The organism is Achromobacter animicus (assembly GCF_902859585.1).
Lineage (GTDB): Bacteria > Pseudomonadota > Gammaproteobacteria > Burkholderiales > Burkholderiaceae_B > Achromobacter > Achromobacter animicus.
In genome coordinates, this window is the sequence record NZ_CADIJM010000005.1 from 114397 (window position 1) to 172067 (window position 57671).

A 57671-nucleotide genomic window follows, 5' to 3' on the forward strand; every position below is an offset into this window, starting at 1 on the left:
CAAAGCATCGTCTACGGCATCGATCCGGCCGCCCGCAGCCGCCTGAACGCCATCCTGATGACGGGCGTCTTCATCGGCATGGCCGCCGGCGGCGCACTGGGCAGCCTGGCGCTGGCCCACTGGGGCTGGACCGGCGTGACGCTGACCGCAGCCGGCGCCGCGGCCGCCGCCCTGGCCCTGCGCCTGTGGCCCGCCAGCAACCGCAACGGCGAGGCCAGCCGCTACGCGGCGTGAGGATCGGGCCGGCGCTTTGCGCGCCGGCCCTTGCCGCTACACCAGCACCGACACCGTCTGCGTGTTGGTGTATTCCAGCAGTCCGTCCAGCGCGTTTTCCACCCCCACGCCCGACTGCTTGTGCCCGCCAAAGGGCACGTCGGGCGACATGACGTGGATGTGGTTGATCCACACGGTGCCGGTCTCCAGCCGCCGCGCAATCGATTGCGCCAGGGCCACATCCTTGGACCACACCGAACCGCCCAATCCGTAGTCGGTGTCGTTGGCCCGCCGGATCACCTCATCGATATCGCGGTACTTCAACAGCGGCAGCACCGGCCCGAAGGCCTCTTCGACCACGCTGCGCGCATCGTCGGGCGGATTGTCCAGGATGGTGACCGGCACGAAGTAGCCCTTGCCCTCAGGCACCTCGCCTCCCGTCAGAAAGCGCACGCCGGTCCGGTGCGCGTCGGCGATCAAATCTTTCACGCGTTCGAACTGCGCGCGGTTCTGGATGGGGCCGAGTCCGGTGCCGGGCTGCGAACCGTCACCCACGATGACGTTGGCCGCCTCGCCCGCCAGCGCGTCGGCAAACGCGTCATAGATGGACTCGTGCACGTACAACCGCTTGGTCGCCAGGCAATACTGCGACGAGTTGCGGAACGCGCCCCAGAACAGCTTGGCCGCCGTTTCCTTCACATCGACATCGGGCAGCACGATGGCCGCGTCGTTGCCGCCCAGCTCCAGCGTCACCCGCTTGAGCCGGCTTGACGCGCTTTGCATGACGCGGCGGCCGGTCACCGTGGACCCGGTGAAGGCGATCTTGTCGATGCCGGGATGCTCGGTCAGCCACGGCCCAAGACGGTCGCCGCCGCTGACCACGTTCAGCACGCCGGGCGGCAGCAGGCCGCGAAACAGTTCGCCCATCTTCAATGAGGTCAGCGGCGTGTACGGCGAGGGCTTGAGCACCACCGTGTTGCCGGCCAGCAGCGCCGGCGCGATCTTCCAGATGGCCAGCGTCATCGGAAAATTCCACGGCGCAATGGCGGCGACCACGCCGATCGGCACGCGCCGCGTTTCGAACCGGTGGCCCGCGCCGCTGTCATGATGTTCCACCGGCAGGTCGCGCGCGGCAAAGGCACGCAGCCAGGCAACGCAGCGGCCCACTTCTGCGCGCGCGTCCGCGTGCGGCTTGCCTTGCTCGCGCGTCAACAGGCGCATGAAGCCGTCGGCGTGCTGTTCAAGTTCATCGGCCATCTTGCGCAGCGCCGCCTGGCGCTCGCCGATAGGGCGGTCGCGCCAGGGGCCAAACGCCGCGCGGGCCGCCGCGATGGCGGCGTTCAACTGGTCCAGCGACGCATCGGGCACGGCCGCGATGCGTTCCTCGGTGGCGGGGTTGAGTACGTCGAAGGTCTGCGGCGACGTCTCCGCGCGGCCGTTCACCGTCATCGTGTAATCGGAATCCAGATTGATGCTCATGGTTGTGTTGCCTGTTCAAGAGTGACCGGGGATGCTTCAGGAACCGTGCCGTCAGTGGGCGAGAGCAGCAACCGGCCGACCACGCGGCCCGCGGCCAGATCCGCCAGCGCGGACTGCGCGTTATCCAGGCAGCGGCACGCGGTCGGAATGGCGATGGGCTTGCGTTCGCGCACCAGCGCCATCAACGCGCGCAGTTCGTCCAGGTTGCCGATGTACGAGCCTTCGATGCTGATGGCGCGCATCGGCACCAGCGCGGGCGACAGGGACAGCTCGCCGCCAAAGAGGCCCACCAGGATGAGCTGGCCGCCCTTGGTCAACAGATCCAGGCCCAACTGCACGGTGCTGGCCGCGCCCACGCAGTCGATCACGGCCCACACCGCGCCCGCCGCCTGCCGCACCTGCGCGGCGGCATCGGCTGCGCCAGGGTCGATGGCCGCATGCGCGCCCGCGGCCAGCGCCGCGCCCCGGCGCGCGCCGTCCGGCTCCACCACGACGACGCTGCCGCATCCCATCGCGCGCAGCAGCGTGACGCCCATCAGCCCCAGCCCGCCTGCGCCGATCACCACCACCGATTCCTCGGCCAGCACGTCCTCGGGAATCTTGCGGATGGCGCTGTACGTGGTCAGGCCCGAGCACGCGTAGGGCGCGGCCTGCTCGGGCCGCAGTTCGCCGATATCGACCAGGTAGCGCGCGTGCGGGGCCACGATGTGATCGCTGTAGCCGCCGGGGCGGAAGATGCCCAGAAAGCGCGGCGACGCGCATAGGTTCTCGCGGCCGCGTCTGCACACCTTGCAGTCGCCGCAGCCGATCCAGGGATAGACGAGGTAACGCTGCCCCGGCTGCACGTCCTCGGGCACGTCCGGCCCGGTGGCAACGACTTCGCCCACGGTCTCGTGCCCCAGCGTCAGCGGCAGCGTCACGCCGCGCTGCTGCATGCTCAGCCGCTTGCTGCCGCCCAGGTCGTACGAGCCTTCCCAGGTGTGGATGTCGGTGTGGCAGACGCCCGCGGTCAGCACGCGCAGCAGCACCTCGCTGCCCTGCGGCGCGGGCGTCGCGCGTTCGGCGCGCGTCAGCGGTTCGCCAAACGCCGTGACCTGATAGCTGATCATTCCGCGCCTCCGGACTTGGCGAGCGCGCAGCCGCCCTTGTCCAGCGGACGGAACGCCACGTTGCCGGGAATCACCGCAACCTGCTTGTACAGGTCCCACTCGCTCTTGGAGTCCGCCGGCTTCTTCACTTCAAACAGGTACATGTCGCGCACCACGCGGCCGTCCACGCGCAGCTTGCCGTCCTTCGTCATGAAGTCGTTGATCGGCATCTCGCGCATCTTCGACATGACGGCGTCGGCATCCTTGGTGCCCGCGGCCTTGACCGCGTTCAGGTAGTGCGTGACGGCGCCATACGTGCCCGCCTGCGTCATGGTGGGCTTGCGGCCAACCTTGTCCTGAAAGCGCTGCGACCACGCGCGCGTGGCGTCGTTCTGATCCCAGTAGAAGGCTTCGGTCAGCAGCAGTCCCTGGCCCAGCGGCAGGCCGATGGATTTGACGTCGGACAGGAACGCCAGCAGCGCCACCAGCCGCTGCGAGCTGCCCGGCCGGCCGATGCCGAAGTCCGCGGCCTGCTTGATCGCGCTGATGACGTCGTTGCCGCCCAGCGCCAGGCCGATGATGCCGGCCTTGGAGCTTTGCGCCTGCAGCAGGTACGAGCTGAAGTCGGGCGTGTTCAGCGGCGAGCGCACCGCACCCAGCACCTTGCCGCCGTTGCGTTCGATCACCGCCGACGCATCGCCCTGCAACGCGTAGCCGAACGAATAGTCCGCCGTCATGAAGAACCAGTTCTTGCCGCCCTGTTCCGTGACGGCCGCACCGGTGCCGTTGGCCAGGGCGTAGGTGTCGTAGGTCCAGTGCACCGTGTAGGGCGAACACGCCTTGCCCGTCAGTTCGGACGTGGACGCGCTGGTCACCATGACGACGCGCTTCTTCTCGCGGCCCAGTTCGCTGATCGCCAGCGCCAGCGCAGACGTCGGCAGGTCGGTGATCATGTCCACCCCGTCCTGGTCGAACCACCGGCGCGCGGCGGCGCTGGCCACGTCCACCTTGTTCTGCCCGTCAGTGAAGACCAGCTCGATCGGTTTGCCCAGCACCGAGCCGCCAAAGTCCTGCACCGCCATGCGCGCGGCCTCGACCAGCCCCTTGCCGCCGATGTCCGAGTACGCCGAACTCATGTCGGCCATGATGCCTATTTTTACGGGAGCCGCCGCGTTCTGCGCGTGCGCGCCGCTTGCGGCCAGGATCGCGCCCGCCAGCGCGAACGTCAGTTTGGGGATTGCCATGGACTTGTCTCCGTTATCGGTTTACGCCGTCTTTGCGGCGGTGTGCGTATTGCTCCGGGGAGCGTCCTTTTGTATCGTAGGCACGCGATTTCGCCTTCGTCCAAAGCGACGATTTTTCGCGCGCATCGCGGGTTTTCCCGCAACGATCCCCGCAAACCGCAGTCCTCGAACAGGCAGCCCATGCGTCATTCGTTCTCGATGGAACACGCGCTGGCCAGCGGCAAGCTCAATGCCCCGGCCGCGCATGGCGATCACGTCGCCCGGCTTGCGCTGTGCGAGGCGATCTGCCGTCCGGAAGGACCCAAGGTGGTGGTGGCGCGCGGCCCCGCGGGCTACGGCAAGACCACGTTGCTGGCGCAATGCCAGGCGCGTCTGCAAAGCGCGCCGATGCGCACCGCCTGGCTGACGCTGGACCGCGCCGACAACGACCTCTCGCGCTTTCTGCGTTGCCTGATGGCGGCGCTGGGTGCGCTGTCCGGCGACGCCAGCGCGGCGTTCGCCGCCCTCGATTCGGAGGACACGCTGGCGCTGGCGCTGGTCGAGGCCGTGGCCTCGCACGAGGCGCCGTTCGCCCTGGTGCTGGACGAATTCGAAGCTATCACCGCCCCCGCAGTGCTGGACCTGGTGCAGGACCTGATCGGGCGCCTGCCCGCGCACGGCCGGCTGTTGATCGGCTCGCGTCACACGCCCGGGCTGGCGCTGGGCCGCTTGCGCGCGGCCAATCAGCTGCTGGAAATCGACACCGCGCAACTGTGCTTTTCGGTGGACGAGGCCACGCAGTTCTTCGCGCGCCGCCAACCCATGCTGACGCCTGCCGAGGTCGAGCTGCTGCATCGCAAGACCGAGGGCTGGGCGGCCGCGCTGTGCCTGGCGTCCGCCTCGCTCGCGCGGCAGCCGTCGGCCGCCGCCTTCATCGAACGGTTCTCCGGCAGCGACCAGTCCGTGGCCGACTACCTGGCGCAGGACGTGCTGGCCAGCCAGACACCCGCGCTGCGGCGCTTCCTGCTGCGCACCAGCATCCTCAAGCAGCTCAGCGCGCCGCTGTGCCAGGCCCTCGTGCCCGACCTGGACTGCGCGGACCTGCTGCAGCAGCTGGAAGACGGCCACGTGCTGCTCACGCGCACCGCCACCGACGAACGTCATTACCGCTATCACAGCCTGTTCGCCAGCTACCTGCAGTCGCAGCTACGCGCGCAGGCGCCGGGCGACATCGCGCACCTGCACCTTGCGGCCTCGCGCTGGTATGAGGCGCAGGGCCGGCCCGTGCCGGCCATCGACCACGCCATCGACGGCGGCGACTTCGGCCGCGCGCTGGCGCTCTTGCAGACGCACGCCGAGCCGCTGCTGGCCGAGGGCCGGATGCGCCTCTTGTCGCGCTGGCTGGGCCAGTTGCCCGCCGCCGTGCTTGCCACGCGGCCGCTGCTGCAGGCCATGCAGATATGGGCCACCTGTTTCACGCGCGGTCCCGGCGAGGCGTCCGCCTTGATGGCGGACCTGAAGCTGGCCGGCAGCGCCGATCCCGCGGTGCAGGCGCACGTGCGCGCGCTGCAGCCGCTGCTGTTGTCCATGATGGATCGTCAGGAAGAAGCCTACGCCGCCGGGATGCCCAGCGTCGCCTCGCTGGGCGACGCCCTGTCGTTCACCGATACCGCGCTGGCCAACGCCATGGCCAACGTCAGCGCCGTCCTGGGCCGCTACCACGAAGCGCGCGCGCTGCTGGACACCGCGCGGCGCGCGCAAAGCCGCAGCGCCAGCACCTTCAACCTGATGTACTCGGAAGCGGTCGAGGGCATCATCGACCTGCAGGAAGGGCGCATGCGCCAGGCGGGCGCGCGCTTTCGCATGGCGGTGCGCGCCACGCGCAAGGGCGCCTACGGACAGGCCAACGGCAACGCCTGGGCCGGCGTGCTGTATGCCGCGTGGGTGTATGAGACCGGCGACCTCGCGCAGGCTGCGCGGCTGCTGCAGGTCTATGTGCCGCTGGGGCGCGACGTCGGCTTGCCGGACCATCTGATCCTGGGCTATCTGATGCAGGCGCGTGTGGCGTTCTATGAAGGCGATCCCGAACAGACCTTCTACCTGCTGGGCGAACTGGAGTATCTGGGCCACCAGCGCGGCCTTCCACGCATCGCGGCCAGCGCCCGCGTCGAGCGCGCGCGCGCGCTGCTGATGCAGGGCCATCCGCAGGCCGCGCGCGACGAACTGCTGCGCGCCGATGACGCCGACCTGTGGCGCCGCGTGGAAGCGCTGCGGCTGCCGGCCAACGACCTGTTGTATCCGCGGCTGGGACGTTTGCGTTGCGCGGCGTATGACGGCGATCCCGCCGCCGCGCTGCGTGAACTGGATCAGGACATCGCAAAGGCGTTGGCGGCGCGGCGCGTGCGGCGCGCGTACAAGCTTCAGTTGTTTCGCGCGGTGGCGCTGTCGCGGATGCAGGACGATGGTGCGGCAGCGGCACAGCTTGCGCCGCTGTTGCGGACGGCGCACTCCGAAGGTCTGTGCCGCGTGCTGGTGGATGAGGGCGCGGCGCTTGCCGGCCTGTTGCAACGCCATGCCGCGTCAGCGACCGGCAATGCGTGGTCGGCGTCAGAAGGCGCGCGTGCGTGGTGGCAGCGCTACCTGGCGCAGGTCGGTCCCTACGCAGCCGCTCCGATCACACCGGCCGCCGAATCGCCGTGCGCGGAAGGCCTTACGCCCAAGGAGCTGCGCGTGCTGCGCCTGTTGGCCGAGGGTCATTCCAACAGCGCCATCGCGCGGCAGCTCTTCGTTTCCGAGAGCACCGTGCGCACGCATCTGCGCCACCTGAACGTCAAGCTCAGTGCAGACAGCCGGACGCAGGCGGTGGCGCGGGCCCGCAGCGCGGGCTTGTTGTGACGGACGCGGCCGTGACTTATTCCGGCGTGTTGATCTGATCCGCCGAGATGATCTCCGCCACCAGCACCTGCCCCGGACCGTCCAGGTAATACTCTTCCTTGGCCGGCTCGCGCAGCTTCATGTAGGCGTCCTCGCCGATCTGCATGGTGTGGCCGGCAGCCAGCTCAGCGCCGCTTTCCAGCATGTAGCCCATGATGTTGTTGAACATGGTCGAGTACATCTCGCCCTCGTCATGGCCCGTCGCCAGCGCCGCGAAATCCGGCAGGCCGAACGCATCGCCGCCATAGGTGCGCATCCACACGCCCTGCACGCCTTCCACTTCATACTTCACGAAGCCGCAATACAGCATGTTCAGCGGCAGCGTGCGCAGGAGGTCCATGCTTTCGTCGCCCAGCGACTCGTCGGCAAACACGCCGGCCGGCAGCGACGTGTGCGCATGCTCGTTCAGCACCGCCAGCGCCTTGAAATTAGCCAACGCGCCCGCCACCGCGGCCATCGCCACATACTGCTCCAGCGGATCGGTCTCGTAGCCCGCGTAATACAGGATGATGTGGCTCACATGCGCGCGGACCTCGTCCTTCACCGTGGCCGGATAGTGCGACGGCGCCACGCAGGTTTCCAGCGCGTCCTTGGGGTAGGGCGCATTGAAGCCCACCAGCCGCACGACGTGCTTGTCCCAGCCGACCATGCCCAGGAATTCCGGCATGTCGGGCGCGATTTCGGCGCGCGCCTGTTGCATCGTCGGGTGATACGCGCGCAGCGCATCGGTCAGCGCCGCCTCGGAAATCGCCAGCGGTGCGGCGAACAGAACCTGCAGGCTCAACGGCTGCGCGATGTCCGGATTCGCCAGCAGGGCGTTGGAATCCGCGGGATCAGCGGCGTCGGTGGAGGCTTCCTTGCGGCCGAAGAAACGGGAGAAGAGGCTCATGCGTGTCCAGGGTTCGAAATAAAAACGGGGACAGTATAAGGATCCCGCTGGCGCATGCACCGCCGAGGTCGCCATTGGATACATCTTCGCGCGCCCGCTACTCCTCGAATCCGCGCGTCCCCACCGTCTCGACCACGAAATCAATGAAGGACTTGATGCGCGACGAGATCGCGGTATTCCGGTAGTACACCGCGTTGATCGGCTGCCGCACTTCCAGCAACTGTTTCACAAACAGCGGCTGCAATGCGCCGCTCGCGCGGTCGCCGCGCGTTATGAAGTCGGACAGGCACACGATGCCGCCATCGTTCAGCGCCAGCTGGCGCAGCGTCTCGCCGCTGTGGGCACGCACCTGCGGCTTGATATGCACCGGCTGCCCGTCCGCATCCAGCAGCGGCCATTCGTTCAGCGGTTCCAGTTGGGCAAAGCCCAGCAGCACGTGCGAGGCCAGATCCGCTGCACGCCGCGGCGTGCCGTGCCGCGCCAGATAGCCCGGGCTGGCCAGCACGCGCACGCGGCTCGTGCCCAGCGCCACCGCGTGCAGCGACGAGTCCTTCAGACGCCCGATGCGAAACGCCAGATCGGTGCGCCGCTCCAAGAGGTCGATGTTGCCTTCGTTGCTGGTGAGCTCCAGCTCCACCTGCGGATAGCGCTTGCGATAGGCCGGCACCAGCGGCGCGATGACGTGCAGCATGAAGGGCGACGCCGCATCCACGCGCAAAAGGCCCGCGGGCTGGTTGCGGCGAAGGTTCATCAGCTCTTCGGCCTCCTCGACCGACGCGATGATCCGGCGCGCCTGCTCCAGGTAGGCCTTGCCTTCTTCGGTCAGCGCCAGCCGCCTTGTCGTGCGCCGCATCAGCGTGGTCTGCAGCTTTTCTTCCAGCCGGCTCATGGTGCGGCTGGTGGCGGAGATGGTCTGGCCCAGCACGTCGGCGGCGGCGGTGATGGAGCCGCTGTCCACGATGGCGATGAAGACCTGCATTTCGTCGAGGGTGGTTTTCATATTTGACGTTTTATCAAAAGTATTTCGCCGATACCGGTATTTTTCCGCAAGGATACGGCGGGCACACTACGTCCATTCCCGAACACCGCACGTTCGGCCACGCACACCCCCAGGAGTTTTACATGAGCATCCCCGCCTTTGGCGTCGGCACCTTCCGTCTGCAAGGCCAGACCGTCATCGATTCCGTGCGCAACGCGCTGGACGTCGGTTACCGCGCCATCGACACCGCGCAGATCTACGAGAACGAAGCCGACGTCGGCCAGGCCATCGCCGAGTCCAACGTGGCCCGCGAAGACCTGTTCATCACCACCAAGATCTGGGTGCCCAATTACGCGAAGGACAAGCTCGTCCCCAGCCTGAAGGACAGCCTGGCCAAGCTGCGCACCGACTACGTGGACCTGACGCTGATCCACTGGCCCGCGCCGGACAACGGCGTTTCCGTCGACGAATTCATGACCGCGCTGGCCGACGCCAAGGCGCAAGGTCTGACCCGCCAGATCGGCATTTCCAACTTCCCCATCGCGCAAACGCGCGCCGCCATCGCCGCCGTGGGCCGCGAAGAAATCGCCACCAACCAGATCGAGCTCAGCCCCTATCTGCAGAACCGCACGCTGACCGCCTTCCTGAAGGAACAGGGCATTCACGTCACCTCGTACATGACGCTGGCGTACGGCAAGGTGCTCAAGGATCCGGTCATCGGTCAGATCGCGCAGCGCCACGAAGCCACGCCCGCGCAGGTCGCGCTGGCCTGGGCCCTGCAACTGGGCTATGCCGTGATCCCGTCGTCGACCAAGCGCGAGAACCTGGCCAGCAACCTGCTTGCCCAGGACCTGCGCCTGTCGGATGACGACATGGCGCAGATTGCCGCGCTGGAACGCAACGGCCGCGAAGTCAGCCCGGAAGGGTTGGCCGCGGCGTGGGACTGAACCGGAAGGCACTGAAACCATGCACACGACTGATCCGCTGTTTCAACCCCTGGCGCTGGGCGGCCTGACGCTGCCCAACCGCATCGTCATGCCGCCGATGACGCGCTCGCGCGCCACGCAGCCCGGCGATTGCGCCAATGCGCTGATGGCGCGCTACTACGCGCAGCGCGCGGGCGCCGGGCTCATCGTCAGCGAAGGCACCTACATATCGCCGATGGGCAAAGGCTATGCCGGCACCCCCGGCCTGTGCACCCCCGCCCAGGTGGCCGGCTGGCGCGGCGTTACCGACGCCGTCCACGCCGCCGGCGGCCGCATCTACGCGCAGCTCTGGCACGTGGGCCGGCTAAGCCACACCAGCCTGCTGGGCGGACAGGCGCCGGTGTCGTCGTCTGCGATTCAGGCAGAGGGCGTCAACGTCTTCATCCAGAACGAAGACGGCAGCCCCAACTTCGTGCAGGCCTCGGCGCCGCGCGCGCTGCCGGTCGCGGAAATCCAGGCCATCGTCGAGGAATACCGCCAGGCCGCGCGCAACGCCATCGCCGCGGGGTTTGACGGTGTGGAGCTGCACGCGGCCAACGGTTATCTGGTCAACCAGTTCCTGGATTCCGAGGCCAACAACCGCACCGACGCGTACGGCGGCTCGCTGGAAAACCGCATCCGCTTCCTGGACGAAGTGGCGCGCGCGCTGGTCGAAACCCTGGGCGATCCGGCCCGCGTCGGCATCCGTCTGGCGCCGCTCACGACGCTCAACGGCTGCGTGGATGCGGACCCCGTCGCCACGTACACCGCGGCCGCCAAGCGCCTGGGCGAGATCGGCGTGGGCTACATCCACATCGCCGAAGCCGACTGGGACGACGCCCCCGACATGCCGCTGTCTTTCAAAGAGGCGCTGCGCCGCGTGTATCCCGGCGTGCTGATCTACGCCGGCAAGTACACGGCCGAGCGCGCACGCGATGCGCTGCAGGCAGGCTGGGCGGATCTGATCGCCTTCGGCCGGCCATTCGTGGCGAACCCGGACCTGCCCGACCGCCTGCGCAACGACGTACCGCTGGCCGAGCATGACAGGAACACGTTGTTCGGCGGAGATGCGCGCGGGTTGACGGACTATCCGGTGTCCGGGGCGCGGTAAATCCACACGCCCCAAACGAAGCCGCCCGCGCGCCAGAATTGGCGCGCGGGCGGTAAGCCGTCATCCGGCCGGTTTACTGGGCTTCGTAGCGCGGCGAGCGCGGCCCGTACAGCATGCCGCCAGGCGTCCCGGCGCTGAGCAGTTGCGCGTTCGTCATGCCGGCCACACTGTAGCTGCGGTCCGTCAGGTTGTTGACCACCTGATCCACCACCGCCTGCACCAGCATGCCGATCAGGCCGCCGTTGCTGTTGTTGTTGGCATGCACCACCTGCTTGGAGCCGCTCCAGAGCTTGGCGCCGTTGCGCAGGTCGAGCAATTCAGCGTCGATCGAGACCGTAACGGTGCTGGCCAGGACGGCGTAGCTGGCGCCGTACTGCTTGACCGTCATGTACAGCGCCGCATCGGCGCCAAAGATCTCGCGCAGCTTCACGGCGGGCAGCTCGTGGATGTCGTCGGGCGAAGTCAGGCCGTTCTGCTTGAACGTTTCTTCCATGACGCCAACCGGAATCACGTAGTAGCCGGATTCGGCGAGCGGGCGCGTGGCCTGCGACAGCACGGCCGCGGTGGCCGACACGTCGACCGACGTATTCAGCGGCGGCAGCACGAGGATCGACGCCGGCTTGCTTTCGCGAAACGCGGTGTAGTCGACGTTGTTTTGGGGCGGCGCCACGCAGCCGGTCAGCAGCGCCACGATGGCCACGAGGCCGGCGCGCATGAGTTTGTTCATCATCACGATCCCTTCTTCAACGTGCCGGCCTCGGCGGGCGCGGCCGGCGCGGCGGCAGCGGGTTTGACCGAAGCAGGCGATCCTGCGGCGGGCGATCCCGCGGCAGGCGAACCTGCGGCAGGCGCCCCCGCAGCCACCGTACCCGCCCCCTGCGCGGCAACCGTCTGCGGCTTGCCCGCGTTGCGCAGCAGGAAGTCCATGAACGGCGCGGCTTCCGGGAAGGCCGCCTTCTCGCCCTGCATCTGCTCGACGCCCTTGTCGCCGTCGCCCATCTTCATGTAGAGCATGCCCAGATGCGCACGGAAACCGGGCGGGAGTTCGGCGTTGGACGCGCGCGCCGTCTCGATGTTCTGTTCCATGGCGAGCGTCTGGGTCGCGTAATCGCCGCCGTCGTCCTTCAGGTAGGAATAGACCGAGCCCTGATAGGACTGCCAGCTATACATGGACTTGGGCTGCTGCACGCAGGCCGACAGCACGCCGGCAAGGGCGGCGATCGCCAGTGCGCGGCCCGCGCGCGCGGCGCACGTGCGGGGTTGGTGGGTATGAATGGTCATCCCGGCCTCCGTCAGTTGCGGGCGGGCTGCCAGGCGCCCTGTTCGATGCCGTCGACCAGGCGGTCCACGGCTTCACGGATGGCCAGGTCCAGCACCTTGCCGTTCAGCGTGGAGTCGTAGCCGGCGGTGCCGCCAAAGCCCACGACTTCGCGGTTGGACAGGCTGTATTCGCCGGCGCCGGACGCGGAATAGACCACTTCCGAGGTCGTGGCATCCACCACGTTCAGGTCGACCTTGGCATAGGCCACCTGTTCCTTGCCGCGGCCCAGGATGCCGAACAGTTGCTGGTCGCCGGTGACCTTGCGGCCGAAGGCCGTCACGTCGCCCGTGACGACGTAGCGCGCGCCCTTGATCTGGGCGGCCTTCTTGTTGAACGCGGCTTCCTGGGCGATTTCGGACAGGTTGTCGCGGTCCATCACCTGGAATCGGCCGCTGCGCTGCAGGTGGCTGACCAGGATCGTCTTGGCTTGGCCGCCCAGGCGGTCCACGCCGTCCGAGAACACGCCGCGCAGGTAATTGGTGCGGTTGTCGAACTTGCCGACGGAAATGGGGCTGCGCACACCCGCGTACGGCTTGCTGGCCGCCGCGACGGCCGGCACGGCCACGGCTTGGGAACGCTCGGTGGCGCAACCTGCCACCACGGTGGACAGCAAGGCCAATGCCCCGATCTTTACAACCTTGTTCAACATCTTTTTCTCCAGGCCGCTCCTGGCCCCATTTGCGGCGGGCGGCATCCGTCCATTGAATTGAACCCGGAGTATATGTACTGAATTACTTAGATACTATTTGAAATAAAGCCCAAATTCGGGTCCTTTTTGACGCTCAACAAGGAAACTGCGGATTACCGCCTAACCAATAAGTATGGTTTTCGGGCGCCGGACGCCCAGCGCGGCGGCGCCGGGCCATACACTGCCTCATCGCAGCGCGCGCCAGCCTTTGGACGGCCCTTCGGTCAGCGCGCCAACGACGGGAGCCCCTCCTGGTATGAACGATCCAACGCCCGACGATCCCTCCTGGCTGCGCCCGCGGTTTCTCCTGGCGGTCGTCCTGACCGGCCTGTTCGCCGGTCTGGGCGGCATGCTGCTCGGCATGTTGCTGCACGCCGTCCAGCACCTGGCGTACGGCTACGGCGGCGGCCACATCATCAGCCACGAATCCTTTCTTGAAGGCGTGCAGGCCGCCAGCGGCCCGCGCCGCGTACTGGCGCTGGTGCTGTGCGGCCTGGCGGCCGGCGGCGGATGGTGGCTGATCTATCGCTATGGCCGTCCCCTGGTCAGCGTCAAGAAGGCGGTGTCAGACCCCACGCAAGCCATGCCCCCGGCGACAACGATGGCGCACGCCATCCTGCAGATCATCACGGTGGGCCTGGGATCGCCGCTGGGACGCGAGGTGGCGCCGCGCGAAGTCGGCGCGCTGGCGGGCGGCCGGCTGGCCGCGCTGCTGCGGCTTGCCCCCGCGCAGCACCGGATCGTGATCGCCTGTGGCGCCGGCGCGGGGTTGGCCGCCGTCTACAACGTGCCGCTCGGCGCAGCGCTCTTCGTGCTGGAAGTCCTGCTGGGCTCGTTCGCCTGGCCCGCCGTCGTCGCGGCGCTCATTGCCTGCTGCATTGGCGCCGTGGTGGCCTGGGCGGGATTGGGCAACGACATCCAGTACGCCGTACCCGCCATGCAGATCAACGCCAGCCTCGTGGTTTGGGCGATCGCCGCCGGGCCGCTGTTCGGATGCGCGGCCCACGGCTGGCAGCGGCTGACCGCCGCGGCGCGCGCCCAGGCCGCCCGGGGCTGGCAATTGCCCGTGGCCTGCCTGGTCAATTTCACGCTGATCGGCCTGCTTGCCATCTATCTTCCCGCGCTGCTGGGCAACGGCAAGGGGCCGGCGCAACTGAGTTTCGACAATGAACTGACCATCGCCCTGGCCGCCACGCTGGCCGTGATGAAGGTGGTTGTCGTCGCCTGCACGCTGCGCGCGGGCGCGGAGGGCGGTCTGCTCACCCCCGCCATCGCCGTCGGCGCATCAATGGCCGTCGTGCTGGGCGGCCTGTGGAGCCTGGCCTGGCCCGATTCGCCGCCCGGCGCATTTGCCGTCGTGGGCGCGGCCGCCTTTCTGGCCTCGTCGATGCGCATGCCGCTCACCGCGGTGGTGCTGATCCTGGAATTCACCCGGGTCGACCAGGCCCTTCTTGTCCCCATCATCGTGGCCGTGGCCGGCTCGGTCCTGACCAGCCGCTATCTCGCCGCCCGCGGCGCGCGGCTTGCCGACGCCCCCGCCGCCGCGCGCACCGCTTCCTGAAATCCGGAGATCCGCATGTCCCAAGGCAAACCCATTGGCATCCACCGCTACGACGCCCCGGCAGGCGGCTGGGGCGCGTTGAAGGCGACCGCGCAGGCGGTGGCCAACCAGATGCGCATTGCCGAAGCGCCCGTGCTGCTCTTGCGCACCAACAAGCCCGACGGGTTCGACTGCCCCGGCTGCGCCTGGCCCGACAAGGCGCATACGTCCACGTTCCAGTTCTGCGAAAACGGCGCAAAGGCCGTCACGTGGGAAGCCACCCGCAAGCGCGTGACGCCCGAGTTCTTTGCCGCGCACACGGTGACCGAACTGCTGACCTGGACCGATCACGACCTGGAGAACGCAGGCCGCCTGACCCATCCGCTGGCCTACGACGCCGCCAGCGACACTTACCAGCCCATCGAATGGGATGCCGCCTTTGCACGCATCGGCCAGACGCTGGCCAGCCTGCCGGACCCGGACATGGCCGAGTTCTATACGTCGGGCCGCGCATCCAACGAGGCCGCGTTTCTCTTCAGCCTGTACGCCCGCGAATTCGGCACCAACAATTTCCCCGACTGCTCCAACATGTGCCACGAGGCCACCAGCGTCGGGCTGCCCAAGGCCATCGGCATCGGCAAGGGCACGGTGTCGCTGGACGACTTCGACAAGTGCGATCTCATCATCTCGATGGGGCACAACCCCGGCACCAACCATCCGCGCATGATGGGCACCCTGCATGAATGCGCGCGCCGCGGCGTGCCCATCATCGTGTTCAACCCGCTGCGCGAGCGTTCGCTGGAGCGCTTTGCCGATCCGCAGGACCCGATCGAGATGGGCACCTTCGGCTCCACGGCCATCGCCTCCACGTACTACCAGGTCAAGGTCGGCGGCGACGCCGCCGCGCTCAAGGGCATCATGAAGGCGCTGATGGACGCGGACCGCGACGGGCGCAACACGCTCGACCACGAATTCATTTCGAGGCACACGAACGGCTACGAGGCCTTCGCGCAGGACCTGGACGCCACGAGCTGGACCGACATCGAACAGGCCAGCGGACTGCGCCGGCGCGACCTGGAGCTGGTGGCCGAGGCCTATGCGCGTTCCAACGCCACCATCGTCACGTACGGCATGGGCATCACGCAGCACGAAAAAGGCACGAGCAACGTGCAGCAGATCGCCGCGCTGCTCTTGATGCGCGGCAACTTCGGCAAGCCGGGCGCAGGCATCTGTCCCCTGCGCGGGCACTCCAACGTGCAGGGCAACCGTACGGTGGGCATCACCGAGAAGATCGACAACACCATGTTCGACCACGTCGAGCAGACCTTCGGCTTCCGGCCTCCCAACCGCACCGGCCATGATGCGGTCGAAGCCATGAAGGCGATGGCCGCGGGCCGCGCCAAGGCGCTGATCTGCCTGGGCGGCAACTTTGCGATTGCGCTGCCCGATACCGAGGCCTGCGAGCGCGGCATGCGGCAACTGGATCTGGCGGTGCATCTGAACACCAAGCTGAACCGCTCGCACCTGTTGATCGGCAAGGCGTCGATCATCCTGCCGGTGCTGGGCCGCACGGAGAGCGACGTGCAGGCCGGCGGCGCGCAATCGGTCACGGTCGAGGATTCGATGTCGATGGTGCATGCCTCGCGCGGCAAGCTGGCGCCCGCCTCACCGCACCTGCGTTCGGAACCGGCCATCATCGCCGGCATGGCGCAGGCGACGCTGCCGAACAGCCGCGTCAACTGGGCGCACCTGATCGAGGACTACGACCGCATCCGCGACCTGATCGAAAAGATCTATCCGGATTTCCGCGACTACAACGCACGAATCCGCATCCCCGCCGGCTTCCGGCTGCCGCTGCCGCCCACCGAGCGCATCTGGAAGACAGCGTCGGGCAAGGCGGAATTCATTCCGTTCGCGGGTTTGCGCGAAGACCCGGATATCGTCGAAGGCAACATCCTGCGGCTCACCACGCTGCGCAGCCACGACCAGTACAACACGACGATCTACGGCATGGACGACCGTTATCGCGGCGTGTTCGGCCGGCGCGACGTGCTGTTCATGAATGCCGCCGACCTGGCGCGCTACGGCATTGCGCACGGCGACGAGGTCGACATCGTCACCAGCCTGCCCGGCCAGACGCACCGGCGGCTGCGGCTGACGGCCATCCAGCATGACATCGCGGCAGGGTCAGTGGGCGCGTACTACCCGGAAGCCAACAACCTGTGCCCGCTGGATTATCAGGACTCGGCAAGCGGCACACCCAGCTACAAGTCGATTCCGGTGCGGATCCAGAAAGCGGCCTGAGCGCCGCAGCATGCCTCCGGCCGCCGCGCCTCATCCCTCTGGACGAGCGCAAGCGGGGCCGGATGATGCGTAAGCACCATTGCACATTCAAGGATTAATACTTTCGGCTACTAGCAAGGCGGATGAGGTCCGCATATATATCCCTGCAATGGGCGCCGCATCATCGTCGTCATGTCGTCTTGCCAAGAACACCCGCGCCCGTTCCCAGGAGACCATCGATGGCACGATGTCCTTTTGCGACGTGGCGGCCCATATCGGGTTCGTGCGGGCCTCATCTTGGCGGCCCCTTCAAGATCGTCCATCACACCACCGAAGGCAGCACCGCGCAGGGTGCGATGGACGCGTTCCGCCGCAACCGCTCCGACCCCCACTTCACGGTCGACGCCACCACCATCTTCCAGCACGTCGACACCGCAGAAGGCGCGCGAGCGCTGCGCAACGATGCGGGCGGCGTGCAGACCAACCGCGATTCGGCGGTGCAGATCGAGCTGGTGGGATTCGCGCATCTGCCCAAGGACAGCCGCGCGCTGACCAACGTGGCGCGCCTATGCCGCTGGATCGAGGAACAGCACGGCATCCCGCGCAAGTGGCCGTCTGGCCGCCCGCTTCCAGCCAAGAACGGCAAGGATCCCGGCGGCCACAGCCGCGACCCCGCCATCTGGGATTCGGCCAGCGGGCATTTCGGCCACTGCCACGTCCCCGAAAACTCGCACTGGGACCCCGCTTATTCCGCGGCGGAAGCGGACTTCATCCTGGCCGCCACGTTCTCGGAAGACGGCGCGCTGGTGTCGCCCGCCCCGCCGCCGCGTCCGGCCGCGCGCCGTGCATCCAAAAGCGCCGCGCCCACCTCGACCATGCCGGACCACGGCGTCAACGCGGTTGGTATCCACGGCTACCTGAACGATCTGGCCGTGCAGACGCTGGAGCCGCCCGGCATGCCCGTCGCGCGGCGGCGCGCGCCCGCCAAGCGTTCTGGCGCCGTCCTGCGTGCCGGCGCCGCGGGCAAGACCGCACGGCAGGCGCCGCAGGCCAGCATCAACGCCGGCAGCGTGCTGTCGTTTGCGGCGGGCCTGCAGGAGCAGGAACGCGGCGACGTGCTGTATTCGCTGCAACTGGCGCAACGCGCGGCCAGCGCCGCGCATGACAGATTCACCCAGTCGCAGGCCTGGTATCAGACCTACGTGGAAGTGCTGGAGAACCTGGGGTGGACCAGCGGACAGATGAGTTTCACCCATCACGAGGAAGACGAGCGCGAGTTCCGCATGGACCAGGTGGCCGTCGACCTGCTGCTGGCCGTCGCGCGGCGCGATCAGCTGGCGGTGCTGGACCAGGCCGTGACCGCGTTGGGCCAGCTGGCCGAAGACGACGACACCGTGAAGCTCTTCGACTTTCACGCGTCGTCGCAGTCGGGCGGCAACTTCCAGCTGGGCGCGGTGCAGCGCGATCGCGGCGGCGGGCTGTCGATGGCGCTGGGCGCCTACTACTTTCGCGCCGTGGACAGCCGCAAGCGTTTCCTGTTTGCGCAGTGGGGCGCGCGCCAGGTGAACTTCTGGGCCTGCGCGCAGCGCCTGACGCTGAACGCCGCCCTGTATGAACAGCTGCGCGACGACGTGCAGGCTAAGCTGGCCGCCGACGCGCCGCGCTACATCGCCAGCTTGAAGCTGGCGTACTAGCCGGCAGCCGGCATTGGGAGAACGACATGGCGACCCGAAAGGCGGCAGCGCGCACGGCGGCCAAGCCCGCGGCCAAGAAAAAGCCCAAGCGCGTGACGCAAGCGTCCGCCCCGGCGCCGGAAGATCCGCCCGCGAAGGCCCGCAAGCGCCGCAAGCAGGATGACGCCCCGGCCGCGCGGCTATTTGAGCGGTCCGCCAAGCCCGATGCCTTCGACGCGCGCGACATCCTGTTCCGGCCCAACATTTCCGTCACGCCCAAGGCAGAGATGATTCCCGTGATGGGACTGACGGTGAAGCACCAGGGCGAAACGTCGGCCTGCACCGGCTTTGCGCTGTCCACGGTGGTCGAATACCTGCTGCGCAAGTCCGAGCGCGACTCGCGCCCCGCCATTTCGCCCTACATGCTGTATTCCATGGCCCGGCGCTATGACGAGTTTCCGGGATCGGTCGACGACAGCGGCTCCAGCCTGCGCGGCGCGTTGAAGGGCTGGTTCCGGCACGGCGCCTGCGCGCAGGGCCTGTTTCCCACCATCGACATGCCGCCGGCGGCCAAGCGCCCCGAAGACGACTGGTGGCTGGACGCCGTGAAGCGGCCGTTGGGCGCCTACTACCGGATCGACACGCGCAGCATCGTGGAGATGCACGCCGCGCTGAACGAGGTCGGCATCCTGTACGCCAGCGCGGGCTGCCACGACGGCTGGGACGACGGCCACGGCGTCACGCCGCAAGACGACGAGCCCACGCCCGTCACCCGGCCGTTCTGGGTCATTCCGACCACCGGCCAGGACATGGCGATGCAGGGCCACGCCTTCGTCATCGTCGGCTACACGCAGGACGGCTTTCTGATCCAGAACTCGTGGGGCGAGGAATGGGGCACGCATGGCATGGCCGTGCTGACCTATGACGACTGGCTGCGCAACGCGATGGACTGCTGGGTCGTGCAGCTGGGCGTGGTCACGCACGAGCACGAACGGATCGCCAACAGCATCAGCCTGCGCACGGAAGGTCAGAAGGTGACGCTGGCGGCGGGCAAGGTGCTGCGCGACCGCGAGCTTACGCCCTTCATCGTCAATGTCGGCAACAACGGCAAGCTCAGCAATAGCGGGGCCTTTCGCACCACACAGGACGACCTGCGCGCCATCGTGGATGTGCACATGGGCGCCGCGCGCGAACGCTGGAATCTGAAGGACAAGCCGATGGATGTCTGCGTCTACGCGCACGGCGGCCTGGTCGGCGAGAACGACGCGGCCGAGGCCGCCGCCGAATGGATTCCGCTGCTGTACGACAACCAGATCTTCCCCGTCTTCCTGATGTGGGAAACGGACTTCATCAGCACCGTGAAGAACATCATCCGCGACGCGGCGAGCAATGTGCCGCGCACCACTGGCGGCATCGGCGAGCGGCTGGAACGCTGGTGGAACCAGCGGCTTGAGCGTTGGCTGGCGCGCCCCGGCACGGTGATCTGGGGCGAGATGAAGCAGAACGCCGAAGCCATGAGCGAGCCGGCCATCAACGGCGGCGAAGAGGCCGCGATGATCCTGCTGTACAAGCATTTCAAGACGCACGTCGCGCGTGGCCGCGTGCGGCTGCACATCGTGGGCCATTCGGCGGGCGCCATCGTCGCCAGCCACTTCGTCAAGCGCCTGACCGCGGACGGCGGGGAACTGGAATCGCTGAGCCTGATGGCGCCCGCCGTCACGATGAAGACCTTCCAGGACCTGGTCGTGCCGCACCTGGGCAGCCGCGTGAAGCGCTATCAGCAATTCCATCTGTCGGATCGCGCCGAAGAAGACGACCCGACCTGCGGGCCGTACCGGCGCTCGCTGCTGTACCTGGTCAGCGAATCGTTCGAAGGCGGCACCACCACGCCGATGCTGGGCATGGAACGCTACTTTCGCGAGGCCGCCATTCCGTGCGACGCGGTCCACGTCTCGCCGGCCGGCAGCCCGTCCGCCACCGCCCGCGTGGCGCCGGTGGCGTCCAGCACGCACGGCGGATTCGACAACGACAAGGGCACGCAACAGCAGGTCATCGCGTTCATCAAGCGGTGACCGCGGGTGAAGAGGTCTTGTCATGACAGAGATGGAACCCTATCGCGACGCCCCGGCGCTTCCCCGGGACGCGGCGCTGCGCGAGTTTTCCCTGTTTGGCGAGCCCGCGGAGGTTGCGCGCGTGCTGTCCCAGGTCGGCGTGCCTTGCCTCGTGCTGGCCGCCACCGGCGAGATCGTGGCGGCCAGCAGCGTCCTGCCGCTGGCGCGCGATGCGCTCGTCGGCCGCCACGTCAGCCAGGTCTACGGCCTTGCCAAACCGCTGCGCATGGGCGACGGCGCCGTTGACGTCGTGTATCGGCGCCCTGGCGGCGCGCGCGTGCCCGCGCAGCTCATCCCGCTGTGCACGCTGGACAGCGGCGAACTCATCGTGCTGGTCAATGACGGCTCGCCGTTCCGCGACGCCGAAGCCCACCGATTCGAGCGCACGCCCTACGCGGTGTTCCGCCTGGACATTCAGGGCGTGATCCGCTTTGCCAACCCCGAGGCGGCGCGCACGCTGGGCCTGCCGCGCGACGCGCTGTGCGGCACCCGGCTGGCGGCGCATTTCCGGCCGTCCGACGGCGGACCGGTGCAGCGCGCCATCCTTCGCTGCATCGAGGACACGGAAGGCGATGCCATGGTCGCCGTGACCATCGCCATTCCCGTCCCGGACGACGCCGACCGGCAGTTTGAGCTGGTCATGACGCCTGATCCCGCGCCGAACGGCCAGCTGCTGGGCGTGATCGCCGTCATCCAGTCGCGCACGCTGGAATCCGCCCGCGACGAGATCCGGCGCATCGCCCTGGACCCGGCGATTGGCGGCTGGCGCGCCAAGCTGGACCGCATCCTGGAGCAGATTCGGCGTCTTATCCCGTTCGAACACGCGGTATTCGGCATCTATGGCAACGACGTGTCGCTGTTTCGCGCGATTGCCGTGCGCCCGGAAGGCGTGGAGCTGTGGCCCGCGCGGTGGATGGACCTGCCGCCCACGATACGTGCGTTTCTGGATTCCGGCCGAACGTGGGTCGACGAGATCGGCGCGTTCGTCCGGGAGAACATGCCCGAGCCCGGCAACGAGGTCGTGCGCTGCTACCAGGACCTGGGCATCGAGGCTTCGGTCACGCTGCCCGTGACGCGCGCGGACGGCTACAGCTCGGCGCTCAGCCTGTGCTCGCGGCAGCCGGGCGCGTATGGCGAGCGGCATCTGGAAATGCTGCGCACCCTGGACCTTGAACCCGTGCTGATGCGCTTTGAAAAGGAACGTGACGACGAGCGCGCCGAGTTCGCGGATTCCCTGCGGCGCAAGGTGATGGCCGCTGCCTCGCTGCGCCACGCCGCCGACGAGATTATCGTCCAGCTCTCGCAGCACTTCTCGTGGGAACATGTGGCGCTGTATCGCGTCAACCGCCAGGACAACCGGTTCGAGGTCGTCACGCAGCACAGCCTGGCACCGGCGTACGCGCTGCCCGCCGATTACAAACAACCCACCGACAAGGGCATGCTGGGCGCCACGCTGGCGCAGGGGTGCCTGCTGGCGGTGGACGACATCGGCAACCCCATCTACGCGCAGCACGGCTATGGCGGCCCGAAGCGGCCGCTGCGCTCGGCCATGACCGTCCCCATCCATCTGAACGGCCGGATACGGTGGCTGCTGGACGTGGAGTCCTCGGTGTCGCATGCGTTCAAGGGCCCGGATATCGACGACCTGATGCAGATCATCGCGTCGCTGGAAGAAGGCCTGGCCCAGCATCTGCTCAGCCAGACCAAGCAAAGCCTCATGGCGGAAACCGAGCAGGCGGTGGTGTTTGTGGGACGCGAGGGCGCCGTCATCGAGATGAACCGCGTGGCGACCGACATGCTGGGCGCGGAACCGCGGCGCGGACGCAGCCAGACCGAATCGCCGTCGATCACCGATTACGCCATCGCGGGCGACGAAGCGACGCTGGGCGTGTTGACCTCCTCCTTTACCGTCAAGCGCGAGCGTATCGAGCTGCTGGACAGCACCGGCCAGCCGCGTTCCGTGCTGGCCACGCGGACCGACCTGGATCCCAGTCTGGACATGTCGATCTGGTTCTTCACCGACATTGCGGATCTGGGCTGGGCGCGCGATCTGCGTTATCTGCGCGAGACCGTGGCCGAAGTGGCCCGGCAGACACGCACCTCGTTGTCGCTGGCGTGCAGCCTGACGTCGCAGACCGTGCTGCTGCACGACGACGCCCGCCAGGGCACGCCGGCGGACGTCGTTGCGGCGCAGGCGCAGGATCTGAGCCAACGCATCGTGGCCGAAATCGGCAAGGCCGACATCACATTCGAGCGGCTGGCCGGCGCCAGCGAATCGCGGCGGCGCACGCGCGCCACGCATGGCGACGTGGAACTGGGCGCGCGCCTGCAGGAGGTGGTGACCGCCTTGCCCGCGCGCGATCAGCGCCGGATCGCGCTTACGAACCACTCGCCCTCACGCGACGGTCCGACCGTGTCGGGCGATTCGCAGGCGCTGTCCGCGGCCTTCCGGTCGATGATCGATTACCTGCTTCGCTGCCGCAACGCAGACGACGCCCGCGTCACGATCGACCTGGACACCGGGCCGGACGGCTGCGAGATCCGCTTTGGCTTGAGCGAGGAGCAGATGTGGGAGTCCGACCCGCCGGTGCACGCCGTGCCCGACGATGCGCTGCTCAACGCCGAACGCGCGGCGCACGACGGCGCCAGCATCGCCATCACGCAGATCCAGGAAACGGTGATCGACCACGGCGGCGCGCTTGTCACCGACCCGCCGCTATCGGATGCGCCGCCGCAAGCCTACGAGTCCGTCACGCCGCCGTGGCGCGCGTTCACGCTGATCCTGCCGCTGCGGGCCGGCTAGGCCATCGGGATCATGGAATCGCCATCATGGAACAAGACGCCGCCGGACCGAATTTCATTCTGCTGGCCAGCATGAACGACGAGCACGAGGACGACTGGGCCAACAACCTTGCCCAGTTGCATCGCCTAGTCCAGCAGTACCCCGCGATTGCGCCGTTCGTCGGCGCGGAGCTGCGCCGCCGCACGTCGCTGGAAAGCGCCAAGACGCAGCTCGAATCGTGGGACATGTCGACGCCCCGCATCGAACCCCGGCTCGTCATCATCGACGCCCGGCTCGGCTCCACGGCCAGCAAACGCGGCAAGCCCGGCGCGGCAGCCGTGGAACTGCTGGAATGGATCGCCGCGCGCTCGTCGGTCCCGCTGCTGGTGCTGGCGGTCGACCCGCCCGAACTGGTGCAGCGCTATGTGCTGGAACGTCCCCAGGTGTTCATGTGGACCAACGACGCGAAGGCCAACGTCAACAGCGGCGCGGAAGTCGCCACCGTGCTCACCTGCCTGACGCCGCTTGCGCCCAAGCGCCGGCGGCGGCTGATCATTCGCGTGGGCGAGCACTCGATCACCTACCGCATCCAGATGGGACGCCACGAGTATTCGTCTCAGGACATGCCGTACAAGGAGCGCGACCGCATCTCCGCGCTGGTGGGCCGTATCGAGACCTTCAGCCCCTATCTGGGCGAGACCAAGGCGCCGCAATGGCTGAAAGACCTGAGCGGCGTGGGCGAGGACGTCTTCAGCGCCATGGTCACCCACAGCCTGGGCGCGCCGGTCGCTAAGCTGATCCAGCGGGCGCGCGACGAGGAGGTGTCGCCGGGCGCGGGGGCCTTCGCGGGTCTGGACCTGCGCTTTGAATTCAACCTGGCGAGCCAGGAGGTGTCGCGCCTGTTCAACCTGCCCTTCGAGATGGGCCGCGAGTTCGGCGCCGACAGCGGGCGTTACCTGTGCCTGGAACTGCCGATGGCGCGGCGGCTGCATCTGGACGGCACGGCGCCTGCGCCGCGCTGGGAGCCGGACGCGCGCACGCCCGGCCAGCCGGTGCGGATGCTGTTCATGGACGCCAGTTCGGTGTTTGGCACCGTCACCTTCCGGCGCGAGGACGGCGGGCCCGCGCTGCCGGCGATGGAGTTCGGGCCGCTGCAATCCGTGGCCAAGGAGCGCGAGCACCTTGCGGAACTGGCCGCGCGCGCGCCGGGGCACCTGATCATCGACCACGTGCGTGCCGCCGATGAAGCGGGGCTCGTGGGCGCGGACCTGCAACGCCGCATCGAAGAGCGTCTGCGGACGGGCAACTACGACATCTTCCACTTTGCCGGCCATTCGGTGTCCGAAGGCGAGAGCACGATGCTGGTGCTGCCCGGCGAAGACGGCGAGGCCTGGCAATTGTCGATCCGGCTGATCGGGCAGTGGATGGAGGCGGGCAAGTGCAAGCTGCTGGTGCTGTCTTCGTGCAGCGGCGCGTCGGTGCGCACCGCGCTGGAGGTCATGCGCGCGGGCGCGGCCGGCGTGCTGGCCTTTCGCTGGCAGGTCGAGGAAGAATCCTGCGCCCGCTACATCCAGCGCTTTTACGACGTGTACCTGGACGCCACGCAGCCCAAGGACCTGGCGGAGGCCTACCGCTATGCGTGCAAGGCCGCGCAGGGCGACGCGGGCGACCTGCCGACGTGGGCATCGGCAATGGCCATCGTGCGCGACTGAGCGCGTGGGGGTCCCGCGGCACAAGGAGCTGACATGGACGGAATATTCGGCATGCTGCGCGGCATCGGCGGCAAGGCGGCTGGCGGCGACGGCGCGGGCGCGCTGCTGCCGACCGTGCCTGCGGGACGCAACTTCTACGCGGAGATCGAGCCGCCCGGCGGCACGCCCGCGCTGGCTGCGGGCATGGACGGCGCCGCCTTCGTGCCCGGCCAGTGCTACTTCAGCGTCCGGCTGGTCGAAATGCGCCTGTGCGACGCGGGCAACTATCTCAGCCAGTTCCTGCCGCTGTGCACGTTCTTCTTGCGCTACGGCGCGGAAGGCACGCGGCGCGAGATTCCCTACATCGTCGGCTACGACCTCATCCAGCAGGCGCTGGGCGCGGCGGCGCCCGATGCCGGGGCGCGCCGTGTCGCCTTTCGGGATGTCTATGTTGCGCGCAACGTCCCGTACGCCAGCGATGGACTGGAGATGTACGCGGCGCTGTGCCGTTTCGCCGACAGCAGCCTGTCGCGCGGCATCCTGGATTTCGTGTCCACCGCGGTCACGATGCTGGGCGGCCCGGTCGGCGGGGCGATCGTCAAGACAGGGGAAAGCCTGCTCACGCCGCTCGCCAAACTGTTCGGCACCGACGGCGTCAGCGTGCGCTTTGGCGTCTACGATGGCGACGCATTGCGGCGCAGCGGCTACCGCGTCCTGGCGGGCGCGGATTCGCAGGACAAGCTGTCGGGGCTGCAACTCGTCGATGGCGTGCTGCACCGCCAGAACGGCGCAGGCCAACCGGAGCCGGTCAACGACGTCGACTATCTGGTCCTGGCCTTTGAGCAGCGCGCGACGCTGGGCGCGGACATGTTCGCCGCGGCCACCGCGCTGCCGTTCCATCATCTGTGGAAGGACGTTTCCAAGGCGCTGATCGGCAACGACGCCACGGCTGCCAGCGCCGCGTACCAGTCCCTGTTGATCGCGGTGGCGGAATCGCCGCTGCTCATCGACGCGGACCGCTTCGCGCTGCTGACGGCCTATGCCGCGCAGCGCGGCGCGTGGGAAGCCGCCAGCGAGCGGTCCGGCCTGCGTACCCGCAGCGGCGGCAAAAGCCTGGCCACCGCGATGACCGACCGCGTCAACGCGCGGGGCAAGGCCGATCCGGTGGCAGAGCTGCTGAAGGCGGCCAAAAAGCACATCACGCCGCCGCCCGTGCCAACAGAAGAAACCGGACCCAAGGTGCTGGACGACGACGCTGTCGCGCAGACGGTGTCGAACCTGACGAAAACACTCGGCGAGAAAGGTGGCTCGCAGACGCCCGGCGCCCTGTCGCGCGCCACCCGGGAGCTGCTTTCCATCATGCTGAGCGATCCGGCATAGCGCAACGCCAGAATCAGCGCAGTTCCAGCGTCGCCCCGATCACACGCATCGTCGGCATGAGCTGGCGCCAGGCATCCTTGGGCATCGTGGCTGGCCGCGTGAGTTGCGCGGCCGCCGGGTTGTCCAGCAGGTTGCCCTTGCAGGCGAACACGATGCTGTTGGTCATATCGTCGTCGACCACTTCGAACATCGACGAGCCGAACGCGTCGCGCACGCGGTCCAGGTATTCGTGGTGCATGGGGTGGTTGACGTGGAAGTTGATCACCAGGATGCCGTCGTCGCGCAGGGCGCGATGGCAGTCGGCGTAGAAGCCGGCGGAACACAGGGCATCCGGAATGCCGCCGGCCACGAATCCGTCCAGCAGGATCACATCGGCGGCGTCCGTCAGCCCGGCAAGATGCTGCGCCGCATCGGCCTGGATGACCTGAAAGCGCGCGCTGTCCGGGGGCACCATGAAGGCGTCGCGCAGCGCGATGACGGCGGGATCGATTTCCACCACCGTGACGCGCGCGCCCGTCAGGTAACGGTGGCAGAACTTGGGCAGCGATCCGCCCCCCAGCCCCACCATCAGGATGTGCGCCGGCTCCGGCTTGAACAGCACGAAGCCCATCATCATCCGCGTGTATTCGATTTCGAGCGCATCCGGATTCAGCAGCGACATGCTGCTCTGGATCTCCTGCTGCGTGAAATGCAGGGTGCGCCGGGTGCCGGCATTCTGGATGAAGGGCCGGTGCGGGGCCGCCGGCCCGTCGGATACGGGCGAATCGGCGGGAACGGGAACGTCGGACATGGGCGCAGGGTGCAAAGCGGAAGATTCGCAGAAGATACCACTGCCACGCCCCCGCGGCCCGCGCCGCGGGATCGGCGTGTCAAACAGGCCGGCCTCTGCGCCGTACCGCCGCCTCAGACCAGCATCACCGGACAGGGCGAGTGCGCCAGGATCCGCCCGCTGACCGAGCCGCGGATGGCGTTGATCAGCGGGCTGTGATGATGCGAGCCGATCACGATCGCCCCGGCATCGATCTGCTTTGCATACTCGACAATTTTCTCCGGCGTGAAGCCGACAAGCTCGTGGCATTCGTGGCCGACGTTGGCGGCGGTCAGGATGCCGACCACCGATTGCATCGCCTTGCCGCTTTCCTCGTGGTGCCAGGCGTCGATGTCCGCCTTGCCGATGAAGGACTTCACGTCACCGGCCACATCGGGTTCGCAGTGCACCACGTGCACGACGAAATCGCGGTTCAGCAAGGGACTTTCCACCAGAAATCGGGCCGCCGCATCGCTGTGCAGCGAGCCGTCGGTGGCAAGAATGATCGTGTTCATGGCAGACCTCCGGTTCATGACTTCCTGGCTTCGTTGCGCGCGGGCTTGTGCGCGCCCCTTCCGGGCATCACCCAGCTTGCGCCCACCGACGCCAGCAGGATCACGCCCACCACCCCAAGCGACCAGTGCACCGGCACGTGGACCCATTGTTCGGCAAGCATCTTGCCGCCGATGATGACCAGCACCGACGCAAGGCCGTACTTGAGATAGTGAAACCGCGCCACCATGTCCGCCAGCAGGAAATACAGCGCCCGCAGGCCCATGATGGCAAAAATGTTGGATGTGAAGACGATGAACGGATCGGTCGTCACGGCAAAGATGGCGGGGATGCTGTCCACGGCAAACACCACGTCCGTCGCTTCGATGACAATCAGCACCACGAACATCGGCGTCGCGTAGCGCAACCCGTCGATGCGCACGAAGAACGACTGGCCGTGATAGTCCTTGGTGATCCGCATGGTGGACCGCAGAAAGCGCACCAGCGGATTGCGGGCGATGTCCGGCTGTCGGCCGGCGGTGAACAGCATCTTCAAGCCCGTGAAGATCAGGAAGGCGCCCAGCACATAGAACAGCCACACGAACTGGGACAGCAGCCACACGCCGGCCAGGATCATGCTGATCCGCATGACGATGGCGCCCAGCACGCCGTAGAGCAGCACGCGCCGCTGCAGTTCCAGCGGCACGGCGAAGTACGTGAAGATCAGCGAGAACACGAACATGTTGTCCACGGACAGGGACAGTTCGATGAGGTAGCCGGTGTAAAACTCCAGCGCCTTCTGATGTGCGACCGCCCGGCCCAGGGTGGCGTCCAGATACCACCACATCAGGCCCCCGAACAGCGTGGCCAGCGTCATCCACGCGCCCACCCAGCAGAGCGCCTCGCGCGAGGATACGCGGTGGGCGCGGCGTCCGCCGAACGCATAGAGGTCCAGCGCCAGCACGATCAGCACGAATCCCACGAACCCCGCCCACATCGGCAGCGTGGCAAAGGTTTCGACCCGGTTCATGAGAGGCGCCTCCTTCCATCGCGCCGCGTGCGCCGCGCAATGGGAAAACAGGTACTGCAATCGCACGAGGCCAGTCTAGTGCGGGGCGATTCCTCCAACAATCCGCATTATGATGACCCAATAGTCAGATTTTTTGGATTGATCAGCCATGGTCACTCTCAACTACAAGCATCTGCGCTATTTCTGGACGGTCGCGAAGGCGGGCAGCATCGCCCGCGCGGCACAGCAGCTTCAGCGCACGCCGCAATCGATCAGCGGCCAGATCCAGGAGCTGGAATCCACACTCGGCACGGAACTGTTCCGGCGGGCGGGGCGCGGTCTGGAACTGACCGATGTCGGCCGCCATGCGCTGCTGTATGCGGATCGCATTTTCACGATGGGCGACGAACTGCTGGACGACCTGCGCGAGCGTCCGGCGCGGCGTGCGCTGGAATTCAAGGTGGGGGTGGCGGAGGGCATGCCGAAGGCGATGGTGTACCGGATGATCGAGCCGGCATTGCATCTGGACCAGGACGTGCGGCTGATCTGCCGCGAAGGGCGGTTGCCGTTTCTGCTGGCGGATCTGGCGGTGCATCGCTTCGATATGGTGATCGCGGATCGGCCGATGCCGAACAATCTGAATGTGCGGGGGTTCAGCCATCTGCTGGGGGAATGCGGACTGACGTTCTTTGGATCGCCGCCGTTGCTGGACAGCCTGACGGGGACGTTTCCGGCGCTGCTGGACCAGGCGCCCTTCCTCTTGCCGGGCGAGGACGCCGCGATCCGGCCGCGGCTGTTGCAATGGTTCGATGAGCATGACATCCGGCCGCGCATCGTGGGCGAATTCGACGATAGTGCGCTGATGAATTCTTTCGGGCAGACGGGAACGGGGCTGTTTGTTGCGCCGACGGCGACGGCGGCCTATCTATGCAAGCAGTATCGGGTGCGCGTGATCGGGCACGCGGCGGACGTGAAGGAGCAGTTTTACGCGATCACGACCGACCAGCGGTTGGAGCATCCGGCAGTGGTGGCGTTGAGCCGTGCGGCGCGGGAGGATATTTTTGGGACGGTGAAGTGACGGCGGCGCGCGAAGGCTGGCGCACCGCTGTGTGCGCCTGATTACAGGAACGACTTCGCGTGTTTGAGGACCTGATCGCAGGCCTTGCGGGTGAGTTCCTCTTTCAGTCCGCCGCCGCTCAGGTCGACCGATTTGCCGTCGCTGCCGTTTAGCAGGCCTTGCAGGCCGGCTAGGTATCCGGAATCCGATTTGGCTTTCTGCGTTGAGCCGGCGCCGATCTTGCCCATCAGTTTTTCTTTCAGAGCCTGGGCATCGCCGCCGGCCAGGTAGTTGTTTTTCATGCAGAACTCGAGCACGCCGGCTGCGTTGCCGGCTGAGGCGGGGGTGAGCGAAGAGAGCGGCAGGCTGTTGCCTAGGCCTTGCAGGATGCCGCCTTGGGTTGTACCGCCCTGGGTTGAGCTGCCTTGGCTCTCCATCTGTCCCTTTACGGCATCGAGCCACTGGGCGCTGGCGGCGCCTGCGTAGCACTGCGCCGCGATGAGGGCGGCGGCGACGGCTAGGTGGCGGAAAGGGATCTTCATGACTTGCTCCTGGTGCGGTGGTGAGTGCGGCCATCGTAGCGGCGCGTTGAAGCGGATCGGCGTGCGGGCGGGGCGGGTAATGCGACAAATGATGTGCTTGGGGATACCGTGCGCCGTGGGGCCGTAGCAATTGCATTCGTAACGTCACGGGTTTGATACCGGTGTGATGGGTGAGGATGTTGAACGTCGGACGGGCGTGGGGGCTTCGCGGTGGGTGATCTGGCTGCCACGTAGATCTTCGTAGGTCGCCCGACGCCGCGGTCACCGGGGAGGCGATCGCCCACGATTGCGGTCCGGAGCCTTCGCTCCGGACTCCCCCGTCGTCATCGTCGTTGTCGCCTCCGGCGACTGCCTTCCGATTCCCTCGGGCGCATCGACGGCGCTCGCCTCCCCGGTGACCACGACGCCGTGCTGCCAGGGTCTTTGGTATGGGCGCTACAAGACCTGTGTTCAGGGCAGGAAATCTGCGGGGCCGCCGGGTTGCTGCCGCCCGGGCGGCGGCAACCCGGCATCGGGTTCGTGGGGCGTCGTGGCGGTGTGCGCTGCGCGTCTACGCTACTATTTCGCACTGTCCCCGGGGAGGCGGCTGGCGTGCCGCCAGCGCATTCAAGAGGCTTCCCGTGCCATCTATTTCGTGAGAACCCGAGATGTCGTCCGTCGAATTCCAAGATGTCTTCGTCCCCGCCGCCGGCGGCCAGCTGTTTGTGCGGCGCTGGACGCCCGCCGCCTCTGCCCCCTCCGGCGAGCGCGGCGTGCCGATCGTGCTGATGCACGACTCTCTGGGATGCGTGGAGTTGTGGCGCGACTTTCCGGAGCGGTTGGCGGGCGCAACGGGCCGCGAGGTCATTGCCTACGACCGGCTGGGGTTCGGCCGGTCCGATCCGTACAAGGGCACGCTGGGCGTGGACTTTGTGGTGCGCGAGGCTATCGAGGGATTTCGCGCCGTGCGCGAGGCGCTTGAACTGGAAGAGTTCGCGGCGTTCGGGCACAGCGTGGGCGGGGGGATGGCGATTGCCAGCGCTGCGGCTTATCCGCAGTCTTGCCGCGCGCTGATTACCGAGTCGGCGCAGGTTTATGCCGAGGAACGCACGTTGGAAGGGATCCGCCAGGCGCGGGAGTCTTTCGCGCAGCCGGGACAGCTGGACCGCCTGAAGAAGTATCACGGCGAGAAGGCGGCCTGGGTGCTGAGCGCGTGGATCGACACGTGGCTGTCGCCGGACTTCGCGGACTGGACGCTGGACCCGCAGTTGGCGCAGGTGAAGTGTCCGGCGCTGGCGCTGCACGGCGACAACGATGAATACGGGTCCACGGTGCACGCCGAGCGCATTGCGCAATTGGCGGGCGCGCGGCCGGTTATCTTCGAGAACTGCGGCCATGTGCCGCACCGGGAGATGCCCGAGCAGGTGCTTGCGACGGTGTCTGACTGGCTGCCGCGCGCCGGCTGAGCGGCGCGCGTGGTGTCGCGGTGTGACGCGTTTCTGCGCTACAGGCGCGTGACGCGTAGCACGGCGTCGGCAAACGCCTTGGGCGCCTCTTGCGGCAGGTTGTGGCCGATGCCGGTGCCCACGTCGATGTGCTGGTATTTGCCGGTGAACTGGCCGGCGTAGGCGGCGGGTGGCGGATGCGGGGCGCCGTTGGCGTCGCCTTCCATGGTGATGGACGGAATGCCGATCTTGGGCAGTTGCGCCAGGCGCGTCTCGAGCGCGTCGTATTGCGCTTCGCCCTGCGCCAGCCCCAGACGCCAGCGGTAGTTGTGCACGACGATCTCGACGTGGTCGGGGTTGTTGAAGGCGCGTGCGGATCGCGCAAACGTTGCGTCGTCAAAGCGCCATTGGGGCGAGGCCAGTTGCCAGATCAGCTTGTTGAAGCTGTCGACGTTGGCGGCGTAGCCGGCGGCGCCGCGCTCAGTGGCGAAGTAGAACTGGTACCACCATTGCAGCTCGGCCTGCGGCGGCAGCGGTTTGCGGTTGCCTTCCTGGCTGCCGATGAGGTAACCGCTGACGGACACCAGCGCTTCGCAGCGTTCGGGCCACAGCGCGGCCATGATGCAGGCGGTGCGCGCGCCCCAGTCGAAGCCGGCGACGACGGCCTTTCGGATCTTCAGAGCGTCCATCAACGCAATCATGTCGACGGCGACGACAGCCTGTTCGCCGTTGCGCGGGGTGTCGGGCGACACGATCCGGGTGGTGCCGTAGCCGCGCAGATGGGGCACGATGACGCGGTAACCGGCGGCGGTCAGGCGCGGCACGACGTCGATGAAGCTGTGGATGTCATAGGGCCAGCCGTGCAGCAGGATGGCGACGGGGCCGTCGGCGGGGCCGGCGTCCACGTAGCCCACGTCGAGCGTGCCGGCGCGGATCTGCCGGATGTTGTTGAACGTGGGGACGAGGCCTTGCGGAGCCTGCGCCACGGACTTGGCGATCGCGTTGCCGCCGAGCGCGAGGCCCAGCAGGCTGGCGCCCGCCAGCGATGAAGTGGTACCCAGCAGGCGGCGCCGCTGGACGTTTACCGGTTCCGACATGGTGATGCTCCAGAAAGTCGTGTTGAAGGGGACATGACTGCTGGACGTCACTGTGGCGCAGGCCGCCGGGCGTTGGGTGTCGGCATGTACGCGCCGCGCGGGCGGATACACAAGGACATAAAAAAGCCGAAGGACGGGCCCTGGAAGGGCTGGAGGCGGCCGGGCGGCACCTTTACTATCACTGCTAGCCGGCACACCCGCCTGCCGGGGATGAATCCGCATGAGCACCCGATCTGCTGCAACGATGTCCTCCCCCCGCTCGCGCCGCGTGCTGCCGTGGACGGTGGTGATCCTGGTGGCGCTGGGCCTGGTGCTCTATGGGCCGATTCCGCAGCTCGAGCACTATCACGACTTTGCGGACAAGCGCTCGTGGCTGGGCATTCCCAACGCGGGCGATGTGCTGTCCAACCTGGGCTTTGCGGTGGTCGGGTGGTACGGCCTGGCGCTGGTGCTGCACTCGCGCCGGCACCCTTCGCTGGATGCGATCCGGCCTGGCTACACGGTGTTTTTCCTTGCGCTCTTGCTGACCGCGTTCGGGTCCGGCTGGTATCACCTGGTGCCGGACAACGCGCGCCTGATCTGGGACCGCCTGCCCATTGCGCTGCTGTGCGCCGGCATCCTGTCCGCCGTGTGGCGCGAAACCGTGGGCGACGGCCGCTGGGTCGATGTGCTGTGGACCGCGCTGGCGGTGGGCAGCGTGGCGTGGTGGTGGTACACCGATCACACGTCGACGGGCGATCTGCGTCCTTACCTCTTTGTGCAGTTCATGCCGCTGGTGCTGGTGCCGCTGCTGCAATGGCGCAACGGCACACCCATGCGGGAACGGCTGTATTTTGGCGCGGCGATCGGGTTCTACGTGCTGGCCAAGGCTGCCGAGCTGCTCGATCATCAGATCTACGACACCTTTGCGTTCCTCAGCGGGCACACGCTCAAGCATCTGTTTTCTATGGTGGCGGGGCTGATGGTGACGCTGAACTTCGCGCATCGCAAGCGCGAGGCGGATGCAACCGTCCGCCCGTACCCGCCGGCCTGAACCGTTAGCGCTTGCGCGGCGGCACCACCATGAAGCCTGCCTCGAACTGCCTGACCGCTTTCTGATCGCCCTGGATCGTCCACATGGAAGGGGTCATGCCGGTGTTGTCGGCCAGCACCGCGCGGGGCTGCTGCACTTGCGGCGTGGTCGACGCCCCCGGCTGATACGCCGCCATGATCCGGCTGACGTAGTTGCGCGTCTCTTCAAAATTCGGGATCCGGTTGCCGGCGCGCTGCACGGCGCCTTCGCCTGCGTTGTAGGCGGCCAGCGCCAGCTCCAGATTGCCGTCGTAGCGGTCGAGCAGGGCGCGCAGGTAGCGGCTGCCGGCATCGACGTTCAGGTCCAGCTTGCGAAGATTGGCCTGCAGCGCGTCGTCCGTGCCGGGCACGCCGTACTGGCTGCCGGTGGCGGGCATCAGCTGCATCAGGCCGACGGCGCCTTTGGGCGACACCGCAAGCGTATTGAAGCCCGACTCCGCCTGCGCCACGGCATGCAGCAGGGCGTAATCCAGCCCGTGCCGCTGCGCGGCCTGTTCCAGCGCCTTGCGGACTTCCGGACTGGGTTCGGCCGCGCGGCGCGCGCCGCGGCTGCCCGCGGACATGTCGCGGAACAGCAGCCGGTAGCTGTCGTCCAGCGCGGTGGGCGCGAAGTGCGCCATGCCTTGCGCGTCAAACGACACGTAGACGTCGGCGGCAAGACTTGCGGTGGCGGACAGCGACAACAAGGCCGCGCCCAGACAGCGGCGGCTTCGCAACAGAAATGCGGTCATGGCAGCAGGAATCAGCCACGGCGCGCTTCAGCCGCCAGGGCATCGGATCAACAGAACGAAGCGAATTCTACAAGAATAACAATCATTCTTATTTACAATAAGATTAAATCTTGTTAACTTTTAGCCCGTTGCTGTTGCGATATGAATCGTGATCCCATAAGCGCCTGGCTCGAAGGCGCAAGCCTCACGGCTTACCGGGATGAATTTCTGATGCGTGCGGCATGAGAAGTTCGGCGACAAACGCTGGCGGAATGAAGGCACACGCGAGCGAGGAAATTCATGCGGATACTGTTAATCGAGGACGACAGCAAAGTGAGCTATTGGCTGGCCAGCAAGTTCCAGGCTAGCGGCCACCAATGCGTGCCCGTCGACTCGGGCGAACAGGCGCTGATCGCCCTGGACCGCCAGGTGTTCGACATTGCCGTCCTGGACCGCATGCTGCCGGGCATCGACGGCATCGAGGTGCTGCGCCGCCTGCAAGGCCGTCCGCACCCGCCCGTCATCATCCTGTCAGCCGTCGACCAGGCCTCGGATCGCGTCGAGGGGCTGCGCGCCGGCGCGCAGGACCACATCGGCAAGCCCTTCGACTTTCTTGAACTGATGGTGCGCATGGAGCTGCTGGTGCAGCGGCACGACGCCACGCCGCCCAACACCGCGCGTCTGTGCGTGCAGGATCTGCAGATCGACCTGCTGCGCCGCAAGGTCACGCGGTCCGGCCGCGACATCAGCCTGACCGACAAGGAATTTCTGCTGCTGCGCACGCTGGCCGAACACGCCGGGCAGACCGTGCCGCGCGGCATGCTGCTGGAGAAGGTATGGGGTCTGCAGTTCGATCCGCAGACCAACCTGATCGACGTACACGTCTCCAAGCTGCGCTCGAAGATCGACAAGGATTTCGCGCAGCCTTTGCTCAAGACCGTGCGGGCCATGGGATACGTGCTGAGCTGATCCGATGAATACCGTGCCGTTCGATTTTCCTGAGACCTTGCGGGCGCTCAGGCAGGGACCGCTGTCCCGCCTGTTCGGTTCGTGGCGATCGTTCTGGCGCGACGGCCGCGTGCCCGAGAGCGCGTCGGAGCCGCCGCCCACGCGCACCACCAGCCATTTCCGCTACACGGCGTGCTTCGCGTTCATCTTCCTGCTGGTCACGCTGGGTTCCATCGCCTGGGGCCAGAATCTGCTCGAGCACGTCATGGTGCGGCATGTGAAGGACATGGTCGCCGCCGAAATCCGCGCGCACCAGACGCTAAGCAGCCGCGACAGCGCGATGGACCTGGCGCGCGCGCTGCGCCAGCGCGAAGCCGCCGTGCCGCGCCGCGAGCGCGCTATCTCCGTTCAGGCAGCCGACGGCAGCCTGCTCTACGGCGCCGGCGAACTGCTGTCGCCGCTGATGTGCCGCGGCGGGCAGCAACCCTGCCGCGGCTGGCTGCGGGCATCGCTGACGACGGGCGAAGGCTCCAGCGAATGGCTGGGCCATGCGTCGCTGCTGCCCGACGGCGGCCGCTACGTCATCGCGTACGACATCCTGCCGATGCTCAACCGCATCTATCCCGTGCCGCTGGTCGTTGGGCTGAGCGTCTTCACCGCGCTGCTGCTCAGCCTGGGCGCGGGCCTGCTGTTCAGCATCGGCGCCGCCAACCGCGTCACGCGCATCCGCCAGACCATGGCGCGGTTTGCACGCGGCGACCAGAACGCGCGCGTGTCGCTGCAAGGCAGCCAGGACGAATTCGACGAACTGGGACACGACGTGAACCAGGCGCTCGAACGTATCGACTTCCTGATGGAAGAGGTGCGCAATGCCACCAATCACATCGCGCACGAGCTGCGCACGCCGCTCACGCGCCTGCAGCAGCGGCTGAGCAACGCCGCCGAGTCGATGCGCAACAACCCCGCGGCGGAAGCGGAGATGGCGTTGGCCGAAGAAGAGGTGCGGCGCATCCTGTACCTGTTCCGCACCGTCATGCGCATCAGCGAGGTCGAGACGGGACGCTGCCACCACGAACCCGCCGAACTGGACATCCACGCCCTGCTGGCCGATCTGCACGACTACTACGACGTGCTGGCCGAGCAGCGCGGCCTGGTCCTGCAGACCCGCATCGAGGACGATCTGCCGCTGATGGGCGACCGCGCGCTGCTGTTCCAGGCGCTGGTGAACCTGGCCGACAACGCCATCAAGTACGCGCCGTCCGGCACCGTGGTCACGCTGCTGGCGCAGCGGCGCGGCGCCTGGATCGAACTGGGCGCCGCCGACGAAGGCCCCGGCATCGACGCCGACCAGCGCGGCCAGGCCGTGCAGCGTTTCCGCCGGCTGACGCGCGACCGGACGATCTCCGGACATGGCCTGGGCCTCGCGCTGGTGCACGCGGTAGCCGCGCTGCACGGGGGGTCACTGGTGCTTGCCGACAACGATCTGGATGCGCGCGATCCGGACGCACGCGTCACCGCGCGCGGCCTGCTTGCCGTGCTGCGCCTGCCCTGTAAAAGCGCGGCCGGCAGGAGTTCCTGAACGAGTCTTAATGATTCGCAGGTTGATCGCTAGCTGCAAATGAATCCTAATATCGTCTGCGCAATGACGGCTGTCAAAGCCTTTGTTTTTTTCCTTCACGACGATTCTTTTTTGGACTTTTCCGTGACCTCCCGCATCCAACAATTCCTTCGTGACGAAAGCGGCGTGACCGCAATTGAATACGGCATCCTCGCCGCTGCCATGGCCGCCGCCGTGGGCGTGATCTTCGGCTCCGACGGCGCGTTCATCAGCGCGCTGCGCGACAAGTTCGGCGCCATCGCCAGCGACATCACCGAAGCCGGCACCGACGCCCGCTCGGGCGGCTGATCGCCGGACGTTTCGTGGCTTACTCCCTGCCCAGCATCATCCTCCTGCCCGCTCTGGCGTGGGTGGTGGTGTCCGACCTGCTCTATCGCCGCATCAGCAACCGCCTGGTGCTGGCGTTGCTGCTGGCATGGGTCGCGTATGCCGGATGGACGCTGGCGCAGGGCAACCCCGCGCTGCGCGCGTCGCTGACGACCGGCGTCCTGGCCGGCGCGGGCGTGCTGGTGGCGGGGTATTGCCTCTTTGCCATGCGCTGGATGGGCGCCGGTGACGCCAAGCTGATGGCCGTACTGTGCCTGTGGCTGGGCGAGCACACCTTCGTCTTCCTCATCGTGACGGCGCTGGCCGGCGGCGCGATGGCCCTGGCGCTGCCGCTGCTGCGCGCGCTGGAGCGTGCGCTGGCGCTGTTCCTGATGCGGATCAACGTCTGGCTGTCCGGCCTTGTCATTCCCACGCCGCACGCCCTGCGCGACGAGCCCATGCAAGGCATTCCCTACGGGCTTGCGATTGCCTGCGGCGCGGTCTTCGTGCTCTGGAGCGCCAGCTAGCTTTCATCCAGGCACGACCATGCGCCGACGGCGCGCCATCAGGGGTCATTGCGCACCTCTGATGCAATTGAAAAGACAAATCACTCCTATTTGCTATGAAGACCCGATCATTGATCCTGCTTGCCTCGGCGATCGCGCTGGCCGCGGGAGCGGCCCTGGTGGGCCGCGCGCTCATGCGGCCGCCGCCTCCCGTGACCATCGTCAAGCAGGTCGAGGCGCCCCGCGCGCCGGTGCGCATGGTGCTGTCGGCGGCCGGACCGCTCGCGCCCGGCGACTTCGTCGCGGGCCGCACGCTGGCGTGGCGCGAACTGCCGGCCGGCGAGATCCGGGCTGAACACTACACCGCCGACACCGACGAAGAACGCCGCAAGGTCGAGCGCGCCGTCGCCGGCTCCACCCCGCGCCGCGCCCTGCAGGACGGCCAGCCGCTGACGCGCGACGGGCAGGTGTTCAGCGGCGATCATGGCTTTGTCGCCTCGGTGCTCAAGCCCGACATGCGGGCCGTGTCGATCCCGGCCAGCGCCGTCACCAGCAACTCCGGCCTGGTGTCGGCGGGCGACCGGGTCGACGTGATCCTGCATCTGGAACGCGACACGAGCCAACCCCCCCTTCCCGGCCAGCCCGATACCTCGTTCACCACGCTGGCGTCGCAGACCATCGTGCGCAACGTGCGCGTGCTGGCGCTGAACGGCAACCCCGCCGGCATCGCGCCCGCCAGCAGTGCGCCCACCGACACGGCCGATAAGGACAAGAAAGCCGCGCCGCCTCGCAATTACTACGAAAGCCTGACGCTGGAAGTCACGCCCCACGACTCCGAGCGTCTTGCCCTCGCCCGCGAAGTGGGCCTGTTGCAGCTGGCGCTGCGCAGCGCGCAGGCCGATTCGGTTGAACAGCCGCATGACGCCATCAGCGCGGTGACGCGGATCAACGACGCGACGGACATCTTCAACAAGCCGCCGCGCCAGCCGGTCGTGGTGCAGATGTTCAAGGGCGAACAGCAGAAAGCGCAGACCTTCGACAAGGCGGCGCCGCAAGACGCATCCGCCCCGCAACCCGCCGCCCCGTAACCCATGCGCTCCCAACGCCTGCCCGCGGCGACGCCCGCGCATCCCATTGCCCTCAACTCCGTTCACGCCATGATTCCCAAGCAGCCCCGCCGCGGCGCGGCCCTCCTGTTGCCCGGCCTGTGCCTGGCCGCGCCGCTGTGCCTGACCGGCGCCGGCGTCCTGGCGGCCCCCGCCGCCGCGCCCAGCGAGCGCCCCGCGGTCGACGTCAAGAACACCCCGACGGCGTTGCCCGCCAGTCTGAAGAAGATCGCGCCGACCGGCGAGATCACGCTGCATGTGCGCGAAGGCCAGTTGCTGAAACTGAAGTCCGACGCAGCCAAGGTGCTGGTCGCCGACCCGCGCGTGGCCAGCTTCCAGGTGCCGTCGCCCAACAACATCTTCGTCTTCGCCCAATCCGTCGGCACCACGACGCTGTACGCGCTGGATGCGCAGGACAACGTCATTGCCGCGATCCGCGTCGTGGCCGAACACGACCTGTCCACGCTGCGCACACAGATCCTGCGTTCGGTGCCGGGCGCGGACATCGAGCTGGAACCGTCGCTGAACAACCGCATCATCGTGCGCGGCAACGTGCGCACGCCGATCGAGGCGCGCCAGATCGTGGATCAGGTGCAGGCCTATCTGGACGGCACGTCCGCCGGCGCCCAAGGCGGCGGCGGGGCGCGCGGCGCGGGCAGCACGCGCGATGGCGTCATCAACCAGCTCAAGGTGGAGCTGTCGTCGCAGATCAACATCCAGGTGCGCGTCGTGGAAGTGTCGCGCACGCTGTCGCACGAGCTGGGCTTTGACTGGGCCGCCACGCTCAACTCCGGCAGCGGCGCGTGGGGCATCATGACCGGCAGCGCCGCCCGCGGCTTCGCGCCCGTTACGGACACCATCAATCCGTCGCTGTTCGATTCGGTCACCGGCAAGAACTTCTCCAGCCTGATTCCCGGCCGCACGACCTCGACCTTCGCGGCCGGCGGCATGACCACGCGCGGCCGCTTCACCATGGGCGGCCTCATCTCGGCGCTGTCGGCCGAAGGCTTCGCGTCGGTGCTGGCCGAACCCAACCTGACCGCGATGTCCGGCGAAAGCGCCGCCTTTGCCGCGGGCGGCGAAGTGCCGATCGTCATCATCACCAACAACAACGTGCAGATCGACTTCAAGTCGTACGGCGTGATCCTGCGCATGACGCCGACGCTGCTGTCGGCCAATCGCATCAGCCTGCACATCGCGCCCGAAGTCAGCGAGCTGACGGAAGACGGCGCCGTGACGTTGCAAGGCATCTCGATCCCCGCGCTGAAAGTGCGCCGCGCCGACACCACCGTGGAACTGGCCAGCGGCCAGAGCTTTGCGCTGGCCGGCATGCTGCGCTCGACGCAGGCACAGACCGTCTCCGGCGTGCCGGGCCTGAGCAGCATCCCGCTGCTGGGCCGGCTGTTTGAACACGAGGTGTCCGCCAAGGACGAGACCGAGTTGGTCATCCTGGTCACCGCCAACGTGGTCGACCCCGTGGCGGCCGGCGAACTGCAGGTGCCCGGCCAGGGCCTGGCCGGCATCGACGACCTGCTGCCGCCGCAAGCCCCCATCGGCTACCTGTACTGAACGCGGACGAGAGACACGCCATGCACCACGACAAGACCGCCTCCCCGACTGGCCGCGCGCTGCGCCGCCTGCTTCCCGCCGCGCCGCTGCTGGCGGCCCTGCTGCTCGCCGGCTGCGGCACGCAGTTGAACGACATGCGCGCAAAGCGCTTCGGCGCAGGCCAGGCCGCCAAGACGCCCACCGTGGCCCCGCGCGCCGTGGCGCTGGCGCTGCAGGCCGCGCCGGACGGCAACGGCCTGACGGCCGATTCGCTGAACGCCGCCAATGAACTGCTGACGCGCCAAGGCCGCATCGACGCGCAGGTGCTGACGCTGACACCGTTCAACGCGCGCGGCGAAGCGCTGGCGCAACGCCTGGCACAGGCGCTGGCCCGCAGCGGCGCGCGCGCCCCGCGCGTCGAATCCATGCCCCGCGACACGCAACGCCTGGCCGAGGCGGCACAGGCGGGCTGGGACCTGGAGCTGCAATCCGAAGCGCTGACCGTGCAGGCCACGCGCTGCACCGTCGCCAATCCCGACGACTGGACGATCCATCCGTACTACGGCGTCGGCACGCTGGGCTGCGCGAACCGCGCCAACCTGGCGCGCATGGTCAGCGACCCGCGCGACCTGTCCCGGCCGCGCGCGCTGGAAGGTGCAGACGGCAAGGCGGCCGCTGGCGCCGTCGACCGCTACCAGACCGGCGAAATCCGCGACCTGATCGACATCGACTTCGACAACTGACGGCCATGAGCAACACGACACCGACCCGCAACGGCGCGCCCACTCCTGGCCCCGCCGTCTTTGCCGCCCAGGCCGACCTGGCCGTCATCGGCGAGCAACTCGTCCGCCTGCAACGTCCCGCCTGCGCGCTGCAAGCGGGCGGCCCCGCCGCCGCGGCCGCCTGGTGCGCCGCGAATCCGCTGCCCGCCGTGCTGCTGGCCGACATCACCGGCGAGCCGCATCCGATCGCCGCGCTGCTGGAACTGGCGGCCCTGACCGGCCCCGCGTGCCGCATCGTTGCGCTGGGCGACAAGCAGGATGTGGACCTGTACCGCCAGCTGCTGCAGGCCGGTATCTTCGACTACCTCATCAAGCCGCCGCGCCTGGACGTCCTGGCCGACACGCTGGCACGCGCCGACGATGACGCGCCGCTGGGCCAGGGCGGCGCCGCGCGCGCCGGCCGTTCCGCGGCCATCGTGGGCGCAGCGGGCGGCCTGGGTGTCAGCACGCTGACCGCATCGCTGGGCCTGTGGCTGGCGCATTCGCGGCAGACCCCGACGGTGATGGTCGACTTCGACCGGCGCAAGGGCGACCTGCCGCTGCTGCTTGGCCTGGAAGCCGACGCGGGGCTTGCCAGCCTGCTGTCCGCGCCCGACATCGATCCGCGCCTATTGCAACGCACGCTGCTTGCCGCCGGCCAGGTGCCCGCGCCGCAGCAGGCGCAGCCTGCCGCACGTCTGCAACTGCTGGCGCAGCGTCCCGGTCCTGAAACGCCCTTCGACCCCGAGCGCGCGCTCGAAATCGGCGGCGCCCTGTGCCAGTGGTTCTCGCTGTCGCTGTGGGACCTGCCGTCGCACCGGCCCGGCGGCGCGGACGAGGTGCTGGCGCATGCCGACATCCGGGTCGTGCTGACCGAGCTGACCGTGCAAGGCGCGCGCAACACGCATCGCCTGCTGGCCGAGCTGGGCGAGGGCAGCGCCAATCAGCGTCTGGTCCTGGTGGCCAGCGACGCGCGCCAGACGCAGGCCGCCGCACTGAGCGCGGCGCAGTTCGAGGAATTCGTCGGCCGGCGCATCGACCAGCATCTGCCCTACGCCGGCCAGGCGCTGGCCGCCAGCCTCCTGAAAGGCCCGCTGTCGCCGCAAGCCGCGCCCGCCTATGCCCAGGCCGTCGCGCAGCTTGGCGCGCGCATTCTCGGTCTGCCATCGGCCGCGCCCGCCGCCGAGCAAGGCACGCTGCATCGGCTGCGTTCCTGGCTGAACCGCTCGGCCCCGGCCGGCCGCGCGGCACGCGCCTGATTCCCGCAAGACTCGACAGACCGACATCATGCTGCCCCGCCGAAAGCCCGCGCCTTCCTCCTTCCCTTCAGCGGCCGCCGCCGCGCCGGCCATTGCCACGCCCGCCGCTGCCGCCCCGGCCGTCCCGTCGCCGGTCGTCGCGCAGCCTGCACCCATGCCCAGCGCGCCCGTTGCACCCGCCCCCCGGGCACCGCAGCCCGCCCCGCGCCCCGCCGCCGCCGCGCCCAACGCCGAAAGCACCGCGCAGCGCCGCGTGATCCGCAACGAGCTCTTCGAGCTGATCGACCCGCTCAAGGCGGCGGCCATGCCGCGCGACCGGCTTCAGGCGCAGATCGACGCGCTGATCCGCCGCATCTGCGACGAGCAGCGGCTGCAGCTGTCCGGCCAGGAAGAGGAACTGATCGCACGCCAGATGCTGGACGAGATGGTGGGCGTAGGCCCTATCGAACCGCTGCTCGCCGACGACACGGTCAACGACATCCTGGTGAACGGCGCCAACCAGATCTTCGTCGAACGCTTCGGCAAGCTGGAGCTGTCGTCCATCACCTTCATCGACGAAGAGCACGTCTTCAACACCGCGCAGCGCATCGCCGCCCGCGTCGGCCGCCGCATCGACGAAGCCAACCCGATGGTCGACGCCCGCCTGCCGGACGGCAGCCGCGTCAACGTCATCACGCATCCGCTGGCGCTGGACGGCACCACGATCTCGATCCGCAAGTTCATGCGGCGCGACCTGTCGCTGGAATCGCTGGCGACGCGCGGCGCGATGTCGATGGACATGGCCGTGCTGCTGCGCCGCGCGATGGAAGCGCGGCTGAACATCGTCGTGTCGGGCGGCACCGGCGCCGGCAAGACGACGCTGCTCAATGCGCTGTCGCAGAACATCAGCCCGCTCGAGCGCATCATCACCATCGAGGACGCCGCCGAACTGCAGCTTCAGCAGGAACACGTCATCCGCCTGGAGACCCGCCCCGAAAGCGCCGAAGGCGGCGGGCGCGTCGACCAGCGCGACCTCATGAAGAACGCGCTGCGCATGCGCCCGGACCGCATCATCCTGGGCGAAGTGCGCGGCGGCGAGTGCTTCGACATGCTCCAAGCCATGAACACCGGCCACGACGGGTCGCTGTGCACCGTCCACGCCAACACGCCGCGCGATGCGCTGATGCGTCTGGAAAACATGGTGATGATGGCGAACATGCAATTGCCGCTGGCCGCCATCCGCCGCCAGATCGCCAGCGCCGTCGACCTTATCGTGCAGATCGAACGCATGCGCGATGGCGCCCGGCGCGTCGTATCCATCATGGAAATCTGCGGCATGGAAGAAGAAGTGATCCAGACGCAGGAGCTGCACGTCTTCCGCTCGCGCGCCGGCTCGACGGCAACGCAGGTGCTGGGCGAACACACCGGCAGCGGCCTGCGCCCGAACTTCTACACCGAGAAGTCGCATCTGTTCGACCAGGATCTCGCCTGACGGCGGCAAGGCAGCGCGGACATGCTCGATCTCTTCACCCTGCTCGTTTTCTTTCTGGTGTTCATCGGATTTTTCGCCGTGCGCGCCAACAGCCGGCGCCAGCGCCGCGAAGACGCCATGGCCGCCCGCCTGGCCGCGCTGCGCCTGCAGATGCAGCGCGAAAGCGGCCTGGCGGCCGCGGTACTGCAAGCGCCCGATTCCATCGCGCTGCCGGGGCAGGACGACCTCTTGCCCAATTGGCCGTGGCTGGGCAAACGCCTGGCGCGTCTGCGCGACGGTATTCGCGCACTGGGCTGGCTGCCCAAGCTGCGCGAGCGCATCCTCATTTCGGCCGCCGTTGCATTGGTTGGCGCCCTGGCGCTCGTGCGCATGACCGGCACGCCCTTCGTGCTGGCGCTGCTGGCCGCGCCGCTGCTGTGGGTGGCGCTGTGCTCCATGCTTTATCAACAGGCCATGACCAAGCACCTGGCCGCGCTGGCGCGCAGCCTGCCCGAAGCGATCGACGGCATCACCCGCATCTGCCGCTCGGGCGTGCCGCTGCAAAGCGCGTTCGGCATCGCCGCCGATCACCTGCACGGCCCCCTGGCGCCCGAGCTGCGCGAGATCGAGAACTGGCTCAAGCTCGGCGTGCCGCTCAAGCAGGCCATGCAATCGTCGGCCGAGCGCGTGCCGCTGCCGGAGTACCGCTTCTTTGCCGTCATTCTCATCATCAGCCAGGAGTCGGGCGGCCGGCTCGGCGACACGCTGGAACGCCTGTCCGCCACGCTGCGCGCGCGCGCCGAACTGGGCATGAAGGTGCAGGCCAAGACGTCCGAGGCGCGCGCCTCGGCCAAGATCGTCGCCCTGTTGGTGCCGGGCGTGCTGCTCTACATGTACCTGAACTCCCCGGACGACTTCCGCTTCATGTTCAACGACGCGGCGGGCGTCAAGGTGATGATCTACGCCGCCGCCAGCGTTGGGCTGGGCCTGTTCATCACCCATCTGATGGTCAAGCGGATCCGCTGACCTTGCCCCGCGACTAGCTGCCATGCCCCTCTTTTCCGATCCCCTGGCGCCCCTGCTGCTCCTGGCCTTCATCGCCGGCATCGTGCTGGCCGTCTGGCTGCTGCGCGCCGAGTCGCGCCGCAATCCTTTGCACGAGCGGCTGGGCCGCCGTGGCCGAGGCGCAGGCGAAAGCACGGCCTCCATCGCGCTGGACTCCAGCTCGCCGCTGCCTCCCGTCGCCCAAGGCATCGCCGCCTTCGGCATGAAACTGGCCGGCACCGAGCAGGACCGCCTGGCCACCGAACGCCTGCTGGCGCAGGCCGGCTGGCGGCGCCCCGAGGCCAGCGGCCTCTTCATGGCCGCCAAGTACGGCAGCGGCGTCGTGCTGTGCGCGCTGGCCTTGTGGCTGCTGACCAGCCCGCAGACGCGCTTCGGCCTGACCGGCCTGGCCGTGGGCCTGATCTCGCTGTTCGTCGGCACCACCTTGCCCGAAGTCCTGGTCAAGCTGCGCGCCGGCCGGCGTCACGAAGCGCTGGCCCGCAGCATGCCCGACGCGCTGGACCTGATGGTGATCTGCGCCGAGGCCGGCCTGCCGTTTCCGCGCATCTTGAAAGTGGTGTCGCGGGAACTGGCCTTCAGCGCGCCCGCCATGGCCGATGAATTGGCCTTCACCAGCGCCGAGCTGCAACTGCTGCCCGACCGCGCCGCCGCGCTGCGCCACCTGGCCGACCGGACGCGCGTGCCCACCATCGAAAGCATGGTGGGGTCGCTGGTGCAGGCCGAACGCTACGGCACGCCGCTCGCGCAGGCGCTGCGCACGATTGCCGAGGAGAGCCGCAGCCGCCTCATCCTTGAACTGGAAGAGAAGGCCGGCAAGCTGCCCGCGCAGCTCAGCGTTCCCCTCATGACCCTCATCCTGCCGCCGGTGGTCGCCATCGTCGCCACGCCCGCGCTCATGCGCGTTATCCGGACCCTGATGCAATGACCGCTACCCTTCCGATGTTCCCGCTGCCCACAATGCGCCTGACCCGCGCCGCCGGCGTCGTGCTGATGGCCGCGCTGCTGAGCGCGTGCAGCACATTCAGCAAGTCCGATTCCGCCACCGCGCCCAGCAGCCGCAACCTGTTGACCCAGTCCAGCGGCAACACGGCCTCGCCGCGCCCGCTCGCCAGCAACGGCGACGCGGCGGCCGAAGGTCTGAAGCTCGCGCGCTTATTGCGCGACCAGGGCCGCTACGAAGGCGCGGCCGGCGTCTACGCCCAGCTTGAACAGCGCGGCAGCCTGAAGCCGCTGGAGCTGCTGGAGTACGCCAGCGTGGCCGCGCCCACCCAATCGCCGCGCGACAACCTGGCCCTGTTCGGCCGCGCCCGCCGCGCCCTGAACGAAGCGGGTACGACGCTCACGCCCGCCGCGACAGTCACGCTGTGCAACGGCCTGGGCCGCGCCCGCATGGCGATGGGCCAGAGCGACGCCGCCCTGCAGGACTTCGATTGCACACTCGCGGCCGACGCCAACAACGTCGCCGCATTGAACGCCAAGGGCGTGCTGCTGGACGCCAGCGGCGACCACGCGCAGGCCCGCAAGCTGCTGGCGCAGGCGTGGGAACTGGATCCCTCGGACTTCCGTGTCCTGAACAACCTGGCGCTGTCGCACCTGGCCAGCGGCGATGCGCAGGAAGCCATCCGCCTGTTGTCGCAGGCCGACGCGGTCCAGCTGCCGACACTCAAGCTGAACCTGGCCTTCGCGCAGGTGCTGCAGGGCGACGACGCCGCGGCGCGCAAGACGCTCGAAGGCATCATGGCGCCCGCGCTCGTGCCGCAGGCGCTGGCCGACTTCGCGCAGCGCCGCCAGCGCATCCGCGACGGGGCCGCCGTGGGCAGCGAATTGATGGCCGCCAGCCGCCACGTGCTGCTGCTGCGCGAAAAGGAGGCAAACGGCAATGGCTGATCACGCGTGCGGCGCGCGCCGGTCCCTGCGCAGCCAACGCGGCTCGCTGTCCGTCGAAGCCGCGTACGTCCTGCCCGTCGTCATCGCCGCGGCGATGATGTTCATGGAGCTGGCCAACATCGGACTGACCATCAACATGGGCGCCAGCGCGCTGGAACGCGCCGTGCAGCAGTTCCGCCAGGACGGCGCGGCGGGCATGCAGGACGGCGGCGCCATCGAGTCGCTGGTGCGCTCGCGCATGGTGGCGGCCTCGCACAACTACCTGGACGACGAGAACATCGCCACCGTCGAAGTCGAGCGCTTTGCTTCGCTGGACGCGATGGGCGGCGGCGGTGGCGAGGACGAGACCCAGGCGGCGGCCTTGACCAACGTGCCCGCGTGGCGCATCGAGGTCGACGTGCGCAAGGACTTCATCACGCCCCTGCCGCGTCTCCTGGGCGTGGACAGCGGCGCCTTCCGCTATCGCTATCAGCAGGTGCTGGCCTACCTGCCGCAACGCAACCAGGAATCCCAGCCGTGACCGCCGCCCCGCGTCCACCCCGCGACGCCGCGACGCCGCGCCGGCGCCAGCGCGGCGCGCTGGCCGTGGAAGCGGCGCTTGCGCTGCCCATCCTGCTGGGCGTCGGCATGATCGGCGCCGACATGCAGCGCATCCACAGCGAACGCATCCGCGTGGAGAACGCCGCGGGCGCCATGGCGCTGAACATCGCGGCGCAACCTTCCCTGACCGCCGCCGGCGTCGACATGCTGGCGCAGCTTGCCATGCAGGGCCACGAAGAGATGCAGCAGCTCATCATCCTGAACGTGCTCGAGTCCGGCCGCATCGCCTGGGCGTTGCAGCGCGGCGGCGCAGGCGACCTGTGCGACGCGCCGGCCTCCGGAGGTCAATACACCGGCGTCCTGCCGCAAGACCGCCCCGACACCGGCGAAAGCAACGTGGACAACAGCACCCTGTCGATGATCGTGGTGAAGGCCTGCCGCGACACCGCCGACATCTCCATCTGGGCCGGCATGCCGCTGCCCGACCTGCTGCAAACGGCCGCCGTGTTCCGCGCCACCTCCCGAACCATCACGCTGGATGAAACGCTGCGCGCGGAAAGCGTCGCTTCCGGCCTGGCCTACGCCCAACCATGAAGCAACGCCCCGACCGCGTCCTCTCGCTGGCCCGCCAACGCGGCGCCTCCGCCGTATTCCTCCTGCTGTTGATCGGCGCCGTCGCCGCCCTGGCCGCCTATGCCTCGGACGGCACGCGCATGACCGCCGACGCCGCACAGCTCAAGCGCGCCACCGACGCAGCGGCGCTGGCGTCCGCCGCGGCCTACGCCAAGTCCCGCGACGCCGACATCCAGGACATCGCCGAACGCTACGTGGCGGTCAACCTGGGCATGGATCGCGCACAACTGGGCCGCGCGTTGTCCGTCCGGGCCGAGACCATCACGAAGAACGACATGCCCGGCACGCGCGTCACGGCGACGTTCGAAGCCTCGAGCATCCTCTCGCAGACGCCAGACCAGGCCGTCACCGTCGCGTCGGCCGCCGTCTCGCGCCAGCGCTCGCTGGAAGTGGCGCTGGCGCTGCCCAACTCGCTGGGCGAAGACGCCAACAATCTGGCCGCGCTGCGCCGGCTGGGCAAGTCGTTCGCCTCGCGCCTGCTGGAAGACGCCGACAGCGCCTGGCTCGCGTTAGTGCCCTACAGCCAGGCGGTCAGCGTCTACGATCCGGCGCAGTCCAACCGCATCCGCCTGTGGAGCAAGCCGGGCGCGCTCAACCCCGTCGAACTCACCTCGCTGTTCCGCTCCGGTTACGCGGGCCTGGCCGATCGCCGCATTCCCGACCGGCGCGCCAACCTGCTGTGCATGTACCGCGGCCTGAACCGCGGCGACAACTATTTCTGGACCGAACCGCCCGCCGGGCAGTTTGGCGTGTACTACCGCCACGATCTGCCCGACAACGGCAGCCCCGGCGCCCCGCCCATCCGCTGGATCGGCCCCAATCCGTTCTTCGGCCAGGCCAACGGCGTGAACGACACGCGCTGGATGGTCGCCGACCGCGGCTGCCCCCACGCGGCGCTGCTGCCACTGACCAACGACCTGGGCAAGATCGGCGAACGGCTCGACGAAATGAGCACGCGCTTCAACACCAACCATGCCATCGCCATGGGCTGGGCCGCCATGGCGCTGGCGCCGGCCTTTCGGGGCGGGTCCGGCTGGGGCCTGGAGGACGATCTGCCCCGCGACTTCGACGACGGCACGGGCGATCGCGTCAAGGCCATCGTGTTCCTGGCCAACTCCACGGGCCAGCGCTGGTTCGACACCGATTCCTACAACGCCTACGTCGGCCAGAAGATCGATGGCGACTCGGACAACGGCGGCGGCGACGACAACGTGGTGACCGAACGCTTCGCCCGCCTGTGCAGCAGCTTTCGCGCCCGCGATCTGAAGTTCTACCTGATCGTCACCGGCAGCGACGAGGAAACGGACGAAGACGGCCAGATCCGCAGCGCATCCAACTTCCGCCGCATTGCCGGCCCCGGCCTGGCCGTCTGCGCGGAAAAGGGATCGGACCAGATCTACCTGTCCGGCAAGGACTTCGTGGTCTCCGAAGGCCGCATCCAGAGCCGGCTCGACGACATCGTCGACGAACTGCGCCAGCTCGCGGCGCTGACCACGCTCGTCGAATAAGCCAACCCCCGCATCACCACATTTGTTCCAGGACTTCCATGACTTCCCGCCGAATCCCCACGCTCCGCCGCCAGGCATTGGCCCTGGAACCCCGCTTCCTGCTTGATGCCGCCGCCGTGACGACGGCGGTGGATGTGGCCGCGCAGGCCGTGCCGCCGACCGAGACGGCGCCCGGCGTGGACGCGACGCCGACCGAAGCGACCGTTGTCGTCACCGACACCAGCGATACCTTTGCGCCGGTCGATCTGTTCAGCGGCGTCGACGTGCACGCGCAGACGAGCGGCACGGACGAATTGACGCAACTGGTCGTTACGGTGGATCGCAGCGGCGCGAACCAGGCGCTGGTGATCGACGGCAAGACCATCGCGCTCGAAGGCGGCAGCGGCACGACGCGCGCCGATGACGACGGCTACTTCTACACGGTCGCCGTCAGCGGCAACACCACCACGATCACTCTGCAACTGGATGCGTTCAACCCGGCTCCTGCCAGCGTCGCGGCGCTGATCGACAGCATGTCGTACCAGATCCTGGACAAGTCGGTGGACGGCGGCAAGGTGTCGGTCTCGCTCAAGAGCCTGTCCGACGCGGGCGGCCAGACGACCGACCTGTCCGCCATCACGGCGACGATCGACATCGACAGCCGCATCAACGTGGCGCCCGAGGTGAAGGGCGACCTGCTGCAGGAAGCGGATCACTTTGGCGCCGGCAGCCTGGCCGGCGCCACCGAGGTCGCCTATTCGGCCGACGGCAGGTTCGTCTACGCGGCGGGCAGCAACAACACGCTGTCCATCTTTACCGTGGACGCGGCCTCGGGCCTGCTCAGCAAGACGCAGGACCTGACGGTGGCCGATCTGGGCACGGTCAATCATCTGGTGGTCAGCGGCGACGGCAAGTCGGTCTACACGATCTCCAGCAACGGCAATCTGATCCAGTTCAGCGTCGATGCGACCGGCACGTTGAGCCATGCGGCCACGCGATCGGTGGGCGGCGGGTCCACCGGCGGATTGGCGCTCTCCGAAGACGGCACGCAGCTCTACGTGGACGCGTCGAACAACTTTGGCCGCGAGGCGCACGTCTACAGCCGCGACACCGACACCGGCGCGCTCACGCAGATCCAGCGTCTGGACGCCGTGCGCAACGCCAGTCTTGCCACGGCCGGCGGCTATGTCACGGTCATTCACAGCGGCGCGGGCATCAACGCCAATCACACGCTCAAGATCTATCAACGTGACGCGGATGGCGTGCTGAATCTTGTCGACAGCCTCCTGCTGGACAAGACCGGCCAGGACGCCGTCGACTACGCGATCAGCATGTCCGCCGACGGCAAGCTGCTGTTCGTGGGCGAACCGGGCGCCAGGAACATCTCGGTCTTCCGGCTTGGCGCCGACAATCTGCTGACGCGCGCGGGCACGGTGGCCAGCGACAACATCGGCAGCCTGACGCTGAACGCGGACGGCACGCTGCTGTATGCCGCCACCACCGCCGGCACCGTCAGTGTCTACGCCGTGTCCGGCGACGGCGGCTTGACGCTGCTGGGCAGCGCCGCAGGCAAGACCAATGGCGCAGACATCTCGCTGTCCAAGGACGGCATGTCGCTGGTGGTGGCGGGCAATGGCCTGACCCGCTACACGACACTGCAATCGCTGACGCTGGGCCAGGACACCGTTCTCGGCGACCGCGTCAGCCTGTCCGACCGCAATTACGATCTGCTGGACGGCGGCGCCGGCAACTACAACGGCGCCAGCGTGACCATCAAGGCGTCCCTGCCGGGCGGCGCGTTCGGGTTTGAGAGCGGCAACGGGCTGTCGATGACCAACGGCGTCATCTTGCGCGGCGGCATCCAGATCGCCACGTACACCGTCGATGGCGACTCCCTGACGCTGCGCTTCACCGGCGACGCCACGACCGCCGTGGCGAACCAGGTGCTGCAACAGGTGAGCTACGGCAATTCGGCCGTCGCGGCCGGAACGTTCATTACGCTGACCGTGCAGGCCAACGACGGCGCGTTGAACAGCGAAGCCCTGTCCATCAGCTTCCGCAGCAACACGGGACCGCAGGTCGATGCCGGGGTTGCCAACGGCTACACGCCGGAGACCGTCACCACGGAGAAGGACTATCAACTCGTCTTGCCGGAGAACCTCTTCAACGACGCGGACGGCGACCGGTTGACCTGGCGCGTCACCGGGTTGCCCGCCGGCATCAGCTTCGATCCCGAGACCCGCACCCTGTCCGGCACCGCACTTGTCGCCGGGGCCTATCCCATCCGCATCACCGTCACCGATGCGTACGGCGCCAGCGTGACCCTGGATCTGAACCTGGATGTCGTTCAGACCCCCAATCGCGAGCCCGTCGTCAGCAGCAGCGCACCGGCGTCGTTCGGGCAGGTCACCGCGGGAGAGGGCGGCTTTACCGCCACCCTGCGTGCGGACATGTTCACCGATCCGGACAGCCGTTACGGCGACACCCTCACCTGGAGCATCGTCGAAGCGCTGCCGGCAGGCCTCGTGTTCAACGCGGCCACGCGCACGCTGAGCGGCACGCCCACCACGCAGGGCGATTACGTCCTGACCGTGCGCGTGGCGGACAAGGCAGGCCTGACCGCGGACCACAAGATGACGCTGCGCGTCGTCTCGGCCGCCGAAGCCGCCAACAGCGCGCCCGCGTTCGACATCGACGGCAGCGATCTGAGCTACACCTCGGATGGCCGGATCAACGGCTACGACCAGTACGTCTACAGCGTTCAGGTGTCGGACGACGGCTACACCGTCATCGTGCTGGGCAACGGGACGAACAACCATCAGGTCTCCCCCGCGGGCAACAGCACGCTCAGCGTCTTCACGCGCAATCCGAACACCGGTGAACTGACGCTGGTGCAGCGCTTTGTGCAGGGCGCCGAGAACGACGGCAACGATGCCAACGGCATCGAGATCCAGGGCCTGCTCAGCGCGGCGTCGGCCGTGTACTCGGCCGACGGCGAACACGTGTACCTCGTCGGCCAGAAGGCCGACGGCGGCAACTATTTTCTGACCGGCTTCAACGTCAACGCGGACGGCACGCTCACGGCCAGCGGCCACAGCGCCGAACTGGGCAGCACGCAGGTCAAGCAGCTTGTCGCGTCACAGGACGGCCACCTGTACGGCATCGCCGGCAACACCCTGTACGCCTACGGCATCGGCGCCAACGGCGAACTGACGGCCTCCGGCACGTACGAGAATCAACCCTTCAGCACCGCGTCTGCCATCGAGGCCGACGCGCAGGGCCGCGTGTTCGTCGCTGGCGCCAATACCCTGACCATCTACGCCGCCAATCCCGACGGCAGCCTCACGCAACTCGTGACGCATACGGGTGACGTCGGCAACTTCGCGCGCAGCATCGCGGTGTCGGGGGACACCATCTACGTGTCGGCGGGAAGCAATGGCATCCTGACGCTGCGCTTCGACCCGATCGCGAAGACGGTCACGAAGGTTTCGTCCGTGGGCGCCCAGATGTGGGGTCTGGAACTGTCGGCGGACGGCAAGACCCTCTACGCCGGCGGCCTGACCGGCGCCCTGAACGTCTACCGCATCGGCGCCGACGGCGCGCCCACCCTGGTCACGACCATCGCCCATGAGGGCGCCTCGGGCAACTATCGCGCCTTCCGCTTTGGCATTTCCCCGGACGGATCGTCGATGTATGTCGGCGGCTTCTACAACGCCGCCGGGCTGGGGCACATCGACATAGAGAAGGCGCTGACGGGCGCCTATGCGGAAGGCCAGACGGTCAAACCGGCGGCCGGGCTGACGTTCGGGGATGCAGACTACGACGCGCTGGCCTCTGGCGCGGGCGACTACAACGGCGCCACCATCACGATCGGGCGCGACGGCGGCACGAACACCAACGACCGCTTCGGCTTCGACAACGCCAATGGCCTCACGCTGGCCGGCACCGAAATCCGCTTGAACGGCGACAAGATCGCCGATTTCACCAGCGCCGGAGGCATCCTCACCATCGCCTTCACCGGCCAGGTCAGCACCGCCACCGCCAACGCCGTGCTGCAGCAGGTGACCTACACGCACGACAGCAAGGACCCCGGCGCCGCCATCCGCCTGAAGGTGCAGGTGCGCGACCAGTACGCGAGCGGTGTCGACAGCGTCGCGCTGGCGCTGACGGTCGCGCAGGTGAACGACGCGCCGGTTGTTGTCTCCACGCCGGCCGACGTCAAATACAGCCCCGGTGAATCCGCCGTTGGCCTCTTCGACGGCACCACGATCTCGACCGTCGAGAATGGCCAGACGATCGCCGGCCTGACCCTCACCGTATCGCCCGTGGCCAACGGCGCCAGCGAAACGCTGACCGTGGACGGCACCCCCATCGCGCTGGTCGCGGGCAACGGCACGACCTCATCGGGCCACGCCTACACGGTCACCATGGCCAACGGCGTGGCCACCATCACGATCACGCCCGCCGCCGGCATGACGGGCGATCAGGCGGCGGCGCTGGTGGACGGCATTGCCTACGCGAACGATGCTGCCGCCCCGACGACGGGCGAGCGCAGCATTTCGCTGACCGCCGTGCGCGACAGCGGCGGCACAGACAACGGCGGCAAGGACACCGCCGAACCGGACGTCGTCGCCAAAGTGAACGTGCAGTTCGAAGCGCCGGTGCTGACCACGCCCATCGATTCGGTAGGCTCGAATGAACTGATCAGCCAACTTGCCGACGGCGCGCCGTCCAGTGCGCTGGAAGGCGTGCTCGATGTTTTCGAGGTGGACGGCAAGTTCTACCTGCTGCGCACCTCCACCGAGTGGAACATGGACGCGCAGGCCGACCTGGAGGTCAACACGCTGTACGTGCTTGAGCGCAGCGCGGACGGCACGCTGCGCATCGCGCAGGCCATCGGCAACGGTGAAGTCGGCGCGCTGGCCGGCGCCGCGGATCTGCGCGTGTCGGCCGACGGCAAATCGCTTTACGTTGTCGCCAACCAGGGTGTCGTGCTCTTCATTCGCGATGCGGCGACGGGAATGCTTACCGCGCAGGGCACCTTTGGTGCCGACATCGTCACGGAATACGGCATGATCCGCGACGTGCTCGCCACCGGCGGCCTCGTCTACGCGACGGCGGGCGACAACCTGCTGGTCTTCCGGCAGGACGGCGCCGCGCTCGCGCTGATCCATACCTATACCGACGCGGGCGACACCGGCCTGCAACTGGACGGCGCCAATGCGTTGACGCTGTCGGCCGACGGCCGCTTCCTTTTCGTGGGCACGTCCGGCGGCAGCACGCTGGCGAGCGTCTTCTCGCTGGACCCCAGCGGCGTCCCGGCGTTCGTCATGGCCGCTCAGGGCAAGGACCCCGCCGCGGCGGACCAGTTCTACTTCACGCAGACGCTGGCGGTCTCGCCGGATGGCAAAACGCTTTACGTGGTCGACTTCGACGACAACCAGCATCGCCTGCATACGCTTGCTGTGGACGCAGATGGCCGGCTCACCGCGCTGGCCGCGACGCTTCCGGCCGGAGACGTCAAGCAGATCGTCGTGTCGCCGGACGGCTCCGCCGTGTTCGAGATCGCCAGCGACCGGATCGGCGTGTACAGCCGCGGCGCGGACGGTGTGCCCGTGCGCGTCGGCGAGATCTCGGGCTATGGCGACCCGTTTGGCGACGGCGTGAGCTTCGGCGAGATCCGCAGCGCAACGATTAGCGAAGACGGCACGAAGCTCTATCTGACGGGCCAATTCTCGTTCGACGACGGCGTGCTGGTGCTGGACCTGAAGCCCGCCGCCGCGCACTACACGGAAGGGACAGCGCCTGTGGCCATCCTGCCGTCGGCCACGCTGTCCGATCCGCAGCTCGATGCGCTGAACAACGGACAGGGCGACTACAAGGGCGCCAGCATCTCGGTTGAACGCGCCGACGGCGCGCACGCCGACGACCGCTTCGGCTTTATCGACGGCGACAACCTGCGCCTTGACACCGCCAGTGGCCAGATTCTGTTGAACGACGTCGCCATCGCGACATTCTCGCAGACGAACGGCGTGCTGACGCTGACGTTCACGGGCGCCATCAGTAAGGCCGATGCGCAGAACGTGCTGCGCCGCATCGCCTACAGCAATGCCAGCAACGATCCCACCCGCGACGGCGCGACCATCGTGCTGCGCACCACGCTGCACGATGGCGACGGCCATCAGGATGAACTCCAGACCGAGATCGAGCTGGAAGGCGTCAACAATGCGCCGATCATCGACACCACGCCGCGGAACCCCACGTTCCCGGCCGAAGGCGAACCGGTCAAGCTGTTCGAAGGCACCACGGTCGACACGGTGGAATCCGGCCAGGAGGTGGCCCGCGTCATCGTCACGATCAGCCCGGCCAACGCGCAGGACATCCTGGGCGTGGACGGCGGCAAGATCCGTCTGGACAGGGATTCCAACGGCCCGCAGACCACGGCCTCCGGCCTGCAGTACATGGTGACCATCGCCGACGGCGTCACCACCGTGACCCTTTACCTGAACTCGTCGGGCGAACGCGCCGCGCAGGTCATCGACAGCCTCACCTACGCCAACGCCGCCAGCCCGCTGAGCGGCACGCGCACGATCAGCCTGACCGTGCAGGAATGGGACACCGTCAATGGCTCGACGGATGCGGATGACGCCGCAACGGTCACTTTGGCCGGCCCGACCAGCCCCAACACGCCGCCCACCGTCACCGGCGGCGACGACGTGTCCTACACCGAACGCGCCGATGCCGTCCTGATCGCGCCCGATAGCGTGATTGCCGATGCGCAGATGGACGCCTTCAACGGCGGCGCGGGCAACTACGACGGCGCTGTCTTGACGATCACGCTGGGCTCGGGCAAGAGCGCCACAGACGCGCTGGGCTTTGAGCCCGGCAACGGCCTGACGCTGGAAAACGGCGTCCTGAAAAAGGACGGCGTGGCGATCGGCGCGGTGTCGCACGCCGACGGCGTGCTGACGATCCGCTTCAGCGACGAGGCCGGTTCCATTCCCACCAAGGCCGACGTGCAGAACACGTTGCGCCAGATCACCTACGCCAACAGCAGCCATGCGCCCGTAGACAGCGTGGCCATCAGCGTGACGCTGGCCGACCAGCGCGGCCTCGCGTCGACGGCAATGGACTTCTCCATCAACATCACGGCCATCAACGATGCGCCGGTCGTCGATGCCGATCCGGTGCTGTCGCTGGGCGACCTGACGCACGTGCAGGATCTGACGACGATTCCCGGTCTGGAAAAGCCCACCGCCAGCGTCGTGTCCGACGATGGCGCGCGCGTCTACGTGGCCGACGGCAAGGGCGCCATCGCGGTTTTCAGCCGCGACGGCGACACCGGCTCGCTGACTTACGTGCGCACGTTCGCCGGCGTCGGCAATCTTGCGGGCATCAAAGAGTTGGTGAGCTCGGCCGACGGCAAGAGCCTGTACGCCCTGCGCGCGGACGGCAACGCCATTGGCGTGTTCGGCGTGAGCGCCGACGGCGCGCTGACCCACCAGGCCACCATCACCAGCAATTACGAACTGGATGGCGGCAGCCTGAACGACATGAAGGGCATTGCGTTGTCCGAAGACGGCAAAAACCTGTACCTGATCAACAGCTACGGGATCGCCTACTTCAACCGCGACGCGCAGAGCGGCGCGCTCACATATATTGGCGCCATCAGCGGCGATATGAACGCGGAGCCGTTCCTGTGGCAGCCCACCGACATCGCGGTGCGCGGCGACCTGCTCTTCGTGGTGACCAACACCAGCTCGAGTTCGACGCTTATCGTCTATCGCCGCGACGGCAGCGGCGCCTTGTCGGTCCTGACGCACATCCAGGGCGGCGGCACGGACGCGGCCGGCCAGACCGTCTCGTTCTCCAACCTGCAGCACATCGCCGTCAGCGCCGACGGCAGCACGATCTTCGTGTCCAACAGCCGCACGTCCTCGTTCAACGGCTGGACCGGCGGGTATGAAGTGCACGAGAACCCCCAGGCCATCGATGCC

Annotated in this window: 44 protein-coding genes (2 of these 44 only partly in view); 30 read left to right on the plus strand and 14 right to left on the minus strand. The window is 67.8% G+C overall.

Going from position 1 to position 57671, the window contains the following annotated elements:
* A protein-coding gene (locus HV681_RS14795; RefSeq protein ID WP_175123785.1) for an MFS transporter crosses the window boundary here: on the plus strand, positions 1-234 show its 3' end. The gene continues 987 nt to the left of window position 1, outside the view; the window shows 234 of its 1221 coding nt (coding positions 988-1221); its start codon lies beyond the left edge, outside the window; it ends in the stop codon at positions 232-234.
* 36 nt (positions 235-270) lie between these two features.
* Here HV681_RS14795 and HV681_RS14800 read toward each other — a convergent pair whose 3' ends face one another.
* The 3 genes from HV681_RS14800 to HV681_RS14810 are packed head-to-tail and all read right to left on the minus strand — an operon-like array spanning position 271 to position 4024.
* Entirely contained in the window at positions 271-1692 is a 1422-nt protein-coding gene (locus HV681_RS14800; RefSeq protein WP_175123786.1) for an aldehyde dehydrogenase family protein, read from the minus strand.
* Positions 1689-2801, minus strand: coding sequence for an alcohol dehydrogenase (locus HV681_RS14805; protein ID WP_175123787.1), 1113 nt, complete (start codon positions 2799-2801; stop codon positions 1689-1691). The genes HV681_RS14800 and HV681_RS14805 overlap by 4 nt, the downstream gene beginning before the upstream one ends.
* Positions 2798-4024 (minus strand): ABC transporter substrate-binding protein, encoded by a 1227-nt coding sequence (locus HV681_RS14810; RefSeq protein WP_175123788.1) that lies wholly within the window; start codon positions 4022-4024, stop codon positions 2798-2800. The genes HV681_RS14805 and HV681_RS14810 overlap by 4 nt, the downstream gene beginning before the upstream one ends.
* Positions 4025-4204: 180 nt before the next feature.
* Here HV681_RS14810 and HV681_RS14815 point away from each other — a divergent pair, with 180 nt between their 5' ends.
* Positions 4205-6898 (plus strand): winged helix-turn-helix domain-containing protein, encoded by a 2694-nt coding sequence (locus tag HV681_RS14815; protein WP_254594976.1) that lies wholly within the window; start codon positions 4205-4207, stop codon positions 6896-6898.
* Positions 6899-6914: 16 nt separating this feature from the next.
* On the opposite strand, the gene HV681_RS14820 is transcribed toward HV681_RS14815, so the two are convergent.
* Both HV681_RS14820 and HV681_RS14825 read right to left on the minus strand, forming a co-directional pair.
* Complete coding sequence (locus HV681_RS14820) at positions 6915-7826, minus strand: DUF4261 domain-containing protein (protein ID WP_175123789.1); 912 nt, start codon at positions 7824-7826, stop codon at positions 6915-6917.
* 97 nt (positions 7827-7923) lie between these two features.
* Positions 7924-8826: a LysR substrate-binding domain-containing protein gene (locus HV681_RS14825; protein WP_175123790.1), complete on the minus strand. Its 903-nt coding sequence runs from the start codon at positions 8824-8826 to the stop codon at positions 7924-7926.
* A 122-nt stretch (positions 8827-8948) separates the two neighbouring features.
* Between HV681_RS14825 and dkgB the strand changes: the two genes are divergently transcribed.
* On the plus strand, positions 8949-9752 hold the full coding sequence (dkgB, locus tag HV681_RS14830) for a 2,5-didehydrogluconate reductase DkgB (protein WP_175123791.1): 804 nt from the start codon (positions 8949-8951) through the stop codon (positions 9750-9752).
* 19 nt (positions 9753-9771) lie between these two features.
* Complete coding sequence (locus HV681_RS14835; protein ID WP_175123792.1) at positions 9772-10881, plus strand: alkene reductase; 1110 nt, start codon at positions 9772-9774, stop codon at positions 10879-10881.
* A 73-nt stretch (positions 10882-10954) separates the two neighbouring features.
* Here HV681_RS14835 and HV681_RS14840 read toward each other — a convergent pair whose 3' ends face one another.
* The 3 genes from HV681_RS14840 to HV681_RS14850 are packed head-to-tail and all read right to left on the minus strand — an operon-like array spanning position 10955 to position 12851.
* Positions 10955-11611, minus strand: a complete 657-nt coding sequence (locus HV681_RS14840; protein ID WP_175123793.1) for a DUF799 domain-containing protein — start codon at positions 11609-11611, stop codon at positions 10955-10957.
* On the minus strand, positions 11611-12162 hold the full coding sequence (locus tag HV681_RS14845) for a DUF4810 domain-containing protein (protein ID WP_175123794.1): 552 nt from the start codon (positions 12160-12162) through the stop codon (positions 11611-11613). The genes HV681_RS14840 and HV681_RS14845 overlap by 1 nt, the downstream gene beginning before the upstream one ends.
* A gap of 11 nt (positions 12163-12173) precedes the next feature.
* Positions 12174-12851: a CsgG/HfaB family protein gene (locus HV681_RS14850; protein ID WP_175123795.1), complete on the minus strand. Its 678-nt coding sequence runs from the start codon at positions 12849-12851 to the stop codon at positions 12174-12176.
* A gap of 295 nt (positions 12852-13146) precedes the next feature.
* Here HV681_RS14850 and HV681_RS14855 point away from each other — a divergent pair, with 295 nt between their 5' ends.
* The 7 genes from HV681_RS14855 to HV681_RS14885 all read left to right on the plus strand — a co-directional run bounded on the left by HV681_RS14855 (position 13147) and on the right by HV681_RS14885 (position 26350).
* Positions 13147-14451 carry a chloride channel protein gene (locus HV681_RS14855; protein ID WP_175123796.1) on the plus strand — a complete coding sequence of 435 codons (1305 nt, stop codon included), beginning with the start codon at positions 13147-13149 and terminating at the stop codon, positions 14449-14451.
* Between the two features lie 15 nt (positions 14452-14466).
* On the plus strand, positions 14467-16734 hold the full coding sequence (locus HV681_RS14860) for an FdhF/YdeP family oxidoreductase (protein WP_175123797.1): 2268 nt from the start codon (positions 14467-14469) through the stop codon (positions 16732-16734).
* Between the two features lie 218 nt (positions 16735-16952).
* On the plus strand, positions 16953-18407 hold the full coding sequence (locus HV681_RS27740) for a peptidoglycan recognition protein family protein (protein ID WP_217467853.1): 1455 nt from the start codon (positions 16953-16955) through the stop codon (positions 18405-18407).
* 26 nt (positions 18408-18433) lie between these two features.
* Positions 18434-20458: a C1 family peptidase gene (locus tag HV681_RS14870; protein ID WP_175123798.1), complete on the plus strand. Its 2025-nt coding sequence runs from the start codon at positions 18434-18436 to the stop codon at positions 20456-20458.
* Between the two features lie 22 nt (positions 20459-20480).
* Positions 20481-23300 carry a PAS domain-containing protein gene (locus HV681_RS14875; protein ID WP_175123799.1) on the plus strand — a complete coding sequence of 940 codons (2820 nt, stop codon included), beginning with the start codon at positions 20481-20483 and terminating at the stop codon, positions 23298-23300.
* Positions 23301-23326: 26 nt separating this feature from the next.
* A complete protein-coding gene (locus HV681_RS14880) occupies positions 23327-24991 on the plus strand; it encodes a CHAT domain-containing protein (protein WP_175123800.1) in 1665 nt (554 codons plus the stop codon).
* Between the two features lie 33 nt (positions 24992-25024).
* Positions 25025-26350 carry a hypothetical protein gene (locus HV681_RS14885; protein WP_175123801.1) on the plus strand — a complete coding sequence of 442 codons (1326 nt, stop codon included), beginning with the start codon at positions 25025-25027 and terminating at the stop codon, positions 26348-26350.
* Positions 26351-26363: 13 nt separating this feature from the next.
* On the opposite strand, the gene HV681_RS14890 is transcribed toward HV681_RS14885, so the two are convergent.
* The 3 genes from HV681_RS14890 to HV681_RS14900 all read right to left on the minus strand — a co-directional run bounded on the left by HV681_RS14890 (position 26364) and on the right by HV681_RS14900 (position 28680).
* The gene (locus tag HV681_RS14890; RefSeq protein WP_175123802.1) at positions 26364-27140 is read right to left on the minus strand and encodes a fused MFS/spermidine synthase; all 777 of its coding nucleotides are present in this window, start codon (positions 27138-27140) and stop codon (positions 26364-26366) included.
* Between the two features lie 113 nt (positions 27141-27253).
* On the minus strand, positions 27254-27673 hold the full coding sequence (locus HV681_RS14895; protein ID WP_175123803.1) for a universal stress protein: 420 nt from the start codon (positions 27671-27673) through the stop codon (positions 27254-27256).
* A gap of 14 nt (positions 27674-27687) precedes the next feature.
* Positions 27688-28680 (minus strand): TerC family protein, encoded by a 993-nt coding sequence (locus HV681_RS14900; protein WP_175123804.1) that lies wholly within the window; start codon positions 28678-28680, stop codon positions 27688-27690.
* Positions 28681-28828: 148 nt separating this feature from the next.
* Between HV681_RS14900 and nhaR the strand changes: the two genes are divergently transcribed.
* Positions 28829-29737 carry a transcriptional activator NhaR gene (nhaR, locus tag HV681_RS14905; protein WP_175123805.1) on the plus strand — a complete coding sequence of 303 codons (909 nt, stop codon included), beginning with the start codon at positions 28829-28831 and terminating at the stop codon, positions 29735-29737.
* A 41-nt stretch (positions 29738-29778) separates the two neighbouring features.
* Here the strand turns inward: nhaR and HV681_RS14910 are convergent, their stop codons facing one another.
* The gene (locus HV681_RS14910) at positions 29779-30258 is read right to left on the minus strand and encodes a YjjA family protein (protein ID WP_254594977.1); all 480 of its coding nucleotides are present in this window, start codon (positions 30256-30258) and stop codon (positions 29779-29781) included.
* A 647-nt stretch (positions 30259-30905) separates the two neighbouring features.
* Here HV681_RS14910 and HV681_RS14915 point away from each other — a divergent pair.
* On the plus strand, positions 30906-31703 hold the full coding sequence (locus tag HV681_RS14915) for an alpha/beta fold hydrolase (protein ID WP_175123806.1): 798 nt from the start codon (positions 30906-30908) through the stop codon (positions 31701-31703).
* A 38-nt stretch (positions 31704-31741) separates the two neighbouring features.
* Here the strand turns inward: HV681_RS14915 and HV681_RS14920 are convergent, their stop codons facing one another.
* On the minus strand, positions 31742-32779 hold the full coding sequence (locus tag HV681_RS14920; RefSeq protein ID WP_175123807.1) for an alpha/beta fold hydrolase: 1038 nt from the start codon (positions 32777-32779) through the stop codon (positions 31742-31744).
* 220 nt (positions 32780-32999) lie between these two features.
* Here HV681_RS14920 and HV681_RS14925 point away from each other — a divergent pair, with 220 nt between their 5' ends.
* Positions 33000-33812, plus strand: a complete 813-nt coding sequence (locus HV681_RS14925; protein ID WP_175123808.1) for a hypothetical protein — start codon at positions 33000-33002, stop codon at positions 33810-33812.
* A 4-nt stretch (positions 33813-33816) separates the two neighbouring features.
* On the opposite strand, the gene HV681_RS14930 is transcribed toward HV681_RS14925, so the two are convergent.
* Positions 33817-34581 carry a lytic transglycosylase domain-containing protein gene (locus HV681_RS14930; RefSeq protein ID WP_175123809.1) on the minus strand — a complete coding sequence of 255 codons (765 nt, stop codon included), beginning with the start codon at positions 34579-34581 and terminating at the stop codon, positions 33817-33819.
* 279 nt (positions 34582-34860) lie between these two features.
* On the opposite strand from HV681_RS14930, the gene HV681_RS14935 reads away from it, so the two are divergent.
* From HV681_RS14935 to HV681_RS15010, 16 genes are all read left to right on the plus strand, one after another.
* Positions 34861-35529 (plus strand): response regulator transcription factor, encoded by a 669-nt coding sequence (locus tag HV681_RS14935; RefSeq protein ID WP_105237018.1) that lies wholly within the window; start codon positions 34861-34863, stop codon positions 35527-35529.
* Positions 35530-35533: 4 nt separating this feature from the next.
* On the plus strand, positions 35534-37087 hold the full coding sequence (locus HV681_RS14940) for a sensor histidine kinase (protein ID WP_175123810.1): 1554 nt from the start codon (positions 35534-35536) through the stop codon (positions 37085-37087).
* Between the two features lie 123 nt (positions 37088-37210).
* Positions 37211-37414, plus strand: coding sequence for a Flp family type IVb pilin (locus HV681_RS28030; RefSeq protein WP_105241336.1), 204 nt, complete (start codon positions 37211-37213; stop codon positions 37412-37414).
* Between the two features lie 14 nt (positions 37415-37428).
* Positions 37429-37959, plus strand: a complete 531-nt coding sequence (locus tag HV681_RS14950) for an A24 family peptidase (protein WP_175123811.1) — start codon at positions 37429-37431, stop codon at positions 37957-37959.
* Positions 37960-38054: 95 nt separating this feature from the next.
* Complete coding sequence (gene cpaB, locus HV681_RS14955; protein WP_175123812.1) at positions 38055-39026, plus strand: Flp pilus assembly protein CpaB; 972 nt, start codon at positions 38055-38057, stop codon at positions 39024-39026.
* A gap of 3 nt (positions 39027-39029) precedes the next feature.
* A complete protein-coding gene (locus HV681_RS14960) occupies positions 39030-40613 on the plus strand; it encodes a type II and III secretion system protein family protein (protein ID WP_217467854.1) in 1584 nt (527 codons plus the stop codon).
* Positions 40614-40633: 20 nt separating this feature from the next.
* A complete protein-coding gene (locus tag HV681_RS14965; RefSeq protein ID WP_175123813.1) occupies positions 40634-41335 on the plus strand; it encodes a CpaD family pilus assembly lipoprotein in 702 nt (233 codons plus the stop codon).
* A 5-nt stretch (positions 41336-41340) separates the two neighbouring features.
* Positions 41341-42612: a CpaE/TadZ family protein gene (locus tag HV681_RS14970; RefSeq protein WP_175123814.1), complete on the plus strand. Its 1272-nt coding sequence runs from the start codon at positions 41341-41343 to the stop codon at positions 42610-42612.
* Between the two features lie 28 nt (positions 42613-42640).
* On the plus strand, positions 42641-44083 hold the full coding sequence (locus HV681_RS14975) for a TadA family conjugal transfer-associated ATPase (protein ID WP_175123815.1): 1443 nt from the start codon (positions 42641-42643) through the stop codon (positions 44081-44083).
* A gap of 21 nt (positions 44084-44104) precedes the next feature.
* The gene (locus HV681_RS14980) at positions 44105-45088 is read left to right on the plus strand and encodes a type II secretion system F family protein (RefSeq protein ID WP_175123816.1); all 984 of its coding nucleotides are present in this window, start codon (positions 44105-44107) and stop codon (positions 45086-45088) included.
* A gap of 22 nt (positions 45089-45110) precedes the next feature.
* The gene (locus HV681_RS14985; RefSeq protein WP_175123817.1) at positions 45111-46052 is read left to right on the plus strand and encodes a type II secretion system F family protein; all 942 of its coding nucleotides are present in this window, start codon (positions 45111-45113) and stop codon (positions 46050-46052) included.
* Positions 46049-47014: a tetratricopeptide repeat protein gene (locus tag HV681_RS14990; protein WP_175123818.1), complete on the plus strand. Its 966-nt coding sequence runs from the start codon at positions 46049-46051 to the stop codon at positions 47012-47014. Before HV681_RS14985 ends, HV681_RS14990 begins: the two co-directional genes overlap by 4 nt.
* The gene (locus tag HV681_RS14995; RefSeq protein WP_175123819.1) at positions 47007-47534 is read left to right on the plus strand and encodes a TadE/TadG family type IV pilus assembly protein; all 528 of its coding nucleotides are present in this window, start codon (positions 47007-47009) and stop codon (positions 47532-47534) included. Before HV681_RS14990 ends, HV681_RS14995 begins: the two co-directional genes overlap by 8 nt.
* Positions 47531-48148: a hypothetical protein gene (locus HV681_RS15000; RefSeq protein WP_175123820.1), complete on the plus strand. Its 618-nt coding sequence runs from the start codon at positions 47531-47533 to the stop codon at positions 48146-48148. Before HV681_RS14995 ends, HV681_RS15000 begins: the two co-directional genes overlap by 4 nt.
* Positions 48145-49695 (plus strand): pilus assembly protein, encoded by a 1551-nt coding sequence (locus HV681_RS15005; protein ID WP_175123821.1) that lies wholly within the window; start codon positions 48145-48147, stop codon positions 49693-49695. The genes HV681_RS15000 and HV681_RS15005 overlap by 4 nt, the downstream gene beginning before the upstream one ends.
* Before the next feature lie 38 nt (positions 49696-49733).
* On the plus strand, positions 49734-57671 hold the 5' portion of the coding sequence (locus HV681_RS15010; RefSeq protein WP_175123822.1) for a putative Ig domain-containing protein. 2202 nt of this gene lie beyond the right edge of the window; the window shows 7938 of its 10140 coding nt (coding positions 1-7938); it begins with the start codon at positions 49734-49736; the stop codon falls past the right edge of the window.

What these genes read in the sequence shown, in the direction of transcription:
- HV681_RS14800 (WP_175123786.1), bottom strand. Translation starts at nt 1,692, where the DNA reads ATGAGCATCAATCTGGATTCCGATTACACGATGACGGTGAACGGCCGC.
- HV681_RS14805 (WP_175123787.1), bottom strand. Translation starts at nt 2,801, where the DNA reads ATGATCAGCTATCAGGTCACGGCGTTTGGCGAACCGCTGACGCGCGCC.
- HV681_RS14810 (WP_175123788.1), bottom strand. Translation starts at nt 4,024, where the DNA reads ATGGCAATCCCCAAACTGACGTTCGCGCTGGCGGGCGCGATCCTGGCC.
- HV681_RS14815 (WP_254594976.1), top strand. Translation starts at nt 4,205, where the DNA reads ATGCGTCATTCGTTCTCGATGGAACACGCGCTGGCCAGCGGCAAGCTC.
- HV681_RS14820 (WP_175123789.1), bottom strand. Translation starts at nt 7,826, where the DNA reads ATGAGCCTCTTCTCCCGTTTCTTCGGCCGCAAGGAAGCCTCCACCGAC.
- HV681_RS14825 (WP_175123790.1), bottom strand. Translation starts at nt 8,826, where the DNA reads ATGAAAACCACCCTCGACGAAATGCAGGTCTTCATCGCCATCGTGGAC.
- dkgB (WP_175123791.1), top strand. Translation starts at nt 8,949, where the DNA reads ATGAGCATCCCCGCCTTTGGCGTCGGCACCTTCCGTCTGCAAGGCCAG.
- HV681_RS14835 (WP_175123792.1), top strand. Translation starts at nt 9,772, where the DNA reads ATGCACACGACTGATCCGCTGTTTCAACCCCTGGCGCTGGGCGGCCTG.
- HV681_RS14840 (WP_175123793.1), bottom strand. Translation starts at nt 11,611, where the DNA reads ATGATGAACAAACTCATGCGCGCCGGCCTCGTGGCCATCGTGGCGCTG.
- HV681_RS14845 (WP_175123794.1), bottom strand. Translation starts at nt 12,162, where the DNA reads ATGACCATTCATACCCACCAACCCCGCACGTGCGCCGCGCGCGCGGGC.
- HV681_RS14850 (WP_175123795.1), bottom strand. Translation starts at nt 12,851, where the DNA reads ATGTTGAACAAGGTTGTAAAGATCGGGGCATTGGCCTTGCTGTCCACC.
- HV681_RS14855 (WP_175123796.1), top strand. Translation starts at nt 13,147, where the DNA reads ATGAACGATCCAACGCCCGACGATCCCTCCTGGCTGCGCCCGCGGTTT.
- HV681_RS14860 (WP_175123797.1), top strand. Translation starts at nt 14,467, where the DNA reads ATGTCCCAAGGCAAACCCATTGGCATCCACCGCTACGACGCCCCGGCA.
- HV681_RS27740 (WP_217467853.1), top strand. Translation starts at nt 16,953, where the DNA reads ATGGCACGATGTCCTTTTGCGACGTGGCGGCCCATATCGGGTTCGTGC.
- HV681_RS14870 (WP_175123798.1), top strand. Translation starts at nt 18,434, where the DNA reads ATGGCGACCCGAAAGGCGGCAGCGCGCACGGCGGCCAAGCCCGCGGCC.
- HV681_RS14875 (WP_175123799.1), top strand. Translation starts at nt 20,481, where the DNA reads ATGACAGAGATGGAACCCTATCGCGACGCCCCGGCGCTTCCCCGGGAC.
- HV681_RS14880 (WP_175123800.1), top strand. Translation starts at nt 23,327, where the DNA reads ATGGAACAAGACGCCGCCGGACCGAATTTCATTCTGCTGGCCAGCATG.
- HV681_RS14885 (WP_175123801.1), top strand. Translation starts at nt 25,025, where the DNA reads ATGGACGGAATATTCGGCATGCTGCGCGGCATCGGCGGCAAGGCGGCT.
- HV681_RS14890 (WP_175123802.1), bottom strand. Translation starts at nt 27,140, where the DNA reads ATGTCCGACGTTCCCGTTCCCGCCGATTCGCCCGTATCCGACGGGCCG.
- HV681_RS14895 (WP_175123803.1), bottom strand. Translation starts at nt 27,673, where the DNA reads ATGAACACGATCATTCTTGCCACCGACGGCTCGCTGCACAGCGATGCG.
- HV681_RS14900 (WP_175123804.1), bottom strand. Translation starts at nt 28,680, where the DNA reads ATGAACCGGGTCGAAACCTTTGCCACGCTGCCGATGTGGGCGGGGTTC.
- nhaR (WP_175123805.1), top strand. Translation starts at nt 28,829, where the DNA reads ATGGTCACTCTCAACTACAAGCATCTGCGCTATTTCTGGACGGTCGCG.
- HV681_RS14910 (WP_254594977.1), bottom strand. Translation starts at nt 30,258, where the DNA reads ATGAAGATCCCTTTCCGCCACCTAGCCGTCGCCGCCGCCCTCATCGCG.
- HV681_RS14915 (WP_175123806.1), top strand. Translation starts at nt 30,906, where the DNA reads ATGTCGTCCGTCGAATTCCAAGATGTCTTCGTCCCCGCCGCCGGCGGC.
- HV681_RS14920 (WP_175123807.1), bottom strand. Translation starts at nt 32,779, where the DNA reads ATGTCGGAACCGGTAAACGTCCAGCGGCGCCGCCTGCTGGGTACCACT.
- HV681_RS14925 (WP_175123808.1), top strand. Translation starts at nt 33,000, where the DNA reads ATGAGCACCCGATCTGCTGCAACGATGTCCTCCCCCCGCTCGCGCCGC.
- HV681_RS14930 (WP_175123809.1), bottom strand. Translation starts at nt 34,581, where the DNA reads ATGACCGCATTTCTGTTGCGAAGCCGCCGCTGTCTGGGCGCGGCCTTG.
- HV681_RS14935 (WP_105237018.1), top strand. Translation starts at nt 34,861, where the DNA reads ATGCGGATACTGTTAATCGAGGACGACAGCAAAGTGAGCTATTGGCTG.
- HV681_RS14940 (WP_175123810.1), top strand. Translation starts at nt 35,534, where the DNA reads ATGAATACCGTGCCGTTCGATTTTCCTGAGACCTTGCGGGCGCTCAGG.
- cpaB (WP_175123812.1), top strand. Translation starts at nt 38,055, where the DNA reads ATGAAGACCCGATCATTGATCCTGCTTGCCTCGGCGATCGCGCTGGCC.
- HV681_RS14960 (WP_217467854.1), top strand. Translation starts at nt 39,030, where the DNA reads ATGCGCTCCCAACGCCTGCCCGCGGCGACGCCCGCGCATCCCATTGCC.
- HV681_RS14965 (WP_175123813.1), top strand. Translation starts at nt 40,634, where the DNA reads ATGCACCACGACAAGACCGCCTCCCCGACTGGCCGCGCGCTGCGCCGC.
- HV681_RS14970 (WP_175123814.1), top strand. Translation starts at nt 41,341, where the DNA reads ATGAGCAACACGACACCGACCCGCAACGGCGCGCCCACTCCTGGCCCC.
- HV681_RS14975 (WP_175123815.1), top strand. Translation starts at nt 42,641, where the DNA reads ATGCTGCCCCGCCGAAAGCCCGCGCCTTCCTCCTTCCCTTCAGCGGCC.
- HV681_RS14980 (WP_175123816.1), top strand. Translation starts at nt 44,105, where the DNA reads ATGCTCGATCTCTTCACCCTGCTCGTTTTCTTTCTGGTGTTCATCGGA.
- HV681_RS14985 (WP_175123817.1), top strand. Translation starts at nt 45,111, where the DNA reads ATGCCCCTCTTTTCCGATCCCCTGGCGCCCCTGCTGCTCCTGGCCTTC.
- HV681_RS14990 (WP_175123818.1), top strand. Translation starts at nt 46,049, where the DNA reads ATGACCGCTACCCTTCCGATGTTCCCGCTGCCCACAATGCGCCTGACC.
- HV681_RS14995 (WP_175123819.1), top strand. Translation starts at nt 47,007, where the DNA reads ATGGCTGATCACGCGTGCGGCGCGCGCCGGTCCCTGCGCAGCCAACGC.
- HV681_RS15005 (WP_175123821.1), top strand. Translation starts at nt 48,145, where the DNA reads ATGAAGCAACGCCCCGACCGCGTCCTCTCGCTGGCCCGCCAACGCGGC.